Source organism: Cryobacterium sp. Y11, from assembly GCF_002929535.1.
Taxonomy (GTDB): domain Bacteria; phylum Actinomycetota; class Actinomycetes; order Actinomycetales; family Microbacteriaceae; genus Cryobacterium.
In genome coordinates this window covers 1-57,671 of sequence record NZ_PJJO01000046.1, presented here as the reverse complement: position 1 = coordinate 57,671, position 57,671 = coordinate 1, and the positions used below count along the sequence as shown (strand labels likewise).

Here is a 57,671-nt window from a genome sequence, read left to right as displayed (position 1 = left end):
TCGCTCTCGTGCCGTGGCGCAAGGCCGAGCAGACGCTACTCGTGCAGGAGTCGGTGACGGCCGTCGTTCAGGTTGACGGCAAGATGCGCACCCTGCTCGAGGTGTCTCCGAAAATCGGCAGTGACGACCTGGAGAAAATGGCGCGGGAATCGGCGGCGGTCATCCGTTCGATCGGCGATCGCGAGATCATCAAGGTGATCGTGCGCGTGCCCAAGCTCGTCTCCTTCGTCACCCGCGCCTAGCGCTGCGCACAAAACGACCGGGCTGATCTTGCGATCGGGCCCGGTCATTTTGTGTTTGTTGCGGTGCCGCGTTGATCGTGCGCGGCAGGTCTGGTCGTCTCCTCCACAGGGGGGACCCGTGGCGGCTTACGCACCGATGTGTCGGCCGGGGGTAAGCGGATGTTGCGCACGGCCTAGCCTGCCAGCATGCTGCCCGACCGTTTGGAATCCGACCTGGCGCGTCTCGCTCCCGCCGCCCACGGAAGTGGTCGCCCGCGACTGCGCGTCGGTGTCGGTGCGGCCGTCGTGCTGCTGCTGCTCGCGCTGATCGTGGCCGTCATCCTGTCGGCGGTGGGCCAGCAGGCCGGGCAGCGCACGGTTGACTCCGGATCGGTGTCAATTCCATCTAGCGGTACATCCTTGTCACCGTTTGACGCGGGCGCGGCTCCGAACGCAGCGGCCGGAGCTGGGTCTGGGGCGGACACTGGCAATGGCACTGGTGTCATCATCTTCGTGCACGTTCTCGGTGCTGTGGCACGGCCGGGGCTGTTTCAGCTGCGCGACGGTGCCCGGGTGATGGACGCGATCGCTGCCGCCGGCGGACTATCGGCCGAAGCCGATCCGGGCGGCGTGAATCTCGCCCGCATCGTGAGCGATGGCGAGCAGTTTTACGTACCGCGGCAGGGCGAGGTGCCGCCGCAGCTTCCCGCAGCCGCTGGCAGTGGTGCCGGGGGCGCGGCTGCTCCCGCCGCCAAAGTCAATCTGAACACGGCAACCGTGGCGGATCTGGAGTCCCTGCCCCGCATCGGCCCGACCATGGCGCAGCGCATCATCGACTACCGAACGGCCAACGGTCGATACACCAGTGTCGACGGTCTGCGCGACGTGACGGGTATCGGCGATAAGACCTTCGAGGGCCTCAAAGACCTCATCACGGTATGAACCGCGACGCATGAATCTAGACCTCCGTCTGGCCGGTCCCGTGCTCGCCGCCTGGCTCACGGCCGGCCTGCTGATCGGTGCTCCGCGGGGTGCCTGGACCGTCGCGATAACGCTCTGGCTGGCAGCAGGGGCCGGCGCCGGTATCCTCGTGGCGTGCCGGATACGTCCGCACCGCAGCACGAAGTGGAAGCAGAAGCAGCAGCACCAGCTCGCGCAGCGCCGGTGGCCCGGCTGGATGGGCCTGGTTGCTTCTGTCGTGTTGTGTTGCACGGGAGCGGCGCTGATCGCATCCGCTGTCGCCGTCTGGTCACCGGTTAGATTTCCGGCGGTGCTTCAGGGCGCAGCGCAGTCCCAGTCGACGGTCACGGCTACCGTGACTGTCTGGTCGGTTCCGGTGCCGATGAAGGCATTCATCGGCACCGGCAACTCTGGTCGGGTGCGCTACCGGGCCACCCTCACCCAGCTCGCTGCCCGGGGTGAGACGGTAGCCGTGTCGAGCCCCGTCGTGGTGTTCGCCGAAGAGGCCCATAACGGCAACGAACCAGAAATTGGCTCGAGCCTGCAGTTGCGCGGCACGCTGCGCCCGACTGAGCTGGGCGACGCTGCTGTCGCCCTTCTGTTCGCCACCGATGCGGCCAGCATGCTCGCTTTACCGCCGTGGTGGCTGCAGTGGGCCAACGATCTGCGGTCGGGGTTCAAGACCGCGGCGACCAGCCTGGCCGGTGACGGGGGAGACCTCTTGCCCGGCTTGTCCATCGGCGACACCAGCGCCGTGAGTGCGGATCTCGACGCCGCCATGAAAGCCAGCTCGCTCAGTCATTTAACGGCGGTGTCCGGCGCGAATTGCGCGATCGTGATCGCGTCGATCATGCTGCTCGGCGGATACCTCCGGCTGCGCCGCACCTGGCGCATCCTGCTCTCGCTTGCCACGCTTCTCGGGTTCACCGTGCTCGTCACTCCGGAGCCGAGCGTGCTGCGTTCGGCCGTCATGGCCACCGTCACCCTCGCCTCGATTGGCGCTGGCCGGCCTGGGAGGGGCGTACCGACCCTGCTCTTTGTGGTGATCGGTTTGCTGGCAATCGACCCGTGGCTGGCTCGCAACTACGGATTCGCGCTCTCGGTGCTTGCGACCGCCGGTCTACTCGTGGTCGCTGGCCCGCTCTGCCGTGTACTCAGCCAGTGGATGCCGACCGCTCTCGCTGCGATCATCGCCATTCCGTTAGCGGCGCAACTGGCCTGCCAGCCGGTCCTGATTTTGCTCAATCCGAGCCTGCCGCTCTACGGGGTTCCGGCGAATATTCTGGCTGGCCCGGCAGCGCCAGTGGCAACAGTGGTCGGACTCGTCGCCTGCCTCACATTGCCGGTGTTGCCCGGGGTGGCGTCCGGGCTACTCGCGCTGGCCTGGATTCCTTCGGCGTGGATCGCCGCCGTCGCTCAGACGGTGTCGACCCTGCCGGGTACCCGGCTGCCCTGGCCGGGAGGTGCCCCTGGCGTGCTGCTGCTCGTCGCCGTCACGCTGCTCACGCTCGTGGTCGTGCTGCGCGGGCCGAGCGCCCGCCCGGCCCGGTGGCCGGCGGCGGTGCTCGCCGTGCTCTTGGTCGGTCTGGGTGGCTACGCCGGGTCGCTGATCGGCACCAGAATCGGCCGCGCGGTGTCGTTTCCAGCGAACTGGCAGATAGCGGCCTGCGACATCGGCCAGGGTGACGCCGTCGTCGTGCGCGATGGCGACTCCTATGGTCTCGTTGACGTCGGACCAGACCCCAAGCTGCTGAGCACGTGCCTGAACACCCTGGGCATCACACGCATCGACCTGCTCGTGCTCACCCACTATGACCTCGACCATATTGGCGGGGTCGATGCCGTCATCGGTCGGGTCGACACAGCCCTCGTCGGTGTGCCAGAGAACGCCCAGGATGAGAGCCTGCACGAGCGCCTCGCCGCGGGAGGAGCCGTAGTGCGGCAGGCCGCCCGCGGCGATTCCGGAACGCTCGGCGGACTGCACTGGAACATCCTGTGGCCCATTCGTGGTGCCACGACGATGCAGGTCGGCAACCCGGGAAGCATTACGATCACGTTTGACGGGCTGGGCATCCGTTCGATATTTCTCGGCGATCTCGGTCAAGATTCCCAGGATGCCCTGCGCCGGGTTTCGCCACCGGGCCGGGTCGACGTCGTCAAGGTGGCCCATCACGGGTCGGCCGACCAGAGCCCGGAATTGTATGCGGAGCTCCGTGCTCGGGTCGGGCTGATCTCGGTCGGGGCGAAAAACACCTACGGTCATCCCACCGACAAGCTGCTCAATATTCTGTCTTCGGTCGGTACCGTCTCGGTGCGCACCGATCGGGAAGGAATGTCTGTCGTGGCGCCGGGAGTCAACGGCACGCTCGTACTGTGGACGGAGAAGGTCGCCGACCGGGCTCCACCCACGCCGTCGAGCGGTCCCCCGGCCGCTTTTGTCGCTGCTGCTGTCGCGGTCAGTGGTGCGGGATAGGCTTGTTTACACCCGCACGAAACCCAAGGAGAGCGCTTTGGCCGCACGACCCGCCACGACCGGCTCCCGCGCCGGCAAGGTAGCCCCCGCCCGCGCGACCAAGGGCACAGTCATTCCCCAGCTCGGCTGGCACCAGGTTCGTCCGGCTCCGATCGTGCTCGTGTCGGGAACAGAAACGTTCCTCGCCGAGCGGGCCGTCCGTCAGCTGCGTGACTTTCTCAAACTCGAAGACCCGAGCCTGGAAATCAGTGACGTGCAGGCCGACAGCTATGCGCCGGGTGAGTTGCTCACCCTCGCGAGTCCGTCGCTGTTCGGCGAACCGCGGCTGATTCGGGTCAGCAATGTCGAGAAGTGCAGCGACACCTTTCTGGCGGAGGCGCTCGCCTACCTGGAAAACCCGGCCGACGACACCTACGTCGTACTGCGGCACGGCGGGGGAGTGCGCGGCAAGAAGCTGCTCGACACGATCCGTAGTGGTCTCGGCGGCGGCATTGAGGTCGTCTGCACCGAACTGAAGAAAGACACCGAGAAGTACGAATTCGCGTCGAACGAGTTCAAGGCGGCCGGCAAACGCGTCACAGTGAGTGCGCTGCGCCAGCTCGTCGCCGCGTTCTCCGACGATCTGGCCGAACTTTCCGCCGCGTGCCAGCAGCTGATTGCGGATGCGACGAGTGAGGTTACCGAAACCACGGTCGACCGCTACTACGGTGGACGCGTCGAAACCAACGCCTTCAAGGTTGCCGATTGGGCCATCGCCGGCCGCAATGGCGAGGCCCTGGTCACTCTGCGGCATGCTCTCAGCTCCGGAGCAGACCCGGTTCCGATCGTGGCGGCATTCGCCATGAAGATTCGCACCATGGCCAAGGTCTTCGGCGCGCGCGGCGGCTCAGCCCAGCTCGGCGCCCAATTCGGTCTGGCGCCGTGGCAGGTTGAACGCGCGCAGAAAGATCTGCGCGGCTGGAGCGACGAGGGCCTCGCCCGGTGCATCCTCGTGCTCGCCGAAACGGATGCCGCCGTCAAGGGTGCAGGCCGGGACCCGGTCTTTGCGCTCGAACGCCTGATTGGCGTGATCGCCCGCCGCGGCGAGCAGTAGCCCCACACCGACAGGCTTCGCGCGGAGAGAGTGCCGCAGGCATTTGCTGGTGCGGCACCGGATGTTGCCGGTCGCCGGCATCCCACCGTGACCAGGGCGCGGTTCAGGTAGAACCAGACTCCGTCCCGAAAACGGGGATTGCCGCGTGCCCCGCCATGCTGGAGCTGCCGTTAAGCCGACGAATGCAGAAAACCCCCGCCGAGAAGAGATGGCGGGGGTTTTGTGTGCAGCGAGGTGGCAGCATCCACTCTGTCGAGTCAATGCGGTCAATCCGGATGCTGGTGGAGCCAGGGTCGATTAGACCAGTGCGCCGACGGCCTTCGCGATAGCCGACTTCTTGTTCGCAGCCTGGTTCTGGTGAATGACACCCTTGCTGACGGCCTTGTCGAGCTTCTTGGAAGCGAAGGCGAGACCGACGACGGCCTTATCCTTGTCGCCGGCGGCAATTGCGGTGCGAGTCGCGCGAATCGCGGACTTGAACTCGCTCTTGACGGCCTTGTTGCGCTCCTGAGCCTTCTTGTTGGTGCCAATTCGCTTGATCTGCGACTTGATATTTGCCACGTTTTTTACGCTTTCGTTAGGTTCTAGTACGGACAGCCGCTCAGCGGGTAGAGGGCGCTAGAACGGCGAAAATCGTGCGGGGTGGGACCCAACACGCAAGCCAACCACTAACGCTACCAGTAAATACCGCTATCCCCAAACCGCTCCACCCCACGAGTTTCGTGCCCGACAAGTGGATGCGCGCACCGCTCTGCGCCCCTGGCCGTGCCCGCGGAGCGGATGAGCGCGCTCGATACGGGTGGGCGTTACGCCGGTCACCGTAACGCGCGCCGGTATCGGCCGCGGGTGCGGCCCGCAACGCGGCGTCGGGGGAGGCCGGCCCCGCCTCAGGGGCCAGCTGGTGCAGCCGACACCCGGCGGGCGACCCGCAGCAGAATCTCCGTGAACCGCTCCGGCTGGGCCAGGCTCGACAGGTGCGTCGCCCCCGGCACCACAAGGACTTCCCCGTTGCGGCACGCGGCGAGGAAGCGCCGCTCGTTCAGGCGAAAGTGATCGAGAGCACCATTGACCAACCAGATCGGCCCCGGATACGCCGCCAGGCTGGCGAGCGGCGTCAGGGTGGACGTGGCGTGCAGCCCGGAATCCATGACGTCGAGCGCTGCGCCGCCGGCCAGCACATCCCTGGCGCCGGCTGTAGGCAGCAGCCGGCGCGCCATGGTCTCGTGCAACCACAAGCCACGATCGGGCAATCGATGAATCATGCGAGCCAGCAGTCGATACCCGTCAAGCAACACGCCCTTCGGTACGGCGCTACAACCGGCAGCGACGAGACCCGCGACCCGATCGGGATGTTGGGCGGCATATGCCACGGCGTAGTAGCCGCCGAGCGACAAGCCCACCAGCAACACCCGCCCACCGAGAGTCGACACCCCATCGTCGATGGCGGCGAGCGCGGACGGCACGGTGAACGGCTCATGCATCCGCTGCCCGTGGCCCGGTAGATCGATGGCCAGCACCGGATACCCGGCAACACGCAGTTTCTCTTCCTGAAAACGCCACATCGTGGCCGAGGTGCGAATTCCGTGCACGAGCAGAACTGGCACGCGAGCCGTGGGAGTCTCCATGAAGGGAGCCTAGTCAGCCGCGGGGCAGATCGGCTGGGCGTCTGCCTCTGGCTCCAGGCCTGTCTCGATTGTCTGGTCTGGTCAGTGTCAGTATCGTGATCGAGGTACCCGATCTCGATGCAGCCATTGGCTGGGCCGAGAAGTGCCCAGTCGCCCTGTATAGGGCGGTCGAGATTCTCCCATCGGCGCTCATCTGTCGCGATGGGCACGGGCAGACCGCGGTCGATGGCGCACTCACCAGCTAGGACGCCGCACGGTTTCACCGATCCTGCAGTGTGCCGGCCGCATCTGCTAGTTACGAAAGTCCGTCAGCGCTGTGCAGCTCGGATAGACCGGTAACCCGGCCAAGCATGGAATAATAGACGAACTATGTCACCGAGAGCCCTTCACGCGCTGGAACCGGCCGCCACGGCCCCCGAGTTCATCCGCAACTTTTGCATCATTGCCCACATTGATCACGGCAAGTCGACGCTCGCTGACCGGATGCTGCAGATCACCGGCGTCGTCGACGAGCGTTCCATGCGGGCCCAGTACCTGGACCGCATGGATATCGAGCGTGAACGCGGCATCACCATCAAAAGCCAGGCCGTGCGCATGCCCTGGGAGCTGGACGGTGTTACCTACGCGCTGAACATGATCGACACCCCCGGCCACGTCGACTTCACCTACGAGGTCTCCCGCAGCCTCGCCGCCTGCGAGGGTGCCATTTTGCTGGTTGACGCGGCCCAGGGCATCGAAGCCCAGACCCTGGCGAACCTCTACCTCGCCCTCGAGAACGATCTCACGATCATTCCGGTGCTCAACAAGATCGACCTGCCGGCCGCCGACCCCGACAAGTATGCCCGTGAACTGGCGAGCCTGATCGGCGGCCGCCCCGAAGACGTCCTCCGTGTTTCCGGCAAGACCGGCGCCGGTGTTGAAGAGCTTCTGAACCTCGCCACGACGATGATTCCGGCACCGAAGGGCAATCCGGATGCCGCCGCGCGCGCCATGATCTTCGACTCGGTCTACGACAGCTACCGCGGCGTCGTTACCTACGTGCGCATGATCGACGGTCACCTCAGGGCGCACGAAAAAATCCAGATGATGTCGACCAAGGCAACCCACGAGATTCTTGAGATCGGCGTCATCTCGCCCGAGCCGATGGAGAGCAAGGGCCTCAAGGTCGGCGAGGTCGGTTACCTGATCACCGGGGTGAAAGACGTACGCCAGTCCAAGGTCGGCGACACCATCACGACCGCCCTGCGCCCGGCGACCGACGCGCTGCCCGGCTACAACGAGCCGCAGCCCATGGTGTTCTCGGGGCTCTACCCCATCGACGGTAGCGACTACCCGGCGCTGCGCGAAGCCCTCGACAAGCTCAAACTCTCCGACGCCAGTCTCGGCTACGAGCCGGAGACATCCGTCGCTCTGGGTTTTGGCTTTCGCTGTGGATTTCTCGGCCTGCTGCACCTCGAAATCATCACCGAACGTCTCGAGCGCGAATTCAACATCGACCTGATCACGACCGCGCCGAGTGTGCCCTACGAGGTCACCACCGACGATAAGCGCACCGTCACGGTGACCAACCCGAGCGAATACCCCACCGGCAAGATCGCCAAGGTGCTCGAACCCATGGTCAAGGCGGCCATTCTCGCGCCGAAAGACTACGTCGGCGTCATCATGGAGCTCTGCCAAAGCCGCCGCGGCACCCTGCTAGGCATGGAATACCTCGGCGAGGACCGCGTCGAGATTCGCTACACGATGCCGCTCGGCGAGATCGTGTTCGACTTCTTCGACATGCTCAAGGGCCGCACCGCCGGGTACGCCTCGCTCGACTACGAACCCTCCGGCGAGCAAGAAGCTGACCTGGTCAAGGTCGACATCCTGCTGCAGGGCGAGCAGGTTGACGCGTTTAGCGCCATCGTGCACCGCGACAAGGCCTATGCCTACGGCGCTCTGATGACCGGCCGGCTGCGGAAGCTCATTCCCCGCCAGCAGTTCGAGGTGCCCATTCAGGCCGCGATCGGCGCCCACATCATCGCCCGCGAAAGCATCTCGGCAATGCGTAAAGACGTGCTCGCCAAGTGCTATGGCGGTGACATCTCGCGCAAGCGCAAGCTGCTCGAGAAGCAGAAAGAGGGCAAGAAGCGCATGAAGATGGTCGGCCGGGTTGAAGTTCCCCAGGAAGCCTTTATCGCCGCATTGAGCGGCGATATCGAGACCAAAGACAAGAAGTAAAACGGATGCGCAGATCCACCTTCACCGACGCCGCCGTCAGCTACGCTGCCATCGGCGGCACGCTGGCGCCCGATCTGATGAGCTATCCGCCCAAGGGCTACCGCCCGATGGAACAGAGCGTCAGGCTTGGCAGCTCAAAGGAACGCTTTGAAGCCGCGACCAAGCTGCTGATGACGTGGGGAATCCAGCGCGGCAGCGGCATGGAGGTGACGGATCTTGAAAACGGTACCGGCGTGCAGTACACGCCGGTGACCTTTCAACCGGACGGCACGCCGGCGGCCGGCCAGCAGCATCCGGTCAACGAAGCGACGTTCGCCGAAGACGGCACGCCCTACATCACCAACGGCATGACGGCGACGCTGAAAATGACAGCCTGGCGGTTGAGCGTGACTGCGCCGGTGCGCGTCGTCTACGTGATCGACGAGGCGGCCCGCATCGGGTTCGCCTATGGCACCATGGCCGGTCACCCGGAAAGCGGCGAGGAATCGTTCATCGTAGAGCACCGCGAGAATGACTCGGTCTGGCTGACCATTCGCTCGTTCTCGCGGGGGAGCACCTGGTACTACCGGCTGGCTTGGCCGGTGCTGCGCTTTCAGCAGGCAAAATTCACCAAGCTGTACCTGCGGGCTCTGCACCCAGCAGGCGCCATCAGCAACTAAATTCAACGTACTGGAGCACTACCCATGGCCGGACCCCACCCCGTCGGCGACCCGGCACCCGACGACGGCCTCCTTCCCGCTTCGGCGGCCGTCGACGCGGTCGAACGCGATTTCGGCGTGTACCTGCACGTGCCGTTTTGCCGGGTACGCTGCGGCTACTGCGACTTCAACACCTACACGGCGACCGAACTGCGCGGCGTCAAGCAGAGCGACTACGCCAGCCAGGCCGTGCTCGAAGTCGAGGCCGCCGGTCGCATCCTGACCGCATCGGGCGTGCCAAAACGCCAGGTGGCGACGGTGTTCTTCGGCGGAGGCACTCCCACGCTGCTGCCCGTCACCGACCTCACCAAGATGCTCAGCGCCGTGCGCGACCAGTGGGGCCTGGCAGACGCCGCCGAAGTCACCACCGAAGCGAACCCCGACTCCGTCGACGCAGCCTACCTCGGTGCCCTCGCCGATGGCGGATTCACCCGGGTGTCCTTCGGCATGCAGTCCGCAGTGCCGCATGTGCTCGCGACGCTCGAACGAACCCACGATCCCGAGCGGGTGCCGCTGGTCGTGGAGTGGGCCCGCGCTGCCGGCCTGGATGTGAGTCTCGACCTCATCTACGGAACGCCCGGTGAGTCCATCGCCAATTGGCGCTCCAGCCTCGAGCAGGCCGTCAGCTTGCGTCCAGACCACCTGAGCGCGTATTCGCTCATTGTTGAAGAGGGCACCAAACTGGCCAGGCAGATTCGCCGCGGCGAAATCGCCCCGACCGACGACGACCAGCAGGCCGACTTCTACGAACTGGCCGACGAACTGCTCACCGCCGCCGGGTATGACTGGTACGAGGTCAGCAATTGGGCCACCAGCGACGAGCACCGATCCCGCCACAACCTCGCCTATTGGACCGGCCAGGATTGGTGGGGCGTTGGTCCAGGCGCGCACAGTCACGTCGGCGGGGTGCGCTGGTGGAACGTCAAGCACCCGGCAGCCTATTCAGAACGGATGCTCGGCGGCCTGTCACCGGCCGCCGGCCGGGAGACCCTCGACGCGCCCACCCGTGAGCTCGAGCGCATCCTCTTGCAGAGTCGCATCCGCACCGGTATTCCGGTGGCCTCGCTCTCGGCGGCCGGCCGCATCGAGGTCGCTGGGCTGATCGCCGACGAGCTCATCAACGCCAAAGCCGCCCTCGCTGGGACAATCGAATTGACCCTGCGTGGACGACTTCTGGCCGACGCCGTAGTGCGACGCCTGACCGACTAACAGCGCGACCGACTAACAGCGCGACCGACTACCGCTCAGCTGCAGGAGTTCAGCTGAAAAACTTGATGGTGAGCGGGTAGGCGTAGCCCTGACCGCGGTTGGCAGCGAGCGCGGCCAAAATGGACAGGATGAGGCTGAGCACCCAGGCGACCGGAACAATAATGAACCCGATTAGGAGCGCCGTGAGCGCACTTCCGACCAGGTACACGATCGCCAGGGTGATCTGAAAATTCAGTGCCGTTGCGCTGTGCGCGCGAATGAACGGTCCGCGCTCGCGCAGCACGAGATAGCCGATCAGCGCCGGAATAAAGGCGAACAGAATGCCGCCGACATGTATCAGCGTGGCCCACATTTTCTCATCGGCCGGGTTCATCGTCGGCTGCGCGGCATTGTGTGCGTACGGGTTCTGCGGCGGGGTCGATTCGTAGGGATTGGTTCGCGGATCGTTCTCGGACATGCGGTCTCCTGTTCGAGTGTGGACGGTCTGATCGGTCGGGTCGCGGTGGAAGTGGCGATTCGTGCAACCGCCACGCCAGGCCCCACCAGACTAACCGTCCGACTTGCGGTTTAGCTTGGTCAAGCCGCTACTTGATGAGGCGAATCGCCACCGGGTAGCGGTAGTTTCGGCCGTCTTTGGCCTGCACAAACCCCAGGATCGAGAAGATCACGCCGGCCAGCCACACAATCCAGCCGAGGCCACTGAGCACTCCGCCGATGCCGAAGGTGACGAGGGCGAGGAAGATCGAGATCACGATGATGGCGATGTAGGCGATAAACAGGGTGATCTGAAAGTTGAGCGCCTCCTTCGCCTCGGTGGTGGTTAAGCGGCCGCGATCCTTGAAGACCAGCCAGATGATCAGCGCTGGTAGAAAACTCAGGATGCCACCGAGGTGCGCCAGCGAGGCCCACTGCCGGTCATCGGCCTCGGAAAGCGGGGCCGCCACGACCGGAGTGGTCGAGGGACCTGCGGCTGGTTGGCCATACGAGGGTTGGCCGGTCGGTGTTTGACCATACGGAGGCTGACCAGTATGAGGGTCGCGGAAGGTGGGGTCACGGTCGTGTGAATCACCGGGAGGTGGCGCCTGTGGATCGCTCATGATCGTCCCTTTCACTGAACGCAGGGGGAGCGTATAGCGACAATTAAACGCTCGGTTGGCGATCCTGGCAATGGGTCTTCTCAGCCGGAACCCGGTCGGTCGCGATAGTATTGGCAGTCGGTGGATGCGAGTGCCAACAACGTGCCGGCAAACCTGGGTCCGAGCGTACCCGTCAGCGTACCCACCAGCATCCGCTTATTGGCGCTGTATTGGAAGAATCAGGAAGGCGTGCGCAATGGTTTCCGACCGTGGGCTTGATGTGTTGCGCGTCATCGTGCAAGATTACGTCGCGTCCCGTGAACCCGTCGGCTCCAAATCAATCGTCGACCGGCATTCGTTTGGTGTCTCCGCCGCCACCATTCGCAACGACATGGCCCTGCTCGAAGAAGAAGACCTGATTGCGGCGCCACACACCTCGTCAGGACGTATCCCCACCGATAAGGGCTACCGCGTTTTTGTCGACCACCTCGCCGACCTGCGCCCGCTCACCCCGGCGCAACGCCAGGCGATCGAAACGTTCCTCGGCCATTCCGCCGACCTCGACCAGGTGCTGGTGCGCAGCGTGCGGCTGCTCTCACAGCTCACCCACCAGGTCGCGCTGGTGCAGTACCCATCGACGTCACGCGCCAAGGTGCGCCACATCGAGTTTGTACCGCTCACAGAGACGCGCATTCTCTCGGTACTCATCAGCGATACCGGTGGGGTCGAGCAACGGGTGATTGATCTGCCGCAGGCGATCAGCGAGCAGACGCTTAGTGAGGTACGAGCCCGCCTCCACATCGCGGTGGTCGGACTCAGCATGGCCGAAGCATCCGCTGCTCTCGCTGCGAGTGTCTGGCCGGGCGCGCCGACGCTGCAACCCATCGTCGACCTGATTACGCGCACCCTCGCCGACCAGGTCGGCGCCAATCGCCAGGACAAGCTCCTCATGGCGGGAGCCGCGAACCTGGTGCGCACTGAGGACGATTTTTCCGGCAGCATCTACCCGGTGCTTGAAGCCATCGAAGAGCAGGTCGTGCTGCTACGTCTGTTCGGCGAGATGGAGACCGACCAGCACGGCGTCTCGGTGAGCATCGGCCGCGAGAATGCCGCGTTCGGTCTGCCAGAAGCGAGCGTACTCACGAGCGGATACACCGCCAACGGCAATCTGGCCCGCCTCGGAGTGCTCGGGCCGACGCGCATGGACTATTCCAACAACATGGCGGCGGTCCGCGCCGTCGCCCGCTATCTGTCCCGCCTGCTCGGCGAGACCTAACGCTTGCGCCGCTGCGTTTTCTTTGACGCTGTGCGGCATCGACCACTCATCAGATTAATCATCAAAAACTCAAGGAGAGCCACCTTTGGCTGACCATTACGAAGCGCTGGGCGTTGACCGCGACGCGACCACAGACCAAATCAAGAAGGCCTATCGCCGCCTCGCTCGCGAGCTGCACCCCGACGTGAACCCCGGCGCTGAAGCGTCCGAACGGTTCAAGAGCATCACCCACGCCTACGACGTGCTCAGCGACGCGAAACAGCGTCAGAAGTACGACCAGGGCGGCGGCCAGGGTGGCGGCTTCGACGGGCAGAACTTCGGCAACTTCGGTGACATCTTCGAAACCTTCTTCGGCGGGGGAGGCGGCAGCAGCCGTGGCCCGCGCTCGCGCCGCGAACGCGGTCAAGACGCCTTGATTCGGGTTGAACTCGACCTCGACGAGGTCATCTTCGGCACCCACCGAGACCTCGAAGTCGACACCGCCATCGTCTGTGACACCTGCAAGGGCTCCTGCTGCGCCCCGGGAACGTCACCGATTACCTGTGACATTTGCCACGGCACCGGCAGTATCCAGCGCGCGGTGCGCTCCCTGCTGGGCAACGTCATGACATCGAGCCCCTGCGGTACCTGCCGCGGCTATGGCACCATCATCGCCACTCCGTGCATGACCTGCTCCGGTCAGGGCCGCGTACGCGCCCGTCGCTCCGTGCCCGTCGACATCCCGGCCGGCGTTGACACCGGCCTGCGCCTGCAGATGCCCGGCAGCGGAGAGGCCGGCCCGGCCGCCGGCCCGAACGGTGACCTCTACCTCGAGATGAAGGTGCGCCATCACGACGTCTTCAGCCGCGACGGCGACGACCTGATGTGCTCCCTCGACGTGCCCATGACCAGTGCCATTCTCGGAACGACCGTCACCGTCAAGGCCCTCGACGGCGACATCGAGGTGGACATTCGCCCCGGCTCGCAAAGCGCCGAGGTGCTCACGATCAAGGACCGCGGCATCACCAAGCTGCGCGGCAGCGGCCGGGGCGACCTCAAGGTCGGCATCCACGTCGTCACACCGAGCAAGCTCGACCACAAGGAACGCGAACTGATCGAACAGTTCGCCGCCCGCTACGCAGCGCCGGCACCGACCCTGAGCCAGTATCAGCAGGGCTTGTTCGCGAAGCTGCGCGACCGGTTCCTCGGCTAACGTGGCGCATTTCTACCTGCAGGAATCGCTCCGGGCGGCGGACAGTCGCCCGGGGCAGGTCGTGACCGTTGACGGCGCAGAGGCTCGGCACGCGGTCACGGTGAGCCGGGTTCGTCCCGGGGACCGGCTCCGCCTGGGTAATGGAGCCGGGTTGCTGCTGGAAGGGGCCGTGCTTTCGGCGGAGGCCGCGTCGTTGACCCTGCGCGTGGATGACGCGAGCGAGACCGTGGCCGCTACGCCGCGCATCCGCTTGGTGCAAGCCCTCGCCAAGGGCGACCGCGACGAACTCGCCATTCAGGCCGCCACCGAACTCGGCGTCGACGGCGTCATTCCCTGGGCTGCCGCCCGCTCCATTACCAAGTGGGAGGGGGCGAAAATTGCCAAGGGCCACGAACGCTGGAGCACCATCGTGCGCGAAGCGAGCAAGCAGTCTATTCGGGCCTGGCTGCCAGACGTAGCCCCGCTGATCAGCACCAAGCAGCTGGCCGCGCTGGCTGCAACGACACGGATGCTGCTACTCGATCCGGCTGCATCCGGTCGCCTCACCGAGGTGGCCGTGCCCACCGACGACCGCGACATTGTTCTTGTCGTCGGCCCGGAGGGCGGAATTTCCCCGGCCGAACTGCTGCTGTTGGAGCAAGCTGGCGCGAGTGCGGTGCGCCTCGGCGACACCGTGCTGCGCACCTCCACCGCTGGGCCCGCCGCTCTCGCCATTCTCAATGCAACGCTAGGACGTTGGTAGCGTGTGCCGTTGGTAGTGCCGGCTGCTGGTAGCGCCGCTTAAGATAGAGGTATGTCTTCTTCCGTCGCCCAACCGACCATTTTCAGCCGCATCATCGCGCGTGAGATTCCGGCGACAATCGTGGCCGAGACAGAGCACATCATTGCCTTCCTCGATATCGCGCCGAAGGCCCCGGTCCACGTTGTCGTCACCACGAAAGACCCGCAGTATCAGAACGTGGTCGAGCTCGCCGCTGGCAACCCAGCGCTGCTGGCCGAACTCGTCGCCGTCGCCGAGCAGATTGCGACCGAACGCAGCAACGGCCAGTTCCGCCTGGTTTTCAACACCGGGGCAGCCGCTGGCCAGACGGTCTTCCACGTGCACGCGCACGTTTTAGGTAGCCCGGAGCCGTCGGAACAGCTGGGGGAGGACTCGCTTGGTGCCCTCTGAGCCGACGAAAGCTGAGCCTACGAAAGCTGAGCCAACTAAAGCTGGTCCTATTAAGCCTGACCCCCACACGGAACTGCGCTTCACCGTCGACGGTGTCGCCATGGTGCGCCTACTCGGCCCCGAAGATCGCTACTTGAGCACCATCGAGGCCGCATACCCCCAGGTCAACGTGCACGTGCGCGGCAATGACGTGAGCATCACAGGCACGGCCGTCGACGTGAAAGCCGTGCGCCGCCTGATCGAGGAACTGCAGTTGGCTCTGCGCACCGGCCACGACCTGGGCGAGACCGAGGTCGCCACGGCCGCACGGATGCTCGCAGCTGACAGCTCCGTGAGTCCATCCGCTCTACTCGGAGCCCCAATTTTGACCGCGCGCGGCAAGAGCATTCGGGCTAAGTCGATCGGCCAGAAAGAATACATCGACGCGATCGACGACAATACGATCGTCTTTGGCATCGGACCGGCCGGTACCGGCAAGACCTACCTGGCCATGGCGAAGGCGGTGCGCGCCCTGCAAAACAAGGAGGTCGAACGCATCATCCTGACCCGCCCGGCAGTGGAGGCCGGCGAACGGCTCGGCTTTCTGCCGGGCACGCTCACCGACAAGATCGACCCGTATCTGCGCCCGCTCTACGACGCGCTCGGCGAGATGCTCGACCCCGAGCTGATCCCCAAGCTGCTCGCGGCCGGCACCATCGAGGTCGCTCCGCTCGCCTATATGCGCGGACGCACCCTCAACGCCAGCTTCGTCGTGCTCGACGAAGCCCAGAACACGACGCCGGAGCAGATGAAAATGTTTCTGACCCGTCTGGGATTCGGCTCCAAGATGGTCATCACCGGCGACGTCACCCAGATTGACCTGCCGGCCGGTACGAGCGGACTGAAACTGGTCACCCGCGTGCTCGACGGAATCGACGACATCCACTTTGCTTATTTGACCAGTGCCGATGTCGTGCGGCACTCGCTCGTCGGGCGCATCGTCGACGCGTACACCGAGTATGACGCGCAGAAGCAAGCCCTCCGTCAGGAGAGTGCCGAAGCGCGCGAGTTTGCCAATCGTGGCCCCCAGCGCACCGGCAACGCGCCCGGCCGCAACCCGAAACGGAGTTCCAGTTGAGCATCGAAATCAACAACGAGTCGGCCATCCCGGTCGATGAGGCCACCATCCAGCGCCTCGCTGCCTTCGCGCTCGACACCATGCACGTGCACGCCGACGCCGAACTGGCCATCGTGCTCGTCGACGAGGGTGCGATGGAGCAACTTCACGTGCAGTGGATGGACGAGCCGGGCCCCACCGACGTTCTGAGCTTTCCAATGGATGAACTGCGTCCCGGAACCGAGGATCAGGAGACCCCGCCAGGGCTCCTCGGCGACATCGTGCTGTGCCCGCAGGTCGCCCAGGGGCAGGCCGAGACCGCTGGCCACAGCACCCTCGATGAACTGCTGCTGCTCACCACGCACGGCGTGCTGCACCTGCTCGGGTTCGACCACGCCGAACCCGACGAAGAGAAAGAGATGTTCGGCATTCAGCGGGACATTCTTATTGGCTTCGCCATGCAGGAACGACAACGCCACTGATGCACATCGTGTGGTTCATTTACGCCGCTGTGATTCTGGTCGTGTTTGCCGGTCTGATGGCCGCCGTCGACGCGTCCATCACGAGCCAATCCCGGGCCGATATCGTCAGCCTGGTATCTACTCGGCGCGCCAAACGGTCACTCCGCGCGATCGCCGAAGATACCGGCGCGCACTTGAACGCGATCAACTTCATTCGCATTACCGCGGAGACAACGGCGGCCGTGTTGGTGACCCTGGTCTTTGCGACCACGATCGAGGCCTTGTGGCTGGCGCTGCTGTTGTCGGCACTGATTATGACCTCGGTCTCGTTTGTGCTGGTCGGGGCCAGCCCGCGCAGCGTCGGCCGGGCGCACCCGGTTGGGCTGCTGTCCGCGACGGCGCTGCTCGTGCACGTGGCCCGGGTGCTCCTCGGGCCGATTGCGAACGCGCTCGTCGCCCTCGGTAACCGAGTCACCCCCGGCCGCACCAAGCTCGCGACCTTCACCTCGGAAGACCAACTGCTCAGCATGGTCGACGAGGCTACCGAACTGGCCGTGATCGAAGAAGACGACCGGGAACTCATTCACTCCATCTTTGAGTTCAGCGAAACGGTCGTGCGCGAGGTGATGATTCCGCGCACCGACATGATCACCATCGACGCTGACGCGAGTATCGACGCCGCCATGGGCTTGTTCCTGAGTAGCGGTACCTCGCGGGTACCCGTTCTTGACGGGGAAGTCGACGACGTGGCCGGCATCCTGTACCTCCGTGACGTTGCCCGGCTGGTCTACGAGCGGCCAGTGAACGCGCTGCAGCTGACCGTGGCCGAACTGGCCCGGCCGGCCGTGTTCGCGCCGGAGTCGAAAAAAGCCGACGCCATGCTGCGTCAGATGCAGCTCGAGTCCAACCATCTGGCCATGGTCGTCGATGAGTACGGCGGCATCGCCGGGCTGGTCACCCTCGAGGATCTGATCGAGGAACTCGTCGGCGATATCTCGGACGAGTACGACCGCGACGTGGTCGAGTTCGAAGACCTTGGCGACGGACGGTTTCGGGTTAGTGCACGGTTGCCGGTCGACGAGCTCGGCGAACTGTTCGACCTGGTACTCGATGATGATGATGTCGACTCGGTGGGCGGCCTGCTGGCTAAGGCCCTCGGGCGACTTCCCGTCGCCGGATCGGTCGCCTCGGTCAGTGGGCTCAACCTCACCGCCGAGCGCACCGAAGGCCGCCGCAAGCGCATCAGCACCGTGCTGGTGGAGCGAGAAGAAGCTTTGATTGATGCACAGACCGCATTCCTCACGGTAACGAATAACAACACGGTGTCGAACAACAGTACGGTGTCGGACGATGAAGGAGAACGGTCATGACCGCAGAAACACAGGAACACCCCGCCGATTATCGAGCGGGATTTGTCTCGTTCGTCGGGCGTCCCAACGTGGGTAAATCCACCCTGACGAACGCGTTGGTGGGCGAAAAAGTCGCGATCACGTCGTCGAAGCCGCAGACCACCCGCCGCGCCATCCGTGGCATCGTGCACCAGAAGAACGGCCAGCTCATTCTGGTCGACACCCCCGGCATCCACCGCCCGCGCACGCTCCTCGGTGAGCGTTTGAACAGCCTCGTCACCGCGACCCTGGCCGGCGTCGACGTGATCGGCCTGTGCATCCCAGCCAACGAACCGATCGGCCCGGGCGACAAGTTCATCAACGAGCAACTGGATGCCTTCCCGCGGGCCAAAAAGGTCGCCATCGTCACCAAGATTGATGCGTCCTCCAAAACCAACGTCGCCAACCAGCTGCTGGCCGTCTCCCACCTGCGCGATTGGGAGGCGATCGTTCCGATCTCTTCGACCAGCCGCATCCAGCTGGACACCCTCGCCACCGAACTGTTGCGCCTGCTGCCGCACGCGGATGCCCCGCTCTACCCGGCCGATGCCGTCACCGACGAGACCCTCGAGTCGCGCATCTCGGAGTTCATTCGCGAGGCAGCTCTCGAGGGAGTCACCGACGAGCTGCCGCACTCGATCGCCGTGACCATTGACGACATCATCGAGCGCGACGACCAGGAACTGGTCGAAATTTACGCCAACCTGTTCGTCGAAAGGGACAGCCAGAAGGGCATCATCATCGGTAAGTCGGGCAGCCGGCTCAAGGATGTCGGTACCCGCGCGCGCAAGCAGATCGAGCCGCTCGTTGGCAAGCGCGTCTTTCTCTCGCTGCGCGTGAAGATCGCCAAGGAATGGCAGCGCGACCCGAAGCAGCTCGGTCGCCTCGGTTTCTAACCCGTTCGGTCGTCGACGTGGGGGGCGACCCGGCCCCGGGTCGCCCCCCCTCTCGTTGGTCGAGCTTGCCGAGACCCCCATTCCGTGATTGGCGGTTGTCTGCGATACCGGCCACCGCTGTAGTCGGCAGAAGCGGGCCCAGCCAGACCTCGATATTCATGAACGGGTTCTTGCTGGGCAGGGAGATCAACGTCTGTTCAGGGTCGATCTCAGCCGGGGGTTGCAGCCAGTACTCGCCGCCCGCTCGGCCTCTTGTGCCGCTGCCCGCTCTGCCTCTCGTGCCGCTTCCGCCACCGCTTCGGCAGCCGCCTGGGCGGCTAGCGCGGCATCCCGGGCGGCCTCGGCGGCCTGCCACCCGGCCGTTTCGGTGTCGCTCATCAGCGCCCCGACCGCCACCAACCGGCCGGCCTCGACCCGGCTGAGGCCGGTGGTCTGCTGCGCCATCAGCGTTGCGTTACCGAACCCGTGCCGCGCGGCCAAACCCGATTGGCCAAGCTCTGACCGGGATCGCTGCGCAATCGTGCCGGCAAGGAATGCTGCGGCCGTGTTGCTCAGCCGCAGTAGGTCGGCGATCGGGCCACGCGCCGCGAGAACCTCGGCGTCGGACAGGCTGGCGAACTCGGCACTGGAGCTACCGAGCGCGGCGACAGCGGCCACCGCCCAAGTGAGTTCCATTGCCACGCTGGTCATAATTCAAGCCAACACCCGACCACCGACATTCCCGAGGAAAAATCACGCTTATAAGCACTCACGTGCCGAACACCCGTAAAGAATACCCAAAGAAATGTTTTAGCCGGCACGGAGATCGCGGATAACGGCCGCAGTAGACGGCGTCGCTCCGGCAGTCAGCGCGAAAGTTGGCGCCACCATGGTTGCCGCTCTTGCAAGGACGGGGCGACTGGGTGCGGCCGGTCATCTAGCACGTGCTGCGCTCCAGGACTAGTCCTGTAGCGTTTGGCCGGCGCGGGTGTGCGCAACCTGAAGTCTTGGCTCTAGGGTCGAGTCTGCTGCATCATGCGGTGCAGCCCGGGGGCCGCGGGCGTCGTCGATTTTGCAGTACCCTGTGGGCGTTGGGGCAATCGGTCAGGAGTGACGCGCAATGGCACGGAAACTCTTTTGCGATATTTCGCCGTTCACGTATCGAATCTCGCTGCGCAAGATGATTATGCTGCGTCACCTGAATAATCTGGTGCATCGCGTGCAATTCGCCACAGAGCGGGCCGACCCGCTGCCAGTCCTGATCTATAGTCACAATTCGTTGATTCGCCGCACCCTCGGCAACGTCGACCTCCAGCTGCAGGAAAACAAAGCCGTAAACCTGACGCTGGCCGCCCCACACATCAATGGAATCCTCATCCGCCCCGGAGAGACCTTCTCGTTCTGGAATCTCGTCGGGGCGACAACCGCCCACTTCGGGTACCGGAACGGCTTGACGATCAGCTCCGGTCGTGCCACTTCGGGCCTGGGCGGAGGAATCTGCCAATTCACGAACCTGCTCCATTGGATGGTGCTGCACAGCCCGCTCACCATTACGGAACACCACCATCACGACAGCCTTGACCTGTTTCCAGACTTCAACCGGCAGATCCCGTTTGGCACCGGGACGTCGGTGATGTTCAACTATCTCGACTACCGGGTTCGCAACGACACTGAGCAGGCCTTTCAATTTATAGTGACGACCACAGCGGAGTATCTGGTTGGCGAACTACGAACGACAAAGGCTCTCGACGTGAAGTTTCATATCCACGAGGCCGACGCATACTTCTATGAGCACGGTGGCGACGTATACCGGCACAACTGTATTTTCCGCAGTACTCGGTCGAAGATCACCGGCAATGAGGTCCAGCGGGTACTGCTGATCGAGAGCGATGCCCGCCTGGCCTACGATCGGAGCCTGGTTAAGGCGGAGATCCGGCCCCAGCAACCGCGCGTGAATTCGCCAGTAAACTCGGTGCGGCAGACCTAAGGGTGCCCGCTTATCGAACGGTCTCCATGGCAGAGATCGGAGCACGCCGACCGTTCAAACTCGTACGCGAGCAAGTGGGGATGGTGTTGCCTTTTCGCCAGTGCATATAGTCCAAATTATCCTGTCATCACGAACGAGGGAGTTCCGATGACCGATCGGATACGTGATAGCACGTCCCGATGAGATGCTGCAGCGAGACTTGCCGATGGAGTCTTGGACGACGGCTTCCAGAAACGTCGAACGCGAGTCCTCCTACAGATGCTTGCCCTGTTCATTGGTTCGTGGATCGTCGCGCTCATTTTCCTTCCGCAGGCAGGATCCGAGCACAGTAGTGGCGCCGACTCCGCGGCGCCGCAGTTGATCGCAGAAGTCGTCTTCTTTGCGCTCGGCTTCGTCGTTGGAATTGGCGGCTTCACCCACACCCATAAGCCATATTCAGTGGCTAAACCTGGCCGCCGAAGTCCGCGAGCATGGTGATGGACAAACGGGCCGTGCGGCAAGCCTGAGCGATTGAAGCCGGTGCCCCAGTGCACCCTGGCGGGCAAGAAAGAGCCGCTGTGGCCTTTCCCGAAAGAACATGTGTATATTGTTTATCGATAGATTCACACCGATAATCGATAGGACTCGCATGCATCGCACGGCGATCGTCACCCTGAAAACGCTCATCTTTGTACTGATCGCACTGCTTCTGGCGTGCCAGATTTTCGTTATTCCCGCGGTCGCGCAGCAGATGGTCGAAAAATCCGCCGAACTCGGCTATCTCCAGGTGCCGGGGATCGTCGTCACCGTGGGGTTTGTACTCTGCGTGCAGGTCGCGCTCGTCTGCGTGTGGCGCCTACTGTCCCTGGTGCGGGCATCCATTCTCTTCAGAGACAATGCGTTCACGTATGTCAACATCATCCTCGGCCTAGTCGCCCTGGCGACCCTCCTCATTCTCGGATCGTTCATCACCTTGGCCGTCGCCGGTGTTGCATCGCCGTCAGTCACAATGCTGTGCTCGCTCGGAATCGTCGTCGGCTCGGGACTCACCTTGATGATCGTGGTGATGCGAGGGCTCCTGCGCAAAGCCTCCGAACTCGAACGCGACCTGTCGGAAGTGGTCTAATGCCCATCGTGATCAACCTCGACGTCGAACTCGCGAAGAAGAAGATGTCGGTCGCCGATTTCGCCGCCGCGATCGACATCACCCCGGCGAACGTATCCGTGCTCAAGAATGGGCGGGCGAAAGCTGTGCGATTCTCCACCCTGGACGCGATCTGCCGCGTGCTCGACTGCCAGCCTGGCGACATCTTCAGGTGGGTGCCAGACGTCGAAACAGGTACGGATGCGGTGACGGGGGCATGAGCATGCCACGAGTGGCGCAGCCGTGGAATGATATTGCCATTGGCAATCTCCTCGACCGCACGTCGTGTCCGGTCTGTCGGGTCACCGCGCAGCCAGATGAACCGTGCCGTAACTGTGGCGCCGAACTGGTTGGTGTTCTGGCAGACGAACTCTGGGCTTCCTCGGAGACTGCCGCGGCGGCGCTGGTTGCACGACACGAGGTGCTCAGTCGCGTGGCGAGCCCCGCTCCTCCGAGTAAAGCCGAACGAGATGCACATTCGATACCGAGTCCACAACGGATGCCCGTGGCACCCGCCGCCAGCCTGAGTTCAGCACGCACGGTTGCCCCGCGGTCGAGCGCGACGGTGCAGTCGGTGCTCGCGGTCGCGGGTGCTGGTTTGTTCGCCGTCTCCGCGGTCGTTTTCACGTTCTTCAACCCCGACCTCACCGATCACGCCCTGCGCAGCGTGATCGTTGGGCTGATCACCATCGTCTTTCTCGGCGGCGCCTGGCTCCTTGCCCGCCGCACGCTGCAATTCTCAGCCGAAGCCGTCGGCGGCCTCGGGATGGTCTTCGTTGCTCTCGACGTCTATGCGTTCTCGGAACTGGCGCCAAGCGGAGCCAGCCCCTGGGTGCTCGCCGCCGCCGGAACACTGGTCAGCGGCGGCGTCATGGTCATCGCGTCGACGCTCGCGCGCATTCGCGGCTGGCTCTGGATCGCTCTGGCCGGTCTCACTCTCGCTCCTGCGATGCTGGGCTACGCGGGGGCAACCACACTCTCGGCAACCCTGGGCCACCTGGGCGTGGCGTTTGTCGCGCTCGCCCTGATTGGAACGACACCCGCTCTGGCGCAGCGGTTTGATGGGCGCCTCCGGTTCGAACGGATGACGCTTTCCACGATTCAGATCGTCTCGACCGGCATCGTGCTGGCCCAGGTCGGGTTCATCGAGTTCAGCACCACGACCGAATACTGGCTGACGATCACAGCCGTGCTGACCGGCGTTGCACTGCTCGCCCTGCTCGCGACCCGGCAGATCGCCAAGAACTTTTGGAGCGCCGTTACCGGTGCTGCCGCGATGGCCGCCGCGCTGAGCTTGCCGTTCGCCTTCGACCTCGGGGCGCACGGCTGGGGCGCGTGGTATCAGGCCGTCGCCCCCGCAACCGGGGCCGCCGCACTGCTCGTGCTCCAGGCGCTTGCCCCGAGAGCGCGCGCCCTCGACCGGCGAGCATTCCTGGGTGGCATTTTCGCCCTCGCCGGTGTGAGCGTGCTCTCGCCCGTGCTCTTCGCCGTGCTTATCGGGGCCGTGACGGTGCTCACCTCGCTGAGCGGCTCAAGCAGCGGCGCGATCGGCCTCCTACCCCCGCACGGCTTTCTCGCCGTTGTGCTCGGCCTCGGCGCCATGTCGGCAGGACTCGGCGCATTCTCGGCACTAACCCGGCGTCGTAACGCCGCCAGAACGGATGCCTCCCAGCCCGATGCAAATTCCCGCACGTTGACAGCGCGCACCGGCTCCAGTGCGATCTGGCTCGCCGCCCTCGCCGGGCTGACCTTTGCCTGTCAGCCCGTCTTGCCCCTCTGGGCGCGTATCGCGATCGCCTTGAGCTTGGCCGTGACAGCGAGCATGGCGCTCGTCGCTATTCCCCGCCTGCGGAATGCCACCCTGACGATGCGGCTCCCGCTCGTGCTGGGCAGTCATGTCGCGGTGCTGTTGGCCACCATCTGCTCCCTGGCCAATGATGGTGTCACCGTCTGGGCTGGCATCGCGATCGTCGCTACCATCGCGATCATCGTGCAGACAGTGCCACCCACGATGCGGTTTCTGCACGTCGGCGCGGGTTTCGCCTACGCGCTGGTCATCTTTTCGATTGCGCTCGACCAACTGGGCGTAGGCACCATCGCCGGGCTCTGCCTCACCACATCGCTCGGCTCGATCGGTGCGATCGCGGCAACCTTCCTCCGACGGGTTGCGCCGCCGGCGTGGTACGCGATTCTGGTCGTGACGTCGGTGCCGTTCATGATCGGGGTCGTGCAGGTACTCTTCGAGCGCAGCGGCTGGACCGCTCTATCGACCGCCCTGATCTTTCTGCTCGCACTCACCCTGCTTTCTACACGGCGTGTAGGCCTGGGCATTGTTCTCCGCACGATCGCTGCCAGCCTCCTCGTTCCGTCCCTCGCCGTCGTGGTGATTTGCCTCGGCGCGCAGGTGCTTCGTGGCAGCGCGTCTCCGGTGACGCTGCCGGTGATCGCCACTATCGTCGCAATCGTGCTCCCCAGTACCGGTGGGATCGGCAGGGCGCTGGGCCAGCGCGGGATTGGTGCTCGGGATGCCACGGCCGCCCGGATCGCGCTTGAAGCCTCCACCCTGCTCACCGCGGCGATCGCGGTCGTGCTGGCCCTTGTGCGCATCGCCGCGGGGCTGCCGACCACCTTTATTGTGCTGGTCATCCTCGGACTCGGCGCCGCGGCCACGGCCTTCTGGGCGAAGCGCCGCTACGGGTGGTGGGTCGCCGCCGCCTCATTCACCGGCGCACTGTGGTGTCTGTGGGCACTCGCTGGAATCAGCGCGCTGGAACCGTACCTGCTCCCTCCCACCCTCGCCGCCGCGGTTGTCGGCCTGATCCTCACGGCACGCGGCTTCCGTGCCGTGCCGCTCTACGCGACCGGCCTGGTCGCATCCGTCGCACCGATCCTGACGATTCTGGCGGTATCCGGCACGGGAGCTGCCCTGGCCCCATGGCGTGGCTATGGTCTCGTCGTCGCAGCCTGGCTGCTGCTCGGCCTCGGCGTAGTGCTCGGCCGGGTCTCTTCGGCGCACGCCCAATTACTCCAAGTCCTGCAGATACCGACCCTGGGCGTCGCGATAGTCGCCGGTGCTGCCGGTGCCATCCAAGGTGTGCGATTCGGCCTCGGCGCCGACCCGATCATGACCGGAGGGGTGCCGCTCGTGCTGCTCTGCGTCGGAATCGGTCTGGCGGGCGCGCTGCCGGCAGCTCTTGGCGCGCGCGCCATCTGCAGGGTTGCCCCGGAAATGTCACGGTTAGCCCGCACCCGCTGGTTGTATGCGCCATGCGCACTGTATATCGCGGTGGCGACCTGGAGCGCGATCGAACGGGATTGGTTCACGATCTGGATGATGTGGTCCCTCATGCTGGCCTACCTCGTGACCGTCGTCGTTATCGCCTGGCGGCTGCGCACCCACCAGACCAGCCTGCCACCGGCCTGGTTCATCGGTGCGGTCGCGTTCGTCACTGCGATCGTGGCGTGGAGTCCACGAGATCTGCGAGTCGAGTGGTTCTCGTTACCACTGGGCATCTTCCTGCTGGCGGCTGGCGCCGTGGCTGGCTACAAAGCGCAGGTGCAGCTCGACCAGCAACGCCAGCGCGCAGGCACCGTCACCAGCTGGCCGGCAGGTTTTACCGGCTCGTGGTCCCTGCTCACCCCCGGCATCGTGACCCTGCTGTTGGCCTCGATCCTGGCCACCTTCACCGACCCCCAGACCTGGCGGGCGATTCTCGTGATCATTATTGCGCTCGCGGCCATACTGATCGGCTCAAGCCTCAAGCTCGCGGCCCCGTTCCTGATCGGTATCGTCGTGCTTCCCCTTGAGAACGTTCTCGTGTTCCTGGTGCAGATCGGTCGGGGGATCGAGTCGATGCCCTGGTGGATCACCCTGGCCGTGGTCGGTGCTGTGCTACTCATCATCGCCGTCACGTATGAGCGACGAGCCGGAGATGAGAACAGCATGACCGACCGGCTGCGAGACCTGCGCTAAGTGGATGCTGGTGCGTCCGTTGAAATCGGCCGATTCGTCGGGGAGAGCGGGGCGGCATCCGCTCGCCGGCTGTGCGGGCTGTCAGCCAGCCATGACTTGACCGAGTACGGGCTGGTAACTCTGGTGCCGCCAGCACGAGAACGTACTGACGGTGCCAGAGTCAAATCGGAGGCTCTGGATGAACTCGTTGCTGTCGGCTTTCAGCGCGCTCGATGTCGACCTCGTCGACGCTCCGCTTCTCGCAACCCTCTACGCGGCTACCGGCCTCGCACTGCTCCTCGTGCTGCTCGGCCCGGCCAGCCTGCGACGGTCCGTGGTCACCGTCATCGGCGCCGCCGTCGGTGCGGCTGGCGGCTGGACCCTGGTTTGGTTCGTCAGCGACGTCTGGGACCCCTGGGGGGTGTCGCTCTCCACCGGAACTCGACTGTGGACCGCCGCCCTGGGCGCGAGCCTCGCCGTGGTCGCCCTGAACCTGCGCGGCCAGGCACGCTGGCGGCGCGGCGTCGCCGCCTTGGCGATCGGGCTCTGTCTGCTCAGTGCCGCCGCAGGAATCAACGCCGACGTCGGCCAATTTCCCACCCTGCGCGTCGCCCTCGGGCTCGCCAGCTACCCGCCGCTCGATGTGGCCCTCGCGGCTGCGGGGGCCCACGATGCCCAGACTGCCACCGCGCATCCCGACTCAGCCACCACCAGCGCGGGCAATGAAACCGGTGTGGTCGGCACCGTCACCATTCCGGCCACTGTGTCGGGTTTCGTCGCCCGCGACGCGCTGGTCTATCTGCCGCGGGCAGCGCAGCGCCCCAACCCGCCGGCCCTGCCGGTGGTCGAAATGCTCTCCGGGCAGCCTGGAAGCCCGAGCGACATTTTTACTGCTGGCGGTCTGGCGAGCATTCTCGACACTTATGCGCTGGCGCACTCCGGTCTTGCCCCGATTGTCGTCGTTCCCGATCAACTCGGCGCGCCGGGCAACAACCCCATGTGTGTCGATTCTGCGCTCGGCAACTCGGCCAGCTACCTCACCGTCGATGTTCCGGCGTGGATCAGGTCGCACCTGCACGTCACCGCCCAGCGCGCCGGTTGGACCATCGCTGGTTTCTCCCAGGGGGGCACGTGCGCCATTCAACTGGGCGCGGCACACCCCGATCTATACAATACGGTTTTGGACATTTCGGGAGAGCTCGTGCCCAATAACGGAAATGAGGCGCACACCGTGAAATCCGGTTTCGGCGGCAGCACATCCCGCTACGCCGCCGCTGCGCCGGCTGCAATTCTCGCGGCCCACGCACCGTATACCGAGCTCGGCGCCATCTTCGTGGTCGGCGACGACGATATGCGTTTTCTGCCTGGCATGCGCGCGATAGCGGATGCTGCCCAGCGCGCCGGCGTCGAGACTCACCTGCTCGAGTCACCCGGCACGGCCCACGATTGGCACACCGTCGACTACGCCTGGACCACCGCGTTGCCGCGCATCGCCGCGCGAACGGCACTGCTAGCGCCCACCGTGATTGCGATGACCCGGTGAGCACCAACGACGTGAAACCCGACGCCACTACGGGTCTTCCGGCCCGACGCGACCGCGCGACCGGCTCCGCCCTGCGATCGTTCTCCCGATGGGCGCGGAAGCGACCGTTCGCTGTCTGCTTCGCCGCGGTGCTGCTCGCGGTGGGCCTTGCGACCGGAGTGATCTCTGGACCGGCGCGCGGCATCCGTTTGCTGCTCGGCACCGGCTACGCATCGGTCATTGATCACGGGCACTGGTGGTCGCCGCTGACCTCGGTGTTCTTCGTCGACGACGGCGCTGAACTGCTGCTCGCGCTGGGCGGCGCGCTGATCATGCTCGGCTTCGCCGAACGCCTGATGGGAACCCGGCGCACCGCGATCGCTTTTCTTCTCACCGCTATTTTCGGAGCCACCATCGGCATCGGCGCGCAATACCTCGGCGTCGCTGGCGGCGAGATGTGGTCGCGCGGAGTCAGCGAACTTTGGGCGATCGACCCCTTCACCCCGATCTTCGGCAGCCTGATGGCGGCGAGTTTCTTCGCCGGGCCGCTCTGGCGCCGCCGCATTCGAGTGCTCGGCCTGTCGACGGTGCTCGTGCTGGTGCTGTATTCCGGTCAGCCGTCTGACGTATATCGCCTGCTCGCCGTGCTGGTTGGGCTTGGTGTGGGCTGGAGCTGGCGACCGACCAGGCAGCTGGGCGCCTGGCGCCGCAGCTCCGATCATGAAACCCGCACCCTGCTCGCAGCGGTCGTGGGTATGGTCGCCATTGGGCCGGTCATCACGATCTTCTCCGGCGCCCGATTCGGGCTGCTGGCACCGCTCGGTATGTTGCTCTCCCAGGACGTGCCTCGTATTGGCGAAGTCGTCGACCGATGCCTGCTGGGCGACATCACCCGGCAGTGCGTGCGGGAACTGAGCCTCGAACGCATCGGCGGCGCCGGCCCGGTGCTGGTGACCCTGCTCCCATTGCTCACCCTCGTCGTTGCTGCCTTCGGGCTGGCCCGCGGCCGCCGGTTCGCCGCCTGGCTCGCCGTCACGATCAATACCGGGCTGGCGCTGCTCGCCGCCTGGTACTACGGGTTGCTGCCGATCTCCGGTCAACCCTACGTCTGGCAATGGCAGTCCGGCCGGTACTGGGAGGTCACCCTCATCCTTGCGGTGTCGGTGCTCGTGCCGCTCCTCGTCTCGGTGGTCGTGCTCGCCAATTTGCGCCACTTTCCCGCCGTGTCCCGAACCGGCCGGCAGCGTCGATTTCTGCTCGTCACGTTCGGGAGCCTGACCGGACTCGCCGCAGCCTACGTCGGCCTGGGCTGGCTGCTCAGCGCCCATTTTCGACCGGCAGTGACAGTGCTCGATTTGATAGCGGATGTTCCGGAGCGGTTCATTCCCGTGGGTTTTCTGCGGCTCGAACGGGTTTCTTTCCTGCCCAACGATGCCCTGGCCACCACCCTCTACGACAGCGTTGGCGCCCTGTTCTGGATCGTCGTCTTCCTCGGCGCAATCGTCTGCCTGCGCAGCGCCGCGACGGGGCCCAGCATCGACGCGTCTGCGAGACTGCGCATCGTACTGAGCACGTTCGGCGGCGGATCGCTCGGCTTCATGACCACCTGGCCGGGTAATTCGCTCTGGTTCACGGACAGCGGACGCACCGCGATTGCTTATCGCGTGGTCAACGGCATCGCCATCACGACCTCCGAGCCGATCGGACCGCACTCCGAAGCCGATGAAGCCGTCGCGTCTTTTGCGCGCATGTGCGACGACAACGGTTGGGTTCCGGTGTTCTACAGCCTGCACGAGCGCTGGCAAGGTGTTTTTGCAGAAATGGGCTGGCCGACCATGCAGGTGGGGGAGGAGACGCTGTTGCGGCCGAGCAGCTGGAGCACAACCGGAAAGAAGTGGCAGGACATCCGCTCGTCGATCAATCGTGCCGACCGCGCCGGCGTGCGAGCCGAATGGACCAGCTATCGGGCACTCTCGCTCCCGGCGGCAGCCCAAATCTCCGAAATCTCCGAGCAGTGGGTGCGGGAGAAGGAACTCCCCGAGCTGGGGTTCACCCTCGGCGGGCTTGACGAACTGCGCGACCCGGAGGTGCGCCTCATGCTCGCCGTCGACAGCTCGGAGCGGGTGCACGCCGTGACCAGCTGGCTGCCCACCCGTCGGGACGGCGAAATCATCGGCTGGACCCTCGACTTTATGCGGCGCCGACCCGACAGTATCAACGGTGTGATGGAATTTCTGATCGCGCAAACGGCTCAGCGGATGCAGGAGCGGCCACAGATTGAGTTTCTCAGCCTGTCTGTGGCACCGCTCGCTGCGGCATCCGGCCCGCGGCAGGGTGATATTGCCGCCGGACTGCTCGAGTATCTCGGTCGCACGCTCGAGCCCGTGTACGGATTTCGGTCGCTCCTAACGTTCAAGTGCAAGTTCCAGCCGGAGTTTGCGCCGGTCTTTATGGCTTTCCCCGACCCGGTAGCCCTGCCCGAGATTGGCCTCGCGCTGGCCCGGGCCTACCTTCCGAGCCTGTCGGTGCGGGAAATGGTGACGCTGGCGCGCGGGCTCGCCCACTAGCATCCGTTCGCCGACGCCCGTAAGACCACGTGGTCGCAGCCGTGCCAAACGGTGCTAGCCTGAAAATGTGTTGAACGGTGCGCTCCTCCTTAGCTGCCGCGACGAGTCCTAATCTAAAGGCCTCCCTCGTCGCGGCGTTTGTCGTTGGCTGCACGGCACCCACGAGGAAACAGGACCATGAAGAACAATCAGACCGCATCCACCCTGCCGATTCACCGCTACCGCCCGTACCACGAGCAGTTCGCCGTCGACCTGCCCGACCGTACCTGGCCGAGTAAGCACATCACGGTTGCCCCGCGCTGGTGCGCGGTCGATCTGCGCGACGGCAACCAGTCGCTCATCGACCCGATGAGTCCGGAGCGCAAGCGCATCATGTTCGACCTGCTCGTGCGCATGGGCTACAAAGAGATCGAGGTGGGCTTTCCTTCGGCGAGCCAGACCGACTTCGACTTCGTGCGCAGCCTCATCGACGAGAACGCCATTCCAGACGACGTCACCATCCAGGTGCTCACCCAGGCCCGCGAGCACCTGATCAAGCGCACCTATGAGTCCATCACCGGTGCCAAGCAGGCCATCGTGCACTTCTACAACTCGACCAGCATTTTGCAGCGTGACGTGGTGTTCCGCGAACAGAAGCAGGGCATTGTCGATCTGGCCCTGTTTGGGGCGCGGCTGTGCAAGCAGATGGAATCGACCATTCCCGGCACAACCATCTATTACGAGTACTCGCCGGAAAGCTTTACCGGCACCGAGCTCGACTTCGCCGTCGACATCTCCAACCAGGTGATTGAGATTTTGCAGCCCACCCCGGAGCGCAAGGTCATCATCAACCTGCCGGCCACGGTCGAAATGGCCACGCCCAACATCTACGCAGACTCGATCGAGTGGATGAGCCGCCACCTGACCCAGCGCGAGAACGTTCTCATCTCGTTGCACCCGCACAATGACCGCGGCACCGCCATCGCCGCCGCAGAACTCGGCTACCTGGCCGGCGCCGACCGCATCGAAGGCTGCCTGTTCGGCAACGGTGAGCGCACCGGAAACGTCGACCTGGTCGCCCTCGGCGTGAACCTGTTCACGCAGGGCATCGACCCGCAGATCGACTTCAGCAACATCGACGAGATCAAGCGCACCGCCGAATACTGCAACCAGTTGCCCGTTCCCGAACGCCAGCCCTGGGCCGGCGACCTGGTCTTTACCGCCTTCAGCGGCTCGCACCAGGACGCCATTAAGAAGGGTTTCGAGGCGATGGACGCCGACGCGGCCGCCCAAGCCTGCACCGTCAACGACCTGGTCTGGGCCGTTCCGTATTTGCCGATCGACCCGAAAGATCTCGGCCGCAGCTACGAAGCCGTGATCCGGGTCAACTCGCAGTCCGGCAAGGGCGGCGTCGCCTACCTGCTCAAAACCGATCATGCCCTCGACCTGCCGCGCAAGCTGCAGATCGAGTTCTCCGGCGTCGTGCAGGCCAAAACTGATGCCGAGGGCGGCGAAGTCACCAGCCAGCAGATCTGGGACATCTTCAACGACGAGTACCTGCCGGCCACGATCAAGAACCCCGAAGCCAAATGGGGCCGGTTCGAACTGCACTCCACCCGCACGTCGAGCGATCTATCCGGAACGGTCGACCTCGCGGTCGAGCTGCGAGACGGCGATACTGTGGCACAGGTCACCGGCGCTGGCAACGGACCGATAAATGCCTTCATCGGTGTGATGGCGGAGCGCGGCATCGCGATCACACTCTACGACTACGTCGAGCACGCGCTGTCGGCTGGCGGTGACGCCCAGGCCGCCGCCTACGTTGAGCTCGACGTGAACGGCAAGCGCTACTGGGGCGTCGGCATCGACGCCGACATTTCGACCGCGTCGCTCAAGTCGGTCGTGTCCGCCGTCAACCGGGGCATTCGGGCCGAGGTTGGCGACCGGGAGCTGTCCGCCGTCTAAACTCGCCTCTTGTCCGGCCAAACGGAAGCCCGCACTCGTCGATGCGAGTGTGGGCTTTCGCCGTACCATCCTGGTGCGGTCAGGGAAACGGTGCGCTAGGCCAAGGCTGGTAGCTGCGCCGTGCGGTTCGATGTGCGTGCAGTGAACGATGCACTACCGAGCAGGGCGCGGGAATCTGCAATGGCATGGTCAAGCAGGGCATACAGCCGTGCATCCGGATCGGCAATGCACGCCTCGCCGATACCCTGCACGGCAACGCGAATGATCGTGTCTGCTGTGCGCGGGGTGAACTTGGTCTGCGACCAGGAGTGCACACTGTCCATGAAATCTCGTGCCCACCGTTCGGCATTGGGTGTCTGATCGAGCGCGACCCGAACTCGGGCTCGCATCTGGTCGGCCAGCTGTGTATCGAGAACGGATGCATTGCGTTCGCAGGTCAGAATCCCCACGGCCAGCGCGCGCTGGCGTTCAAAGCTGGCCACCGGAAGCGCTTCGCAGCCCGCACGCAGCGCGATCACGACTTCGACGCGCTTGTCGGAGCCGGTCAGTCCAATGACCGACGGAATCAGCAGGGCCAGCCGCGAGCGCCCGTCGTCGGAACTGCAGTCGTTGACCATGCGGGCCAGCGACGCCAGCACCGGATGGGTGCAGTCGGGGTGGTCACTCCAGGACTCGCCAGCCAGATAGGAGGCGAATTCCATGAAGCAGCCGCCGCTCTTCGGCGTGCGGTGTTTGCCACGTGACAGCACGGGCATAATGTCGGGCAGACTGCCCTGGACTGGTTTCATGAAAAACCTCCATATCACGGGGACTACGTGTCTTAAGTTTCCCCCCGTCTGCCAAGAAAGACCAGAGCCTGACTCGACTCATGACACAATTTCTGCGACCGAATGCATCCGTTTGACAAGTGCTCGAGCCGTGACCGAAGTCCGCGCGACAGAGTGGGATAATTATCTGTGCCTGTCTACCGAGATGAAGCCGTTGTGCTGCGCACCCACAAGCTGGGTGAAGCCGACCGTATCGTCACCATGCTCACCCGAGCCCACGGCAAGGTGCGCGCCGTGGCCAAGGGCGTACGGCGCACCGGCTCCAAATTCGGCGCCCGGCTCGAGCCGTTCATGGTCGCCGACGTACAGCTCTATGAGGGCCGCAGCCTCGATATCATCACCCAGGCCGAATCGCTGGGCTCCTATGGTGCCCTGATCACCGCCGACTATCCCAGCTACACCGCGGCGAGCGTCATGGTCGAAACCGCCGACAAGCTCACCGAATCCGAAGGCTCGTTGCAGCAATACCTGCTGCTGGTCGGAGCGCTTCGATCGCTGTCCCGCCAAGAACACGGCTCCCACCTCACCCTCAACTCCTATCTCTTGCGTGCCGTCTCGATGGCTGGCTGGGCGCCAAGCTTTCAGGATTGCGCCCGGTGTGGGGCCGTTGGTGAACTCGGCACAGCTGGAGCGCACAGTGCCATGGTCGTGCAGATGGGCGGCATCGTCTGCGATGCCTGCGCCCCACCCGGATCGCCCCGGCTCGACGCGGCAACGATCGGTCTGCTCAGTGCCCTACTGACCGGCGACTGGGAACACGCCGAAGCAAGCCCAGACCGCACCCAAAACCAAGCCGCCGGTGTCGTCGCCGCCTACACGCAGTGGCACCTGGGCCGCGGGCTACGCTCGCTGGAACACGTCGCCCGATGATGGCGAGTCTGTTCGGCCACAAGGGTTTCACGCACAAGGACGCTGTCGCGTTCAAACCGCTCGACTGGACCGGACTGTACCCGCCGGAGCTACCCCGCAAGGTCGTGCCGGAGCATGTCGCCGTCGTTATGGATGGCAACGGCCGCTGGGCCAACGGCCAAGGCTTCACCCGGGTGGAGGGCCACAAGGCTGGCGAGGCCGCCCTGCTCGACGTCGTGGCCGGCGCTATCCAGATCGGCGTCAAACACCTCAGCGTCTATGCCTTCTCCACCGAAAACTGGAAGCGATCGCCCGACGAGGTACGTTTTCTGATGGGCTTCAACCGTGACGTGCTGCATCGCCGCCGCGACCAGCTCAACGAGTGGGGCGTGCGGGTCAAGTGGGCGGGGCGAAAGCCCAAGCTGTGGGCATCCGTTATTAATGAGCTGCAATTTGCCGAGAAACTCACCGCCGGCAACGACGTACTCACCCTCACGATGTGCGTCAACTACGGCGGGCGCACCGAAATAGCGGATGCCGTGCGCGCGCTGGCAGAAGACGTCGCCGCCGGCAGGCTGAAGCCGTCCGGCATCACCGAAAAGGCCATCGCGAAGCAGCTGTACGTGCCCGAACTACCCGACGTTGACTTATTTGTGCGCAGCTCGGGGGAGCAGCGCACCAGCAACTTTTTGCTCTGGCAGAGTGCATACGCCGAGATGGTTTTTCTCGACACCCTGTGGCCGGACTTTACCAGGGTCGACCTCTGGCACGCGGTCGAACTGTACGCGTCTCGAAACCGGCGGTACGGCGGAGCGGTCGACACCCCAACGGCGTGAGCGGTGCCTGCGAATATTCCGGTTGGGAATACACAGCAGCGGGCATCCGTTGACCCGAGTGTGACCGATACAACTACGACCGAAGAAAACGAATCCACCACGACCGCACTGACCAGCGCCCACCCGGTCAAGGTCGATATTTGGTCCGATGTGCAGTGCCCCTGGTGCTACATCGGTAAACGCAAATTCGAAGCCGGCGCGGCCGAGTTTGCTGGAAACGTCGACGTGGAGTACCACAGTTTTGAGCTGTCGCCCGATACCCCGGTCGATTTCGACGGCACCCCGTCCGATTATTTGAGCCAGAACAAGGGTATGACGCCCGGCCAAGTGGCCGAGATGCTGGAACGTGTCACCGGTATCGCCGAGAGCGTTGGCCTGCACTACGACTACGATTCGGTGCACCAGACCAATACGGTCATTGCTCACGAGTTGCTGCACTATGCCAAGGCACACGATCGCCAGCTCGATATGAAGGAACGCCTGTTGAAGGCATACTTTGTCGATGGGCTCCATATCGGCCGCATCGAGGACCTGGCCGATCTGGCCGCGGAAATTGGTCTTGATCGTGCCGACGTCGTGCGGGCGCTGACCGCAAATGAGTTCCTGGCGGACGTCAAGGCTGATGTGGCGCTAGCCAATGAATACGGCATCCAGGGAGTTCCGTTCTTCGTTATCGAAGGCAAGTACGGCATCTCCGGCGCGCAGGATCCTGCTACTTTTACTCAGGCTCTCAACCAGATACTCACCGAACGATCAGAGGAGAAAAGCGCATGAGCGACACCAACACCACCACCATCGTCCCGCCGGTGTACACCGACGCCGCCGGTCGCCCCACTATCCAACTCATCGGGCAGACCGACGCGACCACCGACGATTCCGCGGGCGTGTCCTGCTGCGGTGGCGGTTGCTGCAGCTAATCTGAGCCCGTTTCGTCACTAACGCAGCTGCCGTGCGCCCGGGTTTCCCGGGCCGGCAGCTGCGTTTCTGCGTGGCGAGGGCATCCGTTCTGCTGACGATTCGAAGCGCCCCGCGCTTTCTGGGAGAATTGACCCACCATGACTTCACCTGTTCCCACCGTCGACCAGCTGGCACCGATCGGTCCGCACAGTATCGGCCCACTGAGTATCGGCCCACTCACGCTGGACGTGCCCGTCGTTCTCGCGCCGATGGCCGGCATTACCAATACGGCCTATCGACGCCTGTGCCGCGAATACGGGGCCGGCCTGTTCGTCAGCGAAATGATCACTTCCCGCGCACTCGTCGAGCGTAACGCTGAGACGATGCGGCTGATCACCCATCACGAGAGCGAAACCACCCGCTCCATTCAGTTGTACGGCGTTGACCCGAAAACCGTCTCCGAAGCCGTGACCATGCTCGTCGCTGAGGACCGCGCCGATCACATCGACCTCAACTTCGGCTGCCCGGTACCCAAGGTCACCCGCAAGGGCGGTGGAGCGGCCCTGCCCTGGAAGATCGGCCTGTTTCGCCAGATCGTCGAAGCGGCCGTCACCGCAGCCGGGGCGGTTCCGCTGACTGTCAAAATGCGCAAGGGCATCGACGCAGATCACCTCACCTATATCGAGGCCGGCAAGGCCGCCGCCGGCGCCGGAGTCGCCTCCATCGCCCTGCACGGACGAACGGCCGCGGAGTTCTACTCCGGCCACGCCGACTGGTCGGCCATCGAGAAGCTCAAGAACGCCATCAGCGACGTTCCGGTGCTCGGCAACGGCGACATTTGGTCAGCCGAGGACGCCCTGCGCATGGTTCGTGAAACCGGATGCGACGGTGTCGTTGTCGGGCGCGGGTGCCTGGGCCGTCCGTGGCTGTTCGGCGACCTCACCGCAGCGTTTCGCGGGCAGGAACGCAAGGCCGAACCCGGCCTCGGCCAGGTCATCAACGCCTTCCGTCGCCACGCCGAACTCCTCACCGAATACTTCGACAGCGAAGACCGCGCCTGCCGCGATATTCGCAAGCACGTCGCGTGGTATTTCAAGGGCTACCCGGTGGGCGGCGACCTGCGCGCGAGCCTGGCCATGGTGCAATCTCTCGCCCAGCTCGATGACCTGCTCGGCACCCTCGACGCCTCGCTGCCCTACCCGGGAGCCGACGTTGAAGGGCCGCGTGGCCGGGCGGGAACGCCGAAGAAACCGTCGCTGCCCGAGCACTGGCTCGAATCGCAAGATCTCATCGGCGCGCAACGACTGAATTTGACCGAGGGCGAAGGGGACACCAGCGGTGGCTAACAAAACCGGATACAGCGAGATCGACGAGGCCCGGTGGCTTCCCGAAGAACACTATTCACGGCGCAGTGACTTTGCCCGCGACCGGGCACGACTGCTGCACTCGAGCGCCCTGCGTCGCCTCGCGGCCAAGACGCAGGTGCTCAGCCCAACCGCCGGGCTTGACTTTGCCCGCAACCGGCTGACCCACTCGCTCGAGGTCGCCCAGGTCGGGCGGGAGATCGCGTCGCGGCTCAACGTCGACCCCGACATCGTGGACACCGCCTGCCTGGCGCATGACATTGGGCATCCGCCGTTTGGGCATAACGGCGAGAAGGCACTCAGCTTGTGGTCGGTAGACATTGGCGGGTTCGAGGGAAACGCGCAGACCCTGCGACTGCTCACCCGGCTGGAGCCCAAGGTGTTCGGGCCAGACGGCCACAGCTACGGTCTCAACCTCACTCGGGCGAGTCTCGACGCCAGCTGCAAGTACCCGTGGCCAGAAGGTTCATCGGTCTACGACCCAAGCGGGCGGGCCAAGTTCGGGTTCTACCAAGACGACATGGCCGCCTTCGAGTGGCTGCGGGATGGCGCGCCCGATCGTCAGCTGTGCATCGAGGCTCAGGTAATGGATCTCTCCGATGACATCGCGTACAGCGTGCACGACTTTGAAGACGCCGTCGTCAATGGCTATGTCGATGTGGCGGCCCTGAGCAGTCGCGCCAATCACGACGAGCTCCTCGCCACCATGAGCGAATGGATCGGTGACGCGACCAACGCCGACGACCTCGCGACCGCGTTCAACCGGCTCGACTCCCTTGATGTGTGGATGGATTCCTGGACCGCAGGGCGCCGTGATCAGGGCCGCCTCAAAAACCTCACCAGCCAGCTCATTGGCCGGTTCAGCAGCGCCGCCGTGCACGCCACCAAGGAGGCGTATCCGGGCGCAAACATGCTGCGCTTTGGTGCCAACGTCATCGTGCCCCGAGAGATCCAGGCCGAAATCTCGGTACTCAAGGGCATCGTCGCCGCCTTCGTGATGACCCGCAACACCCGCAAACCCATCTATGTGCAGCAACGTCAAGTGCTCACCCTGCTCGCCGATACGCTCTACCAATCCGGCGACGAACATCTCGATCCCGGTTTTCGCGAAGACTGGCAGGCCGCCGCCGATGATGCCGCCCGCAAGCGCGTTATCGTCGACCAAGTGGCCAGCCTCACCGACCAGTCAGCTCTGGCCTGGTACGAGCGCCTAGTCCAAGGCTAGCCACCCCACTCACCCGCCCCCACAAGGGACGGGGCCTGGGCCCCGTCCCCGGGCCTAGTTTATAAGCTGGGCCCGTGATCAGAACATGGGCCCGGTGCGCGCGCGACGAAGGCTGTCACACCGAGAAGATAGAATTGAGCCATGGCTGGACTGATTCGACAAAGTGACATCGAAGAGGTCAAGGCCCGAACGAACATCGCCGACATCATCGGCGACTACGTCACGCTGAAGTCCGCTGGCGTCGGCTCGATGAAGGGCCTCTGCCCCTTCCACGACGAACGCAGCCCCAGCTTTCACGTGCGACCGCAGGTCGGTTTCTACCACTGCTTCGGCTGCGGCGAGAGCGGTGACGTGTACTCGTTTCTGCAGAAGATGGACCACGTCAGCTTCAGCGAGGCCGTCGAACGGCTCGCCGGCCGGGTCGGCCTCGACCTGCACTACGAAGACGGCTCCGGCGCTGCCCCCGACCATGGCAATCGCGCCCGCTTGCTCGCGGCCAACCAGGCGGCATCCGATTTCTTCATCGAGCAGCTCGGCAGCGCTGGCGCCGAGGTTGGCCGGGCCTTCCTCGGCCAGCGCGGTTTCGACGCCGACGCGGCGACCCGGTTCGGAGTCGGCTTCGCGCCAAAAAGCTGGGACGAACTAACCAACCACCTGCGCGGTCGCGGATTCACCACCGAAGAGTTGTCCCTGTCCGGGCTGGTCTCCAGCGGTGACCGCGGCATCTACGACCGCTTCCGCGGCCGCCTGGTCTGGCCGATTCGCGACATCACCGGGCAAACGATCGGCTTCGGAGCGCGCAAGTTACTCGATGACGACAAAGGTCCGAAATACCTCAACACCCCAGAGTCGCCGGTGTATCACAAGGCGCAGGTGCTCTACGGCCTCGACCTGGCCAAACGCGACATCTCGCGCAGCCACCAGGTCGTCGTGGTCGAGGGCTACACCGACGTGATGGCGTGCCACCTGGCCGGCATCACCACGGCCGTCGCCACCTGCGGCACCTCATTCGGCGTCGACCACATCAAGGTGCTACGTCGGGTGCTGGGTGACGACTCGGGTGTCGGCGAAGTTGTCTTCACCTTCGACCCGGATGCCGCCGGCCAGAAGGCCGCCATGCGCGCCTTCAGCGAGGAGCAGCGCTTTTCTGCCCAAACCTACGTGGCCGTCGGGCCGGAGGGACTTGACCCCTGCGACCTGCGCCTGCAGCGCGGCGACGACGCCGTACGTCGGATGGTCGACTCGAAGAAGCCCATGTTCGAGTTCATGATTCGGCAAATTCTCTCCCAGTACAACCTCGACACCGTTGAGGGCCGAACGGCGGCCCTGCGCGCCGCGGCCCCCGTTGTGGGGGATATTCGCGACCCCGTGCTGCGCCCCGGCTACACCCGCGAACTGTCCCGCATGCTTGGCGTCGATATGGGCGAAGTCGCCAAGGCCGTCACGAACGCGCAGTCCGGCGCTCGCGCCTCCGCCAGCGGTGGCCCGAACGCTCCGCGTCATGCCGGCGCGGTCGACGTTCTGCCCGAACGCCCCTTCTCGCTGGTGGAACTGCCAAGCGACCCGGTCACCCGGCTCGAACGTGACGGCCTCATGGCCATGCTGCAACGGCCAACCCTGATCGGCAGGGACATTCTCGACAGCGCGGTGCAGACATCCTTTTCGAATACCTCCCTCGCGGTCGTTCGCGACGCCATCGCCGCGAGTCTCGCGCACTTCGAGGCACCGGATTGGCTGGAAAAGGTGGTCTCCGAGGTGCCGGACACCTTCAAGAACCTCGTGCAGGAACTCGCCATGGCGAACCTGCCGGAGCGCACCGAGAAAGACGTCGCGCGGTACGTGCGCGAGATCACGATTGTGCTCATCGACAAGGACCTGCTGCGACTGAAAGCCGAATTGCTCGGTCGACTACAACGAGCGGATACGAGTGACGCCGAGATGTACCGCACCCTCCAGCGCGAGCTCGTGCGGGTTGAGGCCGAGCGGCGCGCCCTCCGCGACGATTAGTGCGCGCGCAACATTTGAGCATTTTCCCGCCAAACTGCAATATTTGAGTCGTGGATTGTTGCGGATATGTAAAGAAGTTGCGTCTGATCGTGGTTACGTGCGAATTCTGTGCTAGTTCTTTTCTTACAGCAATGAATAGCTGCGCCCTTTGGGGCGCTCCTACTCATGAGATTTCTACAGGAAGAGGACGACGGATATGACATCCGCATTCACAAACGGCAAGCGCGCTCTCGCTGCCACAGCCGGCTTCGCGGTCGCGGCACTGGTTTTGTCTGGCTGCGCCTCGGGTGGCACCACCCCCGATGCCGCGGGCGGCGCGATCACCATCGGTACCACCGACAAGATCACTTCCCTCGACCCGGCTGGTTCTTACGACAATGGCTCATTCGCCGTGCAAACTCAGGTCTTTCCGTTCCTGATGAGCAGCCCGTACGGAACGTCATCCGTGGAACCCGACATCGCCACGGCAGCTGAGTTCACGTCGCCCAACGAATACACGGTAACGCTGAAGCCCGACCTTAAATGGGCAAACGGCAACGACCTCACCGCCTCCGACGTCAAATTCAGCTTCGATCGCCAGCAGACCATCGCCTCGGACACCGGACCGTCGTCTCTCCTCGGCAACCTGGAGAGCACAGATGTCGTTGATGACCTGACGGTTGTCTTCAATCTCATTAACGGCAACGACCAGATCTTTTCGCAGATCCTGTCGAGCCCTGCCGGAGTGATCGTAGACGAGGACTCGCTCTCGGCCACCGAGATCACGCCGGACGCTGACATCGTCGACGCCAATGCGTTCGCTGGTCAGTACGCACTGACGAGCTATAACTTCAACAACCTGCTCGCCTACAAGGCCTACGAGGGCTACCAGGGGCTGCTCGGACCTGCCAAGACCGACGTCATCAACGTGAAGTACTACGCAGACGCCTCCAACCTGAAGCTGGAAGTGCAGGAAGGTGGCATCGACGTCGCGTGGCGGAGCCTGTCGGCCACCGACATTGACGACCTTCGCGGCAATGACAACGTCAAGGTAGTCGACGGTCCTGGCGGCGAAACTCGCTACATCACCTTCAACTTCGACTCGCAGCCGTTCGGCGCGACCACCGCTGACGCCGACCCGGCAAAGGCACTGGCAGTGCGACAGGCCGTGGCCAACATCGTCGACCGCGCAGAGATCGCTGACCAGGTCTACAAGGGTACGTACACCCCGCTGTACTCCTTCGTTCCCGCCGGAATGTCCGGCGCGACGGAATCGCTCAAGGGCCTCTATGGCGATGGCGAGGGTGGGCCCGACATTGACAAGGCTGCAGCCCTGCTCGAAGCAGCCGGCGTTACCGAGCCGGTCGAGCTGAACCTCCAGTACAGTAACGACCACTACGGCCCCAGCTCGGGCGACGAGTACGCCCTGATCAAGGACCAGCTCGAAGCAACTGACCTGTTCACGGTCAACCTGCAGACGACCGAATGGGTGCAGTACTCCAAGGACCGCGTAGAAGACGTCTACCCGCTCTACCAGCTCGGCTGGTTCCCGGACTACTCCGACGCTGACAACTACCTGTCACCGTTCTTCAAGACCGAGAACTTTCTGGACAACCACTTTGCTGACGCCAACGTCGACGCTCAGATCGTGGAGCAGTCAGTGACCACCGATCCGGCAGCGCGCGAAGCGTTGCTCATGGAAATTCAAGACGAGGTCGCGGCCGCGCTCTCGACGCTGCCACTGCTTCAGGGTGCCCAGGTTGCCATCACCGGAACCGACATCAGCGGAACCAAAGACACCCTCGACACCTCGTTCAAGTTCCGCTACGGCGCGCTTGTCAAGGGTTAGGCATTGACGGACTAGAGTTTTCTCTAGTTTGATCACCGGGGCGTCCAGCGTTGCACCATGCTGGACGCCCCCATTTTGTTGCACTCGAATAGTCATGCAATCGTGAGGTAAAGATGAGCACTGTGGCAGTGAAGCCGCCCGTTCCGGCGCGCGCTTCGAAGAAAAAAACCGGCCAGGGTGGTGGAATCGGCCGATACCTACTTGTTCGTTTCCTGCTCATCTTCCCCACCATTTTCATTCTGGTGTCGATGGTTTTCTGGCTGATGCGCACCACGGGGGACCCGATCACCGCTGCCCTCGGTGGCCGCCTCGGACCGGATCAGCTGGCTGAACGCGTGCATGCGGCCGGCTATGACCGCCCGATTCTGGTGCAGTATTTTGAGTATCTCGGTCAGGTGTTAACCGGAAACTTCGGAACCACCATCAGCACCAATCGTCCGGTGACTGAAGTTCTTCTTACCTATGGTTCCGCCACCGCCGAACTCGTCTTTTACGCGCTGATCGTCGCCTTCATCGTCGGTATCCCGCTCGGCCTGGTCGCAGCGTACTGGCGGGACAAGGCACCGGATGCCGTCCTGCGCGTCCTTGCCATTCTCTGGTATGCCACACCGGTCTTCTTTGCCGGTCTGCTGCTCAAGCTCGTCTTCTCCGTCTGGCTTAAGGTGCTCCCCGTGGCCGGGCGTGCTACCACCGGGTCTGAGCTGCAGATGCAGTTGTTGCCGAACAAAACCGGAATTTATCTGATCGATGCTCTCCAAATCGGTGATCCGGCGGTGGTGCAGGATGTGCTCCTGCACGCCGTGCTCCCGGCACTCGCCCTCGGCCTGCTCACGGCCGGGGTGTTCCTCCGACTCGTGCGCACCAACGTTATTGGAACCCTCGGTACCGACTATGTGGATGCCGCGCGCTCGCGCGGCGTGCACGAGTTTCGGCTGGTCAGCAAGCACGCCTACCGCCCGGCACTGATCCCCATCATCACCGTCATCGGTCTGCAGATTGCTCTTCTGCTTGGTGGTGCTGTGCTGACCGAAACCGTCTTCGAGTGGAAGGGGCTCGGGTTCCAGTTGATTGAATTCATTAAGGCCAGAGACTTTGTGGCCGTGCAGGGCATTGTGGCGCTCCTCGCCGTTATCGTCGCCCTCTCCAACTTCATCGTGGACATCATCGCCGCGCTGATCGACCCGAGAGTGAGGTACTGATCATGACCGAGTTCGATTCAGCGTCTATGCATTCGCCTAAGGCTCCGCTGTGGAGCAGGCTTCCCGTTGTGCACCAACTGCGTCAAAGCGTGGGCCTGCAACGAGGGATGCTGGTGGCCGGCTTGGTCATTACGGGAATTTTCATTTTGACCGCAATTTTTGCTCCGCTGCTCGCGCCCTATGGCTACAGCCAATTGCGCGGTGACGACGGCCCGTTCGGTGCCCAACAGGAACCGGGCGGTGACCATCTGTTCGGCACGACCGCCGGTGGTTACGACGTGCTCTCGCGGGTGATCTGGGGATCGCAGACTGCGATTATTGTGATGGTTATCGCCGTCGTACTATCGATTTTCGCCGGCGTCGCGCTGGGCCTTGTTTCCGGCTACTTTGGAGGCTGGCTCGACCGGGTGCTCGTGGTCATCTGCGACGCTGTCTACGCCTTCCCGTCGCTGCTGCTGGCCATTGTGATGGGAATTGTGCTCTCTGGCGGGCAATCTAGCCTGTTTTATGGCATCCTCGCTGCGGCGATTTCGATCACCGTCGTATTCATCCCTCAGTACTTCCGCGTGATTCGTGCCGAAACGGTGCGGATCAAAGCTGAGGCCTACGTGGAGTCGGCCCGGGTGCTTGGCGCCAGCAACGGACGGATCATGTTTCGTCACGTACTGCGCAACGCCACTCGCACGCTGCCGCTCATTTTCACGCTCAATGCATCTGAGGCACTGCTCACCCTCGCCGGGCTGGGCTTCATCGGCTTCGGCATCGAACCGTCGTCGGCTGCCGAGTGGGGCTACGACCTGAACAAGGCAATCTCTGACGTCACGAGCGGAATCTGGTGGACCAGCCTGTTTCCCGGGCTCGCTATCGTGCTGGTCGTTCTCGGCGTCACCCTGGTCGGCGAGAGCCTCAACGACCTCGCCGACCCGCGCCTGCGCAGTCGACGCGCTCCGGGCAAGACCTCGGCGGCCCCGGTTGCCCCGGCCCCGGTACGCGAGCCGGCCGGACGCATCGAACCGAGTGGAATTTACGGTTCGATCAGCGCTCCGCGAGTACGACCAGACGGATTGGAATCCACCTCATGACCGACGTCGTACACATCGACAACCTCAATGTGACCTTTGCCACCGACGGCGGCGCGGTCAAAGCCGTCGACGGCGTCACGCTACGCGTCGCCCCCGGTGAAATTCTCGCCATCGTAGGGGAGAGCGGCAGCGGCAAGACCGTCACGGCCAAGACCATCCTGGGCCTGCTCCCGGAGACGGCGACCGCCCATGGCGCGGTCATCCTGAGCAGCAAAGACGGCGCAAAATCTAACGACGTGCTCTCCGTCAGCAAGCAAAAGCTGCGTCAGTTGCGGGGAACGGATGTCTCCATGGTGTTCCAGGAGCCGTCGACGGCCCTGAACCCGGTGTACACGGTCGGTTGGCAGATCGCCGAGGGCATCCGTGCCCACGGCGAGTTCAGCCGCAAAGAAGCCCGCGCCAAGGCGATTGAGATTCTCGGCCGGGTCGGCATCCCCGACCCAGAAAGCCGCGTCGATTACTACCCGCACCAGTTCTCGGGTGGTCAGAAGCAGCGCGTGGTCATTGCCATGGCGCTGGTACTGGATCCAGGCCTGATCGTCGCCGACGAGCCGACGACCGCGCTCGACGTGACCGTGCAGGCCGAGATTCTCGATCTGCTGCGGCGCTGCCGCGATGAATTCGGCACCGCTATCGTGCTGATCACCCACAACATGGGCGTTGTCGCCGACCTCGCCGATCGTGTGGTCGTCATGTACGAGGGAAAAATCGTCGAAGAAGCCCCCGCCCAGGCGCTGTTCTCGAACCCCCGGCACGACTACACCAAGCGGCTGCTCGGCTCGGTGCCGCACGTCGGTCAGGGCACGGCGCGGGCCACCGCTCGCCTCGAGGCCCGCGAGGCTAGCTGGGCAGAATCGACGCCGGTCGTTGTGGCCGACAACCTGAAGATTCAGTATCCGGGCCGCCTCGGAAAACCCGGTTTCACCGCCGTCGACGGGGTGAGTTTCGCCATCCGTCCCGGTGAGGTGCTCGGCCTGGTCGGCGAGAGCGGATCGGGCAAGACCACGATCGGTCGTGCCATGGCCGGTCTGACCCGGGTGACCGGCGGATCCCTCACCGTGCTCGGTCACGAAATGCACGGATTCAAAGAACGCACCTTTAAAAAGGTGCGCAGCGACATCGGTTTCGTCTTTCAGGACCCGGCGTCAAGCTTTAACCCGCTGCTCACGATCGCGGAGTGCGTTGCCGAACCGCTCGTCGTGCACGGTCGCGCCGCCAATGCCGGTGCCGCCCGTAAGCGCGTGAACGAACTGCTCGAGGCGGTGCAGCTGCCGCGCGCCTACGGCGATCGGTACCCGCACGAGCTCAGCGGTGGCCAACGCCAGCGTGCGAGCCTGGCCCGCGGTCTCGCCCTGGAGCCGAGCCTGTTGATCGCGGACGAGCCCACCAGCGCCCTTGACGTGTCTGTACAGGCTAAGGTGCTGGAGCTCTTCGCCGAATTGCAAGCAGAGTTCGGGTTCGCCGCCCTGTTCATCAGTCACGACCTCGCCGTGGTCGACATTCTCGCCGACCGCATTGCCGTGCTGTACAAGGGCAAGCTCGTCGAGGAAGGCACTGGGGCTGAGGTGCTCGGCGCCCCACAGGATCCATACACCCAGCGCCTGCTCGCCTCACTGCCGGTTCCCGATCCGGCCAGGCAGGCTGTGCGGAGGGACGAGCTCCGCATCTTGCGTGCGGCAGGATAGACGCATGAAACCCGGCGCGGCATCCGTTTTCCCGATTCTCACGAGCGATCTGACCATCGAATACCCCCCACACGGTGCAAGCCCGGCGTTTGTCGCGGTGCACGGGTTCACGCTGCGGCTCGCGCCGGGCGAGGTGGTGGGGCTACTCGGCGAAAGCGGTTCCGGAAAGAGCACACTGGCCCGGGTGCTGGCGGGAGACGCCTTTGTCGGCGACAGCATCGGAATTCGCCCGCAGATCACCGGGGGAGAGGCAACCGTGATGGGGTTTGCCTTGCGTCGCATCAGTAAGCGCACACTGGCGCGGCTCACGTTCGGGGTCGGCCTGCTCGCCCAGGACGCCGCCGACACGCTGCCCTCGACCATGACGGTGGCCGAGATTGTTGCCGAACCGGTGCTCGAGCGGGATCGGCGCTACAACCGCCGCGCGCTCAGCGTGCGGGTCGCGACCATGATCGACGCTGTGCGGCTGCCACTGGCCGTGCTCGGCCAATATCCCTACGAGCTCTCCAGCGGCCAGCGGCAGCGCGTCGCGCTGGCGCGAGCCCTCGTGTTCGGACCGGCCTTGTTGATCGCTGACGAGCCTACAGCGGGCGTTGATGTCATGGTACGCGACGCCGTGATCGACCTGATCCGTGAATTACAGCAGGAACGTGCGTTTTCGGCCCTCGTGATCAGCCACGATCTCGCGGTACTCAAGCGAGTGGCCAATCGCATCGGTGTCATGCACAAGGGGGTGTTGGTCGGGCTCGGAACGATCGACGAGGTCTTTCGCGACCCGTGGCACCCCTACGTCGCTGGGCTCGCCGCTGCCCTGCTGCCCGCAGCCTTGCCGCCGGCCGACGACACGGTTGTGGCCAGCGACGATGAAACGGATGCCGCGGCCGCCCTCTAACACACACGCCGGCAGCATCCGCTTAACCGTACAGAACCGACACGCCCGACCGGCCTGTCCCGCCCAACACCGCTCACCTGTTGCTGTCGGCCCACTTTTGGCGGGCTGGACGGGTTTTCCCCGGCACGAATGCTCCCATCGGAACCCGTTGTGGTTTTGGCACAGCAAAAAACCTTGGTAAAGTAACAACGCTGTTCAAGTATTCCTCGATAGCTCAATTGGCAGAGCAGCGCACTGTTAATGCGCAGGTTCTTGGTTCGAGTCCAAGTCGGGGAGCGAAAGGCCACTCAGGGCTCCACCCCGGGTGGCCTTTTTTGTCCCGTGCAGACAATAAAGTCCTTCCCAAATTTCAACGTGTGCCATGGCTTCGGCAGACAAGACGGGGTGAGCGTGGATATCTCGCAACTTCTGGTTCCAGCTCTCGGCGCCCTCGCCGGCGCCCTGCTCGTGCTGTGGATCATCTCGCTGCTTCGCGCGCGTCGAGTCATCTTCGATCGCAACTCAGCCGAGCGCGTGCGCATCGAGTTAGAACTCTCCCTGGCCGAGCAGCAGGGGCGGCTGGCCATCATTCGTGAGCTGCAAGATGGCGCTGTACTGACCATTGCCCGCCTGATCACCCGAGCCGAGGGCGCGCGATACACCGCCGAGAGCGATCCGTCCACGGCCGTGCGCGCCGCGACAGCGCTCGTCGACGACGGCCGGGTTGCCCTCGCCGACATGCGCCGGGTGCTGACGATCGTGCGGGAAGGTGAGACCGTCGGGGCCGTGCAGCCCGGCCCGCAGTCGACCCGCGCCCTGTTCCGCGTCATGCGCGATGCCGGACTGATCGTCAGTTTCAGCGAATCCGGGGAGCGTTTCGCCCTTAAACCGGGCGCCGAGCTGGCCATTTTTCGCATTCTGCAAAGCGCCCTATCGAACGCGCTCAAGCATGGTGGCCTCGGCACCGAGGCCCGGGTGTCGTTCACCTGGACCCAAGACGGCCTGCAGCTGCTCGTCGACGATGACGGCATCCGTGCTGCAGCCCGCCGCGACAGCAAAGAGACCGGCGAACCGGCCGCACGCACCCCATACACGATCGAGGACGACCTCCGGGCCCTCAGCGAAAGCATCGCCGGCCCCGGCATCACCCAAATGCGCGAGCGCGCCCAGCTCTTCGGTGGCGTATTCAATGCCGGAACCGTTCCCGGGCTCGGCTTCTCGGTATCGGCCGTGTTCCCGTCACTGCGCTTTCACAACGGCGTGCACGGCGTCGACCTGTCCCGGTGAACGCGGCACCGGGCTCACCGGCCGCCGAAACGACGCCCGATCTGGTTGACGAAACACGTCAGCAACGCCTGGCCGTTCGTGAGGGCCTCGCCGTCGGGCTCGCCACCGCCGCCTACGGAATCTCCTTCGGCGCGCTCTCGGTGGCCGCCGGACTCGATATCTGGCAAACCTGCTTCATCAGCATCGTGATGTTCTCCGGCGGTTCCCAATTTGCCCTCGTCGGCGTGCTCGCCGCCGGCGGCGTGGCAGCCGGCCCGGCCGCCATCGCCAGCGCAGCACTGCTCGGGGTGCGCAACGGCATCTATGGACTGCGCACGGCACCAATCGTCGGCAGCGGTCTGTGGCGCCGCGTTGCCGCCGCTTGGATCACCATCGACGAATCGACCGCGGTCGCCCTGGCCCAGCCGACGCCGCGCAGCCGCACAGTGGGCTTCTGGGTCACCGGCCTGGCCGTTTTCATCGGTTGGAACATCACCACGCTGCTCGGCGCGCTCATTGGCGACGCCGTCGGCGACACTCGGGCCTACGGCCTTGACGCGGCCGCAGCGGCGGCCTTCGTCGGCCTGCTCTGGCCTCGCTTAAAGCGGATGCAGGCGGTCGCGGTAGCGGTCGCCGCCGCGGTCGTCGCCGCGACGCTGACCCCCGTGCTCATGCCGGGGCTGCCCGTGCTGGTCGCCGCCCTCGTGGCCGTCGTGGTCGGCCTGTTCAACTGGCTGGGCGCGCCGACCGTGCCGGGCAGGGCATCCCTTCGACACGTACCGCGCCCATGACGACCTGGCAGATCATTATTGCGGCGTCGATTGCCGTGCTGGCGCTCAAGCTGGCCGGTTATCTCGTGCCGCCGGCGCTTCTGCAAAAACCCACACCCGCCCGCATCGCCGACCTGCTAACCGTCGCTCTGCTCGCCGCGCTGATCGCCGTGCAGACACTCGGCAGCGGTCAGGCCCTGGCGATCGACGCTCGCATTCCGGCCGTGATCGTGGCGGCCGGACTGTTTGCGATCAAGACGCCATTCATCGTCGTCGTGATTGTGGCTGCCCTGGTTGCCGCCGGGCTGCGCGCACTGACCTAGTTAGGCCTCCAGGTCATCGACGCCCGGCGTCCAGGTCAGCCCGGGAACGCCCCAGCTCTTCTTGCGCTCGACCTTGGCCGCCATCTTGCGGTAGACATGCTCGAGGCGGTCAACGTAGAGCGTGCCGTCGAGGTGGTCGTACTCATGCTGAAAAATTCGGGCGAGCCAGCCATCCGCTCGAATTTCAAACGGATGCTGCTCCACATCGACGGCGCGCAAAATGGCTGACTGCGCCCGCTTCAGCGGGAAACGCTCGCCCGGAAAAGACAGGCAGCCCTCGTCTTCATCGACATCCTCGTCGTCGACGGGTTCGGCGGAGACGGGCGTGATCCACAGTTCGGGATTGATCGCGACGCCACGCCATGACACCTCGTCGTCGTCCTGATAGCTGTAGGTGAAGATTCGCAAGCCCACACCCACCTGCGTGGCGGCCAGACCAACTCCCGGCGCAGCATCCATCGTCTCGAACATGTCTCGCACCAATTCGCGCAAATCATCGTTGAAATCGACGACGGGAGCGGCGGGGGAGTGGAGAACGGGGTCACCTGAAATTACTATCGCGCGTACGGGCATTTCTCCAGAATATCGGCAAGGTAGTAGGTAGGGTCATGAAGTGACCTCCGACCTAACCGATTTGGCGACAGAAATTGCCATTGACCCGCGGCAGGCTATCGGAATACCACTCGCCTTGGTCGGTGCCGTCTTTCTCTCGCTCGGCGCCCAATTTCAGCATCGCGGGGTCACCAAGGTAGAGGCGCGCACCGCAGAAGTCACCGGCGGGCTCAACGTTCGCCAGCTCACCCTGTTGCTCGCGCGGCCGTCCTGGGTGTTCGGCTCGCTCATGCTGGGGCTCGCCATCGTCTTCCAGCTCACCAGCCTGGCCTTTGCACCCATCATCGTCGTGCAGCCGCTCGGGGCGGTAGCGCTCGTTCTGACAGCCGTGCTGAACGCCCGAGTGAGCAAGGTCACACTCAACAGGGCCAGCATCATCGCGATTTCCATGTGCGTTGGCGGTGTCGGTCTGTTCGTGACCGTGGCAGCATTCACCGCCGTCGACAAGCCGGTCACCGACCACAACCTGATCACCATCCTGATCGTGCTCGCGGCCGTACTGCTGGCTTTCGCACTCGCCTTCGGCTTTCTGCGGCGCCGCTCGCAGGCCATCTTCTATATTCTCGGGGCCGGCGTGCTGTACGGGTTCGTCGCAACGCTTGCCAAGGTCGTCATCAACCGCATACAAAACGGCAATTTCGAGTGGCTGACCCTGACCTGCGTGCTGGGTTTGCTGCTCGCGGCCGCGCTCGGCGCCTATTTCGTGCAAAACGCTTACGCCTCTGGCCCGCCCGATCTCGTCATTGCCGGGCTGACCGTCGTCGACCCTCTTGTTGCCGTCGGCATTGGAATCGTCGTGCTCGGTGAGGCCAGTCAGGCGCCACCGCTGGCAGCGGTCGCCTTCATCGTTGCTGGGGCGATCGCTATTTGGGGTGTGTTTCTGCTCGCGCGCTATCATCCCCAGTTGGACCGCTGAAAGATGAAGAATTTTGGCGTCTCACGGTGCGGGACACCGAAGGAGTGTCCCGGTTTAGAATAGGGTTCGAGAGCGCTGCGTCGTTATGGCCAGCGCGCCCGAGATTTCCTGCCGGACGATGAGCCCCGGCCCAACAACGTAGGGATCACTCCACTTGTCAGATTCGACCGACTTGCAGAGCAGCCCGACCCCGGGAGATGCGCCTGAGCGCGCGGCGAGCTCGAAACCTCGGATTCGGGTGCTCATTGCCGCCGATACCTTCGCACCCGACGTGAATGGTGCCGCGCGTTTTGCCGAGCGACTGGCCGCTGGACTGGTGGCCCGCGGCCACGAGGTGCAGATCATGGCTCCGGCCGCATCGCGCAAACACGGTAGCTTTACCGAGACGCACGAGGGCCAGTCGATGGTGGTGCATCGCCTGCACAGCTGGCGCTGGTATCCGCACGATTGGTTGCGATTTGCGCTGCCGTGGTTGGTTCGCGGCGAGAGCCGGCGCATTCTGGATTCGTTCCGCCCCGACGTTGTGCATTTTCAATCGCACATCAACGTCGGGCGTGGCGTGTCGATTGAGGCGGCGAAGCGTGGCATTCGTCTAATCGGCACGAACCATTTCATGCCCGAGAACATGGTGAAGTTTTCCCTGGTACCGGTCGGCCTGCAAGATCGCGTGATCAAGGCGGCCTGGCGCGCCGCCCGGCGCACCTTTGGTCGCGCTGCCGCCGTCACCACGCCGACGCGCCGCGCCGCACAATTCCTGGAGAAATACACCGGTCTCACCGGCGTGCATGCCATCTCCTGCGGCATCGACGCCGACAATTACGCTCCGAATTTTGAGCCACGCACCGAGAACCGAATCTTGTTTGTAGGACGGGTGACTGGCGAAAAGCAGATCGACGTGCTGCTGCAGGCCGCGGCTTTGCTGTCGCCCGACCTGGACGCTCGGGTTGAGATTGTTGGCGGGGGCGATCAGAAACGCAATCTGGAGCACCTAGCCGACACCCTGGGTATCACCTCGCGGGTCACCTTCACCGGTTATGTAACGGATGATCAGCTGCGCGCGGCCTACTCGCGGGCCACCGTCTTCGCGATGCCGTCGATCGCCGAGCTGCAGAGCATCGCCACAATGGAGGCCATGGCCTCCGGGCTGCCGATCGTCGCCGCCAACGCCATGGCGCTGCCGCACCTCGTGCACGACCACGCGAACGGATACCTGTTTAAGCCCAGCGACGCGCAAGATCTCGCCGACAAACTCACTCTCGTGCTCGCCTCGACGCCGGAGAACCTCAAGGCGCAGAAGCGCGAGTCGCTCAAGCTCATCGGGGCGCACGACATCAAGCGAACGCTGAACACATTCGAATGCCTGTATCGTGGGGAGCCGGTGGGCGATCTGGTCACCAACGAGGCCTCGGCACACCTGCCCGAGTAGTCACGTATGTCTGGCGCGACGTTCTCGTTGTGCCATTTTGGGGCGGTAGCTCAGCTGGTTAGAGCAGCGGACTCATAATCCGTCGGCATTATGGTATTTATTGCAGAAAAACAGCCTTTGACCAGTACTTTTAGGAAAGCACGCAAAATCCCAGCTACCTATCTAGCTACCTATCGCTGAGACAAGACAGCTCGAACGCCCTTTTTCGACGCTGTCAATCGCACACAGACACGGTGATTTGGCAGGCGGATATCAGCCGAGTTTTGCGCGTACCGGAGTCAAGAGTTTGCGCACAAAAGTGCCGGTGACGTTGCATGACGGGACGATCCAGTCCCGAGGTCGCATCACCGGCAGATAATTCGCGCGGGAGCCCTCAGAGGCGGCTGTGAGAAGTGCAATGGTAGGGGCGCCGGGACTTGAACCCGGGACCGATGGATTATGAGTCCATTGCTCTAACCAGCTGAGCTACACCCCCACACCATGCCTACTTAGCGTACCGGTTGCGCTGTGATTCACAGACCGGATCAACCAGCGACTCTGCGGCCGGAACGCCGTGCATAGTCTCTGTATGCCCATAGATCACCCATTCATTGATCCCGAGAACGACGACCCTTGGGCGTCCGAAGTCGCAGCTGTCTTCTGGGTAACGGGCGAACTTCTTGGTGGCGCCCTCATGCTCGTACCGAGCACAGACGGGGTGATCGCTGCCTGCGTCCCCGGCTATGACGTACTCATGCCTTCCCACGCCCGACATCAAGCCCGCCTAGCTTTCGCGCTACAGACTGCCGAGGAAGTTCAAGCAGAATTCATCAACGATCAGGAGGCCGAGAAAGGGGATTGGCTACTGGCGAATCAGCCTGAACACATCCGCCGGATGCTCGCAGCCAGCAAGGGTGGTCCGCCGCCCGGATTTCATTTCATCTGGCCGAGCAATCAGCCGCGGCTCGCGCTCATGCACAGCCAGCTCCATGCGAGCCAAATTCCAACCGGGAACGTGTGGCTCATCGACGCGAGCTCGAGTCGAACACTGGCCGACTCACTGCAAGTGGCTGCTTTGATTCAGTGGGGAGCGTTGCAGTGATGCTGTGGGCGGAGAGTAACAACGGCTATGCGGTTTTAGCTGAGACCTTCGATGACATTTTGGGTGCTCTTTACCCGGACGACTTTTCTTGCTGGGAGATGCCGGGCCCCAGCTGACCGCGCTGGCGTTGAAGGCAGCCAACGCGACGCAGGGATTAGAGATGCTGGCATTGGTCGACAAGGGCTTGTTCGACCCAGATGAGGAGGATGAAGACACCCTCACAGCCATCTTCGCAAGCCGCGAACGGCCGGCGTCGGAGATCGTTTGGAGCTGGGAACGAGAGTTCCCGTTGATTTTAGCGAGTGATTCCTTTGCTCTTCGGGGGTGGCCGGTTCCGGTTCTGAAGAACGTTGTTGTGGTTAATTCGGCGACGGCGGAAACACTGGTGGAATCGCTGGTTGAGCTGGGGGTTATGCGGGCTGGTCGGATATAGGGCGCTGATGCTGGGCCCCTGTTGGAGGCGCAAGTCGGGTTGCATGGCCGCCAGAATGCTTCGGGCTGGCAGACTGGAGACTCGTAGCGCCAAGTAAGGCTGCTGACAATAGATCCAAGGGGCACCCAGTACATGGCATTGATCGGCACCACACCACAGCATCTGACCCAGCAGCAGCTCGAATCAGCACTGTGGACTGCGGCAAATGCACTACGGGGACCGGTGGACCCGGGGGACGGCAGTTTCTAGGGGTCGTTGCGAGTCGTGTGTGCCTTAGTTCTGTGTCCTAATCGTCTCATGGCCTGATGGGGTGTGCGGTCTTTGAGGCAGGCTCTGGGTCGACCGTTAAGTTCGTCGGCCACAGCGTTGAGGTGATCTTGGTCCCACTGGCTGAGGTCAGTCCCCTTCGGGAAATATTGGCGCAGGAGCCCATTGGTGTTTTCATTAGTCCCTCGCTGCCACGGCGAGTGCGGGTCGGCAAAGTAAATACGAAGCCCAGTCTTCGTCTCGATGCGCTTGTGATGGAACATTTCGTTGCCTTGATCCCATGTCAGCGTGCGCCGGAGCGACGATGGCAGGCTCGAGAACGCACCAATGAGTGCGTCACCGACGGTTTGTGCGCTGTGGTCGCTCTGGAGGAAGACGAGGATCGTCATGCGAGTCTTGCGTTCCTCGAGCGTGGCAATTGCTGAGCCGTTACTGGAGCCCAAAATAAGGTCTCCTTCCCAATGCCCGGCTTGGAGCCGGGATTCGACGTGTGGTGGGCGTTCGTGGATGGAGCACATTACGGTCGACTGCTTCATTGAACCGTCTTTGGATCTGCCGCGCCCGCGACGGTGCCGGTACGTGCGTCCCGTGCGCAGGTTCGCCGGGGTGGCCACGACGATCAGCCCGCGATAAACACCGTCGTAGATCGTCTCAGGACAGACGTGCCAGGTGAGTTTGTTCGGATAGCGTCGTCTCAGCCATCTGCTGATCTGGCCCGGCGACCATCGCTTCGCAAGTTTCGCCGCGACGATGCTTCGAAGAGCTGGGACCTCCTCGAAGACGCGGATCGTCGGCCGCTTGCGCTGCACATGGGCCCGGTTGTGGGCGAACCATGGCTGGTAGGTGCCGTCCGCCTTGCGGTTGCGTGCAATCTCTCGATAGACGCTCTGGAAGCTTTTCCCAATCCGGACAGCGATCCCTTTCACGGCCTCGCCTGCAGCGAGGCCGTCTCCGATTTCGATTCGATCGTCCTGAGAGAAATAGCGAGAACTAATGGGAACGCGTTCGACGACAGTCATACTGCCAGCATCGATGAACCACAACGATCCGCAACTGAGCGACACTCCGACCTGTCGGGCCGCCTCAGACCCCGACAGGCCCTGTCGAATCAATACGAAGTAACGACGGTTAACCGCTGCCGGCATCTTGTTCGGTGCAAATCTGACCATTGGTTTCTCCCTGCTCGGGATTCGCAACGACCAGTAGAAACTGCCCACCATTGGTGTGCGGCTGCTGGCCAGGACTGATGTTTTTGCTTAGATAAATGCCATGACCGCGGCAAAGATCCCGACGGCAGCGATGACCGCGGTCACGAGTGCGATCTGGTGAAATGCCGAAACTCCCGATTTTTCAAACCTGCTCGTGGTACCCCATGCGAACTAAGGTTCACCAAAGGCTCGGGGGCCAGCGCTTGGGCCGGTAGCGGAGGTGGGTGCTGTCACTTTTCGATTGCGGTGGGATGTAAACGGGCGGCCTGCTGCCGTGTGCATTGTGATCTGTGTTCGTTGGAGCATTCATTCCTCTATTTCTGGCATCCGTAGAATGCCCGGTTCTTGTGGTGCCCGGCGACTGAACAGCCTCCGGGTGTTGCGGTTACTGCCCGGTGAAAAAACTGCCGATCCAGTTGAGGGCGTACCAGCCGACGGCGATGACCGCGCAGAATTTTAGGACATCCCAGACCATGCCTTGCATTGAGCCAGTTTCATCAGCCAGCCGTTGTGTGAAGGAAGCCGGTGTGGTGTTCTCGTTAACGATGCCGGCGTAGGCGATCTGGCGGCCACCGGAGCGGATCGTGACGGTTCGCCAGCGGGGGAGTACCGACCACGCGTAGGCCTCGAGATCGGTGCCTTCGATGATGGAGAGATTCTCTGCGAGCGAGAGGTAGTCCAAATGACAGGACCCCTGTCGCTGCGCACGGCGGAGCATTTCTCGTTCCAAATGGGGCCGTTCATACAGCTCAGCTGCGAAGCCCGGTTCACAACCGAGGAGCAATTGCCGGTATGTGGTCGCACAAGCGGGCGCAACGGTCAGCCGGGTTTTATCCGGACTGAGCTCAAGCTGAAGATCAATATTTTCGCTTACGTAATCATGGGTACCTACAAACCGCGGGTGCTGGGACATTTTTGATGCTCGCTCTCCTCTAAATTGGCGACGGCCGAGTGGCTACCGCTCTACTAGGAACATGCGGCGGAAGCTTGGAGGCCGGCGCATACTCACCCCCAAGCTGGGGCAATCCGGTAGCGTGTCCCTGTTGAGTGGTGGTCCATGCTGGGAAGATGACCGCAAATCGTCCCTCCTCCGGCTGGTATCCCGACCCGCGATCTTCCGGCGCCGAGCGCTATTGGGACGGATCGGTCTGGACTGCCTATGCACGGCCATCCGGAAGCAATGCGGTCCCGGACGGCATGCCGGTTCCGCAACCGGCACCCGCACCGGCGCCTCCCAAGAAACCGATGCTCGGGTGCTTCGGCCTGACCGTCGCGGTCTTAGCAGTCGTAATCGGGATTGTTCTCGTGGTCCAGATTGCCGGCTCCGCGAACAGATCGTCAGACAGCAATGCGACATCGGACCAGTCATCCGAGCCAGCCCTACGAGCAACGTATTTCGTAGAGGGAACAGCAACCTCGGCCAGCATCACCGCCAGCCGAGTATCCGGGACGGAGCAGAACACTGTCATGATCCCGATGCGCAACAGCGACGGCGAATTGGGACTAGCCCACACCTCCGAGCCGGGCGCATCTCTCTACATAGCCGCGCAGAACCGGGGCGAGACCGGCGCGGTCACCTGTCGAATTGAGCTGGACGGCGTTGTGGTCTCAGAGAACACCTCGAGCGGCGGCTACACAATCGCGACTTGCTCGTATGGAGTGCCGTATTAGGCGCGTACGTGGTCGAGGATGGTGCTGATCGCGAAATGAATCGGCCACCAGATGAAGATGGTCGTGAAGGTGAGGAGCGAGATCACTTGGTCAAGCACGGGTGCGGTGATGAGATTGCCGATTACAGATTCCATCTTTGCCTCTTTCATAGTTAGCTGGCGATCTTGCCTGCTACCTATAAAAATGCGGCGAAAACTGCCTTTGCGACAAACGCGGTTTGGGGCCGGCTGTAGCCCCTCCAAGCAGTCAGCCGCACACCCCGTCCAGCTGCTGCAACTGGCGCAGATACCCCGTCAGATCAGCCCCCAGCGGCAACCAACCGCGATTCTGTGGCCTTAGCTCTCATATAGGCGGCCTGTGCATCAAACATCGCACGCTCGGCTTGTTTGTGATGGGCAAAGGAGCCCGAGTACATGCCGCCGGCCAGTTTTCGGGATCGTTTCTCGGCCCGAAGACCCTCCAAAACGGCCATTGCTTCTGCGGAATTCATCTCAATTCTCCCTCTCAGTTACAGCCCCTATGCCCGGCAGAACCGCACAGCTGGGCTCTTCGTTGCGAATGCGACCCGTCGCCGGTTAGCTGGGTTCGGTGAATGGGTCCATGTCGTAGTCGTACTGGTCGTAGAAAGCGATCTGGGCGGCGGTTGCTGTGGTGATTTGGGCGCGGTTCGACATGGTGGCCTTTCGGTTGGGATATGGGAAGCGGCGCGCTTCCTTGAGTGGATAGATGCGTCGGCGATGCGCGTCCCCGGTGTATTGGGCTGACAAACTGTGGCCGCTCGAGCCCTGCTGAGGCTTCCGCGCCGCTGCGCGCTTGTTGAACGTCTCGCGGGGTGACGATGTGGGCGTCTTCCCCGGTGACGATGGGTTTTAGCGCGGTCGGATTTGGTGTCTGGTCGT

Annotated in this window: 55 protein-coding genes and 2 tRNA genes (1 of these 57 running past the window's edge); 44 read left to right on the top strand and 13 right to left on the bottom strand. The window is 63.7% G+C overall.

The window, feature by feature from the left end:
* The 4 genes from leuS to holA form a co-directional block, all read left to right on the top strand.
* Positions 1–242, top strand: partial view of a leucine--tRNA ligase gene (gene leuS / locus CXY75_RS03155; protein ID WP_104081403.1) — the 3' end only. 2,359 nt of this gene lie to the left of the window's left edge; the window shows 242 of its 2,601 coding nt (coding positions 2,360–2,601); its start codon lies off the left edge, out of view; its stop codon occupies positions 240–242.
* A 186-nt stretch (positions 243–428) separates the two neighbouring features.
* Complete coding sequence (locus tag CXY75_RS03150) at positions 429–1,163, top strand: ComEA family DNA-binding protein (protein WP_104081402.1); 735 nt, start codon at positions 429–431, stop codon at positions 1,161–1,163.
* Between the two features lie 10 nt (positions 1,164–1,173).
* On the top strand, positions 1,174–3,654 hold the full coding sequence (locus CXY75_RS03145) for a ComEC/Rec2 family competence protein (RefSeq protein ID WP_104081401.1): 2,481 nt from the start codon (positions 1,174–1,176) through the stop codon (positions 3,652–3,654).
* 37 nt (positions 3,655–3,691) lie between these two features.
* On the top strand, positions 3,692–4,747 hold the full coding sequence (gene holA / locus CXY75_RS03140) for a DNA polymerase III subunit delta (RefSeq protein ID WP_104081400.1): 1,056 nt from the start codon (positions 3,692–3,694) through the stop codon (positions 4,745–4,747).
* Between the two features lie 297 nt (positions 4,748–5,044).
* Here the strand turns inward: holA and rpsT are convergent, their stop codons facing one another.
* Together rpsT and CXY75_RS03130 are read right to left on the bottom strand one after the other, a co-directional pair.
* Positions 5,045–5,308, bottom strand: coding sequence for a 30S ribosomal protein S20 (gene rpsT, locus CXY75_RS03135; protein ID WP_092448491.1), 264 nt, complete (start codon positions 5,306–5,308; stop codon positions 5,045–5,047).
* A gap of 326 nt (positions 5,309–5,634) precedes the next feature.
* Entirely contained in the window at positions 5,635–6,372 is a 738-nt protein-coding gene (locus CXY75_RS03130; protein ID WP_104081399.1) for an alpha/beta fold hydrolase, read from the bottom strand.
* Between the two features lie 95 nt (positions 6,373–6,467).
* Between CXY75_RS03130 and CXY75_RS19685 the strand changes: the two genes are divergently transcribed.
* The 4 genes from CXY75_RS19685 (at position 6,468) to hemW (ending at position 10,499) form a co-directional block, all read left to right on the top strand.
* Positions 6,468–6,617, top strand: coding sequence for a hypothetical protein (locus CXY75_RS19685; protein ID WP_158251100.1), 150 nt, complete (start codon positions 6,468–6,470; stop codon positions 6,615–6,617).
* 124 nt (positions 6,618–6,741) lie between these two features.
* Positions 6,742–8,592: a translation elongation factor 4 gene (lepA, locus tag CXY75_RS03125; protein WP_104081398.1), complete on the top strand. Its 1,851-nt coding sequence runs from the start codon at positions 6,742–6,744 to the stop codon at positions 8,590–8,592.
* Between the two features lie 5 nt (positions 8,593–8,597).
* Positions 8,598–9,251 carry a DUF1990 family protein gene (locus tag CXY75_RS03120; RefSeq protein WP_104081397.1) on the top strand — a complete coding sequence of 218 codons (654 nt, stop codon included), beginning with the start codon at positions 8,598–8,600 and terminating at the stop codon, positions 9,249–9,251.
* A gap of 24 nt (positions 9,252–9,275) precedes the next feature.
* Positions 9,276–10,499 (top strand): radical SAM family heme chaperone HemW, encoded by a 1,224-nt coding sequence (gene hemW / locus CXY75_RS03115; RefSeq protein ID WP_104081396.1) that lies wholly within the window; start codon positions 9,276–9,278, stop codon positions 10,497–10,499.
* Positions 10,500–10,548: 49 nt separating this feature from the next.
* Here the strand turns inward: hemW and CXY75_RS03110 are convergent, their stop codons facing one another.
* Positions 10,549–10,956: a DUF4870 domain-containing protein gene (locus CXY75_RS03110; RefSeq protein ID WP_233201698.1), complete on the bottom strand. Its 408-nt coding sequence runs from the start codon at positions 10,954–10,956 to the stop codon at positions 10,549–10,551.
* Positions 10,957–11,083: 127 nt separating this feature from the next.
* The gene (locus tag CXY75_RS03105) at positions 11,084–11,443 is read right to left on the bottom strand and encodes a DUF4870 domain-containing protein (RefSeq protein WP_233201697.1); all 360 of its coding nucleotides are present in this window, start codon (positions 11,441–11,443) and stop codon (positions 11,084–11,086) included.
* Positions 11,444–11,831: 388 nt separating this feature from the next.
* Here CXY75_RS03105 and hrcA point away from each other — a divergent pair, with 388 nt between their 5' ends.
* The 8 genes from hrcA to era all read left to right on the top strand — a co-directional run bounded on the left by hrcA (position 11,832) and on the right by era (position 19,055).
* Positions 11,832–12,851, top strand: coding sequence for a heat-inducible transcriptional repressor HrcA (gene hrcA / locus CXY75_RS03100; protein WP_104081394.1), 1,020 nt, complete (start codon positions 11,832–11,834; stop codon positions 12,849–12,851).
* Between the two features lie 85 nt (positions 12,852–12,936).
* On the top strand, positions 12,937–14,043 hold the full coding sequence (dnaJ, locus tag CXY75_RS03095; RefSeq protein ID WP_104081393.1) for a molecular chaperone DnaJ: 1,107 nt from the start codon (positions 12,937–12,939) through the stop codon (positions 14,041–14,043).
* A gap of 1 nt (position 14,044) precedes the next feature.
* On the top strand, positions 14,045–14,785 hold the full coding sequence (locus CXY75_RS03090; protein WP_104081392.1) for a 16S rRNA (uracil(1498)-N(3))-methyltransferase: 741 nt from the start codon (positions 14,045–14,047) through the stop codon (positions 14,783–14,785).
* 51 nt (positions 14,786–14,836) lie between these two features.
* Positions 14,837–15,214 carry an HIT domain-containing protein gene (locus tag CXY75_RS03085; RefSeq protein ID WP_104081391.1) on the top strand — a complete coding sequence of 126 codons (378 nt, stop codon included), beginning with the start codon at positions 14,837–14,839 and terminating at the stop codon, positions 15,212–15,214.
* A gap of 100 nt (positions 15,215–15,314) precedes the next feature.
* Positions 15,315–16,331 (top strand): PhoH family protein, encoded by a 1,017-nt coding sequence (locus CXY75_RS03080; protein ID WP_104081390.1) that lies wholly within the window; start codon positions 15,315–15,317, stop codon positions 16,329–16,331.
* Entirely contained in the window at positions 16,328–16,792 is a 465-nt protein-coding gene (ybeY, locus tag CXY75_RS03075) for an rRNA maturation RNase YbeY (RefSeq protein WP_104081389.1), read from the top strand. Before CXY75_RS03080 ends, ybeY begins: the two co-directional genes overlap by 4 nt.
* Positions 16,792–18,141 (top strand): hemolysin family protein, encoded by a 1,350-nt coding sequence (locus tag CXY75_RS03070; RefSeq protein WP_199182344.1) that lies wholly within the window; start codon positions 16,792–16,794, stop codon positions 18,139–18,141. Before ybeY ends, CXY75_RS03070 begins: the two co-directional genes overlap by 1 nt.
* Positions 18,138–19,055, top strand: a complete 918-nt coding sequence (gene era, locus CXY75_RS03065; protein WP_104081387.1) for a GTPase Era — start codon at positions 18,138–18,140, stop codon at positions 19,053–19,055. Before CXY75_RS03070 ends, era begins: the two co-directional genes overlap by 4 nt.
* 186 nt (positions 19,056–19,241) lie before the next feature.
* Here the strand turns inward: era and CXY75_RS03060 are convergent, their stop codons facing one another.
* Positions 19,242–19,745, bottom strand: a complete 504-nt coding sequence (locus CXY75_RS03060; protein ID WP_146069348.1) for a hypothetical protein — start codon at positions 19,743–19,745, stop codon at positions 19,242–19,244.
* A 409-nt stretch (positions 19,746–20,154) separates the two neighbouring features.
* Between CXY75_RS03060 and CXY75_RS03055 the strand changes: the two genes are divergently transcribed.
* Positions 20,155–21,021: a VanW family protein gene (locus tag CXY75_RS03055; RefSeq protein ID WP_104081385.1), complete on the top strand. Its 867-nt coding sequence runs from the start codon at positions 20,155–20,157 to the stop codon at positions 21,019–21,021.
* Between the two features lie 252 nt (positions 21,022–21,273).
* Here CXY75_RS03055 and CXY75_RS19680 read toward each other — a convergent pair whose 3' ends face one another.
* Entirely contained in the window at positions 21,274–21,441 is a 168-nt protein-coding gene (locus CXY75_RS19680; protein WP_158251099.1) for a hypothetical protein, read from the bottom strand.
* Between the two features lie 208 nt (positions 21,442–21,649).
* On the opposite strand from CXY75_RS19680, the gene CXY75_RS03050 reads away from it, so the two are divergent.
* The 6 genes from CXY75_RS03050 to leuA all read left to right on the top strand — a co-directional run bounded on the left by CXY75_RS03050 (position 21,650) and on the right by leuA (position 32,129).
* Complete coding sequence (locus CXY75_RS03050; RefSeq protein ID WP_158251098.1) at positions 21,650–22,126, top strand: DUF2975 domain-containing protein; 477 nt, start codon at positions 21,650–21,652, stop codon at positions 22,124–22,126.
* The gene (locus CXY75_RS03045) at positions 22,126–22,365 is read left to right on the top strand and encodes a helix-turn-helix transcriptional regulator (protein ID WP_104081383.1); all 240 of its coding nucleotides are present in this window, start codon (positions 22,126–22,128) and stop codon (positions 22,363–22,365) included. The genes CXY75_RS03050 and CXY75_RS03045 overlap by 1 nt, the downstream gene beginning before the upstream one ends.
* 284 nt (positions 22,366–22,649) lie before the next feature.
* Complete coding sequence (locus CXY75_RS03040) at positions 22,650–26,117, top strand: SCO7613 C-terminal domain-containing membrane protein (RefSeq protein WP_146069347.1); 3,468 nt, start codon at positions 22,650–22,652, stop codon at positions 26,115–26,117.
* Between the two features lie 178 nt (positions 26,118–26,295).
* A complete protein-coding gene (locus CXY75_RS03035; RefSeq protein WP_104081381.1) occupies positions 26,296–27,639 on the top strand; it encodes an esterase family protein in 1,344 nt (447 codons plus the stop codon).
* The gene (locus tag CXY75_RS03030; RefSeq protein WP_233201696.1) at positions 27,636–30,185 is read left to right on the top strand and encodes a bifunctional lysylphosphatidylglycerol flippase/synthetase MprF; all 2,550 of its coding nucleotides are present in this window, start codon (positions 27,636–27,638) and stop codon (positions 30,183–30,185) included. Before CXY75_RS03035 ends, CXY75_RS03030 begins: the two co-directional genes overlap by 4 nt.
* Positions 30,186–30,362: 177 nt before the next feature.
* Positions 30,363–32,129, top strand: coding sequence for a 2-isopropylmalate synthase (leuA, locus tag CXY75_RS03025; protein ID WP_104081380.1), 1,767 nt, complete (start codon positions 30,363–30,365; stop codon positions 32,127–32,129).
* 95 nt (positions 32,130–32,224) lie between these two features.
* Here the strand turns inward: leuA and CXY75_RS03020 are convergent, their stop codons facing one another.
* Positions 32,225–32,917: a hypothetical protein gene (locus tag CXY75_RS03020; protein WP_233201695.1), complete on the bottom strand. Its 693-nt coding sequence runs from the start codon at positions 32,915–32,917 to the stop codon at positions 32,225–32,227.
* A gap of 168 nt (positions 32,918–33,085) precedes the next feature.
* Between CXY75_RS03020 and recO the strand changes: the two genes are divergently transcribed.
* From recO to CXY75_RS02945, 16 genes are all read left to right on the top strand, one after another.
* Entirely contained in the window at positions 33,086–33,826 is a 741-nt protein-coding gene (gene recO, locus CXY75_RS03015) for a DNA repair protein RecO (RefSeq protein WP_104081379.1), read from the top strand.
* Entirely contained in the window at positions 33,823–34,641 is an 819-nt protein-coding gene (locus CXY75_RS03010) for an isoprenyl transferase (RefSeq protein ID WP_233201694.1), read from the top strand. Before recO ends, CXY75_RS03010 begins: the two co-directional genes overlap by 4 nt.
* Before the next feature lie 108 nt (positions 34,642–34,749).
* On the top strand, positions 34,750–35,415 hold the full coding sequence (locus CXY75_RS03005; protein ID WP_104081420.1) for a DsbA family protein: 666 nt from the start codon (positions 34,750–34,752) through the stop codon (positions 35,413–35,415).
* Positions 35,412–35,558, top strand: a complete 147-nt coding sequence (locus tag CXY75_RS19675) for a hypothetical protein (protein ID WP_158251097.1) — start codon at positions 35,412–35,414, stop codon at positions 35,556–35,558. The genes CXY75_RS03005 and CXY75_RS19675 overlap by 4 nt, the downstream gene beginning before the upstream one ends.
* Positions 35,559–35,696: 138 nt before the next feature.
* The gene (dusB, locus tag CXY75_RS03000; protein WP_104081377.1) at positions 35,697–36,884 is read left to right on the top strand and encodes a tRNA dihydrouridine synthase DusB; all 1,188 of its coding nucleotides are present in this window, start codon (positions 35,697–35,699) and stop codon (positions 36,882–36,884) included.
* Complete coding sequence (locus CXY75_RS02995) at positions 36,877–38,127, top strand: deoxyguanosinetriphosphate triphosphohydrolase (protein WP_104081376.1); 1,251 nt, start codon at positions 36,877–36,879, stop codon at positions 38,125–38,127. The genes dusB and CXY75_RS02995 overlap by 8 nt, the downstream gene beginning before the upstream one ends.
* Positions 38,128–38,268: 141 nt before the next feature.
* A complete protein-coding gene (dnaG, locus tag CXY75_RS02990; protein ID WP_104081375.1) occupies positions 38,269–40,134 on the top strand; it encodes a DNA primase in 1,866 nt (621 codons plus the stop codon).
* A 196-nt stretch (positions 40,135–40,330) separates the two neighbouring features.
* On the top strand, positions 40,331–41,962 hold the full coding sequence (locus CXY75_RS02985) for an ABC transporter substrate-binding protein (RefSeq protein WP_104081374.1): 1,632 nt from the start codon (positions 40,331–40,333) through the stop codon (positions 41,960–41,962).
* 113 nt (positions 41,963–42,075) lie between these two features.
* Positions 42,076–43,161, top strand: coding sequence for an ABC transporter permease (locus tag CXY75_RS02980; RefSeq protein ID WP_104081373.1), 1,086 nt, complete (start codon positions 42,076–42,078; stop codon positions 43,159–43,161).
* Positions 43,162–43,163: 2 nt separating this feature from the next.
* Complete coding sequence (locus CXY75_RS02975; RefSeq protein ID WP_199182343.1) at positions 43,164–44,243, top strand: ABC transporter permease; 1,080 nt, start codon at positions 43,164–43,166, stop codon at positions 44,241–44,243.
* Positions 44,240–45,928, top strand: a complete 1,689-nt coding sequence (locus CXY75_RS02970) for an ABC transporter ATP-binding protein (RefSeq protein WP_104081372.1) — start codon at positions 44,240–44,242, stop codon at positions 45,926–45,928. The genes CXY75_RS02975 and CXY75_RS02970 overlap by 4 nt, the downstream gene beginning before the upstream one ends.
* Positions 45,929–45,932: 4 nt before the next feature.
* Positions 45,933–46,820, top strand: a complete 888-nt coding sequence (locus CXY75_RS02965; RefSeq protein WP_104081371.1) for an ATP-binding cassette domain-containing protein — start codon at positions 45,933–45,935, stop codon at positions 46,818–46,820.
* A gap of 203 nt (positions 46,821–47,023) precedes the next feature.
* A tRNA-Asn gene (locus tag CXY75_RS02960) sits at positions 47,024–47,096 on the top strand.
* A gap of 108 nt (positions 47,097–47,204) precedes the next feature.
* The gene (locus CXY75_RS02955) at positions 47,205–48,086 is read left to right on the top strand and encodes a sensor histidine kinase (RefSeq protein ID WP_233201693.1); all 882 of its coding nucleotides are present in this window, start codon (positions 47,205–47,207) and stop codon (positions 48,084–48,086) included.
* Positions 48,087–48,127: 41 nt separating this feature from the next.
* Entirely contained in the window at positions 48,128–48,856 is a 729-nt protein-coding gene (locus tag CXY75_RS02950) for an AzlC family ABC transporter permease (RefSeq protein WP_104081417.1), read from the top strand.
* Complete coding sequence (locus CXY75_RS02945; RefSeq protein ID WP_104081370.1) at positions 48,853–49,158, top strand: AzlD domain-containing protein; 306 nt, start codon at positions 48,853–48,855, stop codon at positions 49,156–49,158. The genes CXY75_RS02950 and CXY75_RS02945 overlap by 4 nt, the downstream gene beginning before the upstream one ends.
* Here CXY75_RS02945 and def read toward each other — a convergent pair whose 3' ends face one another.
* Positions 49,159–49,731, bottom strand: coding sequence for a peptide deformylase (gene def, locus CXY75_RS02940; RefSeq protein ID WP_104081369.1), 573 nt, complete (start codon positions 49,729–49,731; stop codon positions 49,159–49,161).
* Between the two features lie 40 nt (positions 49,732–49,771).
* Here def and CXY75_RS02935 point away from each other — a divergent pair, with 40 nt between their 5' ends.
* Together CXY75_RS02935 and CXY75_RS02930 are read left to right on the top strand one after the other, a co-directional pair.
* Entirely contained in the window at positions 49,772–50,686 is a 915-nt protein-coding gene (locus CXY75_RS02935; RefSeq protein WP_104081368.1) for a DMT family transporter, read from the top strand.
* 154 nt (positions 50,687–50,840) lie between these two features.
* On the top strand, positions 50,841–52,112 hold the full coding sequence (locus CXY75_RS02930; protein ID WP_369826647.1) for a glycosyltransferase: 1,272 nt from the start codon (positions 50,841–50,843) through the stop codon (positions 52,110–52,112).
* A 398-nt stretch (positions 52,113–52,510) separates the two neighbouring features.
* Here CXY75_RS02930 and CXY75_RS02925 read toward each other — a convergent pair.
* Positions 52,511–52,587, bottom strand: a tRNA-Ile gene (locus tag CXY75_RS02925).
* Between the two features lie 93 nt (positions 52,588–52,680).
* On the opposite strand from CXY75_RS02925, the gene CXY75_RS02920 reads away from it, so the two are divergent.
* Positions 52,681–53,193, top strand: coding sequence for a hypothetical protein (locus CXY75_RS02920; RefSeq protein ID WP_104081367.1), 513 nt, complete (start codon positions 52,681–52,683; stop codon positions 53,191–53,193).
* A 160-nt stretch (positions 53,194–53,353) separates the two neighbouring features.
* Entirely contained in the window at positions 53,354–53,626 is a 273-nt protein-coding gene (locus tag CXY75_RS02915) for a hypothetical protein (RefSeq protein ID WP_146069346.1), read from the top strand.
* 245 nt (positions 53,627–53,871) lie between these two features.
* Here the strand turns inward: CXY75_RS02915 and CXY75_RS02910 are convergent, their stop codons facing one another.
* Both CXY75_RS02910 and CXY75_RS19385 read right to left on the bottom strand, forming a co-directional pair.
* Positions 53,872–55,113 carry an IS30 family transposase gene (locus CXY75_RS02910; RefSeq protein WP_233201692.1) on the bottom strand — a complete coding sequence of 414 codons (1,242 nt, stop codon included), beginning with the start codon at positions 55,111–55,113 and terminating at the stop codon, positions 53,872–53,874.
* Between the two features lie 373 nt (positions 55,114–55,486).
* Positions 55,487–56,014, bottom strand: a complete 528-nt coding sequence (locus tag CXY75_RS19385; RefSeq protein ID WP_146069345.1) for a hypothetical protein — start codon at positions 56,012–56,014, stop codon at positions 55,487–55,489.
* Between the two features lie 155 nt (positions 56,015–56,169).
* Here CXY75_RS19385 and CXY75_RS02895 point away from each other — a divergent pair, with 155 nt between their 5' ends.
* Positions 56,170–56,772, top strand: coding sequence for a DUF2510 domain-containing protein (locus tag CXY75_RS02895; protein ID WP_104081362.1), 603 nt, complete (start codon positions 56,170–56,172; stop codon positions 56,770–56,772).
* Here CXY75_RS02895 and CXY75_RS19670 read toward each other — a convergent pair.
* Complete coding sequence (locus CXY75_RS19670; RefSeq protein ID WP_158251096.1) at positions 56,769–56,906, bottom strand: hypothetical protein; 138 nt, start codon at positions 56,904–56,906, stop codon at positions 56,769–56,771. The genes CXY75_RS02895 and CXY75_RS19670 overlap by 4 nt on opposite strands.
* Before the next feature lie 164 nt (positions 56,907–57,070).
* A complete protein-coding gene (locus CXY75_RS19380; RefSeq protein ID WP_146069344.1) occupies positions 57,071–57,262 on the bottom strand; it encodes a hypothetical protein in 192 nt (63 codons plus the stop codon).
* Positions 57,263–57,671 lie beyond the last annotated feature (409 nt).

Bases quoted from the DNA above. Each gene is read 5' to 3' on its own strand.
- CXY75_RS03150 (WP_104081402.1), top strand. From the start codon at position 429: ATGCTGCCCGACCGTTTGGAATCCGACCTGGCGCGTCTCGCTCCCGCC.
- CXY75_RS03145 (WP_104081401.1), top strand. From the start codon at position 1,174: ATGAATCTAGACCTCCGTCTGGCCGGTCCCGTGCTCGCCGCCTGGCTC.
- CXY75_RS03130 (WP_104081399.1), bottom strand. From the start codon at position 6,372: ATGGAGACTCCCACGGCTCGCGTGCCAGTTCTGCTCGTGCACGGAATT.
- lepA (WP_104081398.1), top strand. From the start codon at position 6,742: ATGTCACCGAGAGCCCTTCACGCGCTGGAACCGGCCGCCACGGCCCCC.
- CXY75_RS03120 (WP_104081397.1), top strand. From the start codon at position 8,598: ATGCGCAGATCCACCTTCACCGACGCCGCCGTCAGCTACGCTGCCATC.
- hemW (WP_104081396.1), top strand. From the start codon at position 9,276: ATGGCCGGACCCCACCCCGTCGGCGACCCGGCACCCGACGACGGCCTC.
- CXY75_RS03110 (WP_233201698.1), bottom strand. From the start codon at position 10,956: ATGTCCGAGAACGATCCGCGAACCAATCCCTACGAATCGACCCCGCCG.
- hrcA (WP_104081394.1), top strand. From the start codon at position 11,832: ATGGTTTCCGACCGTGGGCTTGATGTGTTGCGCGTCATCGTGCAAGAT.
- CXY75_RS03085 (WP_104081391.1), top strand. From the start codon at position 14,837: ATGTCTTCTTCCGTCGCCCAACCGACCATTTTCAGCCGCATCATCGCG.
- CXY75_RS03080 (WP_104081390.1), top strand. From the start codon at position 15,315: ATGGTGCGCCTACTCGGCCCCGAAGATCGCTACTTGAGCACCATCGAG.
- CXY75_RS03070 (WP_199182344.1), top strand. From the start codon at position 16,792: ATGCACATCGTGTGGTTCATTTACGCCGCTGTGATTCTGGTCGTGTTT.
- era (WP_104081387.1), top strand. From the start codon at position 18,138: ATGACCGCAGAAACACAGGAACACCCCGCCGATTATCGAGCGGGATTT.
- CXY75_RS03060 (WP_146069348.1), bottom strand. From the start codon at position 19,745: ATGACCAGCGTGGCAATGGAACTCACTTGGGCGGTGGCCGCTGTCGCC.
- CXY75_RS03055 (WP_104081385.1), top strand. From the start codon at position 20,155: ATGGCACGGAAACTCTTTTGCGATATTTCGCCGTTCACGTATCGAATC.
- CXY75_RS03050 (WP_158251098.1), top strand. From the start codon at position 21,650: ATGCATCGCACGGCGATCGTCACCCTGAAAACGCTCATCTTTGTACTG.
- CXY75_RS03045 (WP_104081383.1), top strand. From the start codon at position 22,126: ATGCCCATCGTGATCAACCTCGACGTCGAACTCGCGAAGAAGAAGATG.
- CXY75_RS03035 (WP_104081381.1), top strand. From the start codon at position 26,296: ATGAACTCGTTGCTGTCGGCTTTCAGCGCGCTCGATGTCGACCTCGTC.
- leuA (WP_104081380.1), top strand. From the start codon at position 30,363: ATGAAGAACAATCAGACCGCATCCACCCTGCCGATTCACCGCTACCGC.
- CXY75_RS03020 (WP_233201695.1), bottom strand. From the start codon at position 32,917: ATGAAACCAGTCCAGGGCAGTCTGCCCGACATTATGCCCGTGCTGTCA.
- CXY75_RS03010 (WP_233201694.1), top strand. From the start codon at position 33,823: ATGATGGCGAGTCTGTTCGGCCACAAGGGTTTCACGCACAAGGACGCT.
- CXY75_RS19675 (WP_158251097.1), top strand. From the start codon at position 35,412: ATGAGCGACACCAACACCACCACCATCGTCCCGCCGGTGTACACCGAC.
- dusB (WP_104081377.1), top strand. From the start codon at position 35,697: ATGACTTCACCTGTTCCCACCGTCGACCAGCTGGCACCGATCGGTCCG.
- dnaG (WP_104081375.1), top strand. From the start codon at position 38,269: ATGGCTGGACTGATTCGACAAAGTGACATCGAAGAGGTCAAGGCCCGA.
- CXY75_RS02985 (WP_104081374.1), top strand. From the start codon at position 40,331: ATGACATCCGCATTCACAAACGGCAAGCGCGCTCTCGCTGCCACAGCC.
- CXY75_RS02980 (WP_104081373.1), top strand. From the start codon at position 42,076: ATGAGCACTGTGGCAGTGAAGCCGCCCGTTCCGGCGCGCGCTTCGAAG.
- CXY75_RS02975 (WP_199182343.1), top strand. From the start codon at position 43,164: ATGACCGAGTTCGATTCAGCGTCTATGCATTCGCCTAAGGCTCCGCTG.
- CXY75_RS02970 (WP_104081372.1), top strand. From the start codon at position 44,240: ATGACCGACGTCGTACACATCGACAACCTCAATGTGACCTTTGCCACC.
- CXY75_RS02965 (WP_104081371.1), top strand. From the start codon at position 45,933: ATGAAACCCGGCGCGGCATCCGTTTTCCCGATTCTCACGAGCGATCTG.
- CXY75_RS02945 (WP_104081370.1), top strand. From the start codon at position 48,853: ATGACGACCTGGCAGATCATTATTGCGGCGTCGATTGCCGTGCTGGCG.
- def (WP_104081369.1), bottom strand. From the start codon at position 49,731: ATGCCCGTACGCGCGATAGTAATTTCAGGTGACCCCGTTCTCCACTCC.
- CXY75_RS02920 (WP_104081367.1), top strand. From the start codon at position 52,681: ATGCCCATAGATCACCCATTCATTGATCCCGAGAACGACGACCCTTGG.
- CXY75_RS02915 (WP_146069346.1), top strand. From the start codon at position 53,354: ATGCTGGCATTGGTCGACAAGGGCTTGTTCGACCCAGATGAGGAGGAT.
- CXY75_RS02910 (WP_233201692.1), bottom strand. From the start codon at position 55,113: ATGGTGGGCAGTTTCTACTGGTCGTTGCGAATCCCGAGCAGGGAGAAA.
- CXY75_RS19385 (WP_146069345.1), bottom strand. From the start codon at position 56,014: ATGTCCCAGCACCCGCGGTTTGTAGGTACCCATGATTACGTAAGCGAA.
- CXY75_RS02895 (WP_104081362.1), top strand. From the start codon at position 56,170: ATGACCGCAAATCGTCCCTCCTCCGGCTGGTATCCCGACCCGCGATCT.
- CXY75_RS19670 (WP_158251096.1), bottom strand. From the start codon at position 56,906: ATGGAATCTGTAATCGGCAATCTCATCACCGCACCCGTGCTTGACCAA.
- CXY75_RS19380 (WP_146069344.1), bottom strand. From the start codon at position 57,262: ATGAATTCCGCAGAAGCAATGGCCGTTTTGGAGGGTCTTCGGGCCGAG.